The 57,671-nt window shown below is 46.3% G+C and carries 52 protein-coding genes (2 of these 52 cut by a window edge); 21 read left to right on the plus strand and 31 right to left on the minus strand.

The window, feature by feature from the left end:
* Positions 1–192 carry the start of a YdeI/OmpD-associated family protein gene (locus tag ACHKAR_RS05350; RefSeq protein WP_395416484.1) on the minus strand. It extends 390 nt beyond the left edge of the window, so only the first 192 of its 582 coding nucleotides appear in the window; its start codon is at positions 190–192; its stop codon lies off the left edge, out of view.
* Between the two features lie 49 nt (positions 193–241).
* Positions 242–787 (minus strand): dihydrofolate reductase family protein, encoded by a 546-nt coding sequence (locus tag ACHKAR_RS05355; protein WP_395416485.1) that lies wholly within the window; start codon positions 785–787, stop codon positions 242–244.
* A gap of 506 nt (positions 788–1,293) precedes the next feature.
* Here ACHKAR_RS05355 and ACHKAR_RS05360 point away from each other — a divergent pair.
* Positions 1,294–2,436 carry a N(5)-(carboxyethyl)ornithine synthase gene (locus ACHKAR_RS05360; protein WP_395416486.1) on the plus strand — a complete coding sequence of 381 codons (1,143 nt, stop codon included), beginning with the start codon at positions 1,294–1,296 and terminating at the stop codon, positions 2,434–2,436.
* Between the two features lie 446 nt (positions 2,437–2,882).
* Here the strand turns inward: ACHKAR_RS05360 and ACHKAR_RS05365 are convergent, their stop codons facing one another.
* The 4 genes from ACHKAR_RS05365 to ACHKAR_RS05380 all read right to left on the minus strand — a co-directional run bounded on the left by ACHKAR_RS05365 (position 2,883) and on the right by ACHKAR_RS05380 (position 10,021).
* Positions 2,883–4,814 (minus strand): hypothetical protein, encoded by a 1,932-nt coding sequence (locus tag ACHKAR_RS05365; protein WP_395416487.1) that lies wholly within the window; start codon positions 4,812–4,814, stop codon positions 2,883–2,885.
* A gap of 166 nt (positions 4,815–4,980) precedes the next feature.
* Positions 4,981–7,410: an ABC transporter permease gene (locus ACHKAR_RS05370; protein ID WP_395416488.1), complete on the minus strand. Its 2,430-nt coding sequence runs from the start codon at positions 7,408–7,410 to the stop codon at positions 4,981–4,983.
* Positions 7,411–7,531: 121 nt separating this feature from the next.
* On the minus strand, positions 7,532–8,449 hold the full coding sequence (locus ACHKAR_RS05375) for a polysaccharide deacetylase family protein (RefSeq protein ID WP_395416489.1): 918 nt from the start codon (positions 8,447–8,449) through the stop codon (positions 7,532–7,534).
* A gap of 3 nt (positions 8,450–8,452) precedes the next feature.
* Entirely contained in the window at positions 8,453–10,021 is a 1,569-nt protein-coding gene (locus ACHKAR_RS05380) for a serine hydrolase domain-containing protein (RefSeq protein ID WP_395416490.1), read from the minus strand.
* A gap of 139 nt (positions 10,022–10,160) precedes the next feature.
* Between ACHKAR_RS05380 and ACHKAR_RS05385 the strand changes: the two genes are divergently transcribed.
* The gene (locus tag ACHKAR_RS05385; RefSeq protein WP_395416491.1) at positions 10,161–12,296 is read left to right on the plus strand and encodes an outer membrane protein assembly factor BamB family protein; all 2,136 of its coding nucleotides are present in this window, start codon (positions 10,161–10,163) and stop codon (positions 12,294–12,296) included.
* Between the two features lie 94 nt (positions 12,297–12,390).
* Positions 12,391–14,556: a DUF6851 domain-containing protein gene (locus ACHKAR_RS05390; RefSeq protein WP_395416492.1), complete on the plus strand. Its 2,166-nt coding sequence runs from the start codon at positions 12,391–12,393 to the stop codon at positions 14,554–14,556.
* 14 nt (positions 14,557–14,570) lie between these two features.
* Here the strand turns inward: ACHKAR_RS05390 and ACHKAR_RS05395 are convergent, their stop codons facing one another.
* The 6 genes from ACHKAR_RS05395 to ACHKAR_RS05420 form a co-directional block, all read right to left on the minus strand.
* Positions 14,571–15,836 carry a DUF418 domain-containing protein gene (locus ACHKAR_RS05395; protein WP_395416493.1) on the minus strand — a complete coding sequence of 422 codons (1,266 nt, stop codon included), beginning with the start codon at positions 15,834–15,836 and terminating at the stop codon, positions 14,571–14,573.
* Positions 15,837–15,990: 154 nt separating this feature from the next.
* Positions 15,991–16,503 (minus strand): GNAT family N-acetyltransferase, encoded by a 513-nt coding sequence (locus tag ACHKAR_RS05400; protein ID WP_395416494.1) that lies wholly within the window; start codon positions 16,501–16,503, stop codon positions 15,991–15,993.
* A 72-nt stretch (positions 16,504–16,575) separates the two neighbouring features.
* On the minus strand, positions 16,576–17,205 hold the full coding sequence (locus ACHKAR_RS05405; protein WP_395416592.1) for a DUF4159 domain-containing protein: 630 nt from the start codon (positions 17,203–17,205) through the stop codon (positions 16,576–16,578).
* Positions 17,206–17,346: 141 nt separating this feature from the next.
* Positions 17,347–17,997 carry an HAD family hydrolase gene (locus ACHKAR_RS05410; RefSeq protein WP_395416495.1) on the minus strand — a complete coding sequence of 217 codons (651 nt, stop codon included), beginning with the start codon at positions 17,995–17,997 and terminating at the stop codon, positions 17,347–17,349.
* Positions 17,994–19,613, minus strand: a complete 1,620-nt coding sequence (gene pafA / locus ACHKAR_RS05415) for an alkaline phosphatase PafA (RefSeq protein ID WP_395416496.1) — start codon at positions 19,611–19,613, stop codon at positions 17,994–17,996. The genes ACHKAR_RS05410 and pafA overlap by 4 nt, the downstream gene beginning before the upstream one ends.
* Before the next feature lie 66 nt (positions 19,614–19,679).
* Positions 19,680–22,304, minus strand: a complete 2,625-nt coding sequence (locus tag ACHKAR_RS05420; RefSeq protein ID WP_395416497.1) for an MGH1-like glycoside hydrolase domain-containing protein — start codon at positions 22,302–22,304, stop codon at positions 19,680–19,682.
* 100 nt (positions 22,305–22,404) lie between these two features.
* On the opposite strand from ACHKAR_RS05420, the gene guaA reads away from it, so the two are divergent.
* Genes guaA through hemL form a run of 3 tightly spaced genes read left to right on the plus strand, consistent with a single transcriptional unit; the run spans position 22,405 to position 27,101 of the window.
* Positions 22,405–23,931: a glutamine-hydrolyzing GMP synthase gene (gene guaA / locus ACHKAR_RS05425; protein ID WP_159580792.1), complete on the plus strand. Its 1,527-nt coding sequence runs from the start codon at positions 22,405–22,407 to the stop codon at positions 23,929–23,931.
* Between the two features lie 28 nt (positions 23,932–23,959).
* Positions 23,960–25,819: a hypothetical protein gene (locus tag ACHKAR_RS05430; RefSeq protein WP_395416498.1), complete on the plus strand. Its 1,860-nt coding sequence runs from the start codon at positions 23,960–23,962 to the stop codon at positions 25,817–25,819.
* On the plus strand, positions 25,809–27,101 hold the full coding sequence (hemL, locus tag ACHKAR_RS05435) for a glutamate-1-semialdehyde 2,1-aminomutase (RefSeq protein ID WP_395416499.1): 1,293 nt from the start codon (positions 25,809–25,811) through the stop codon (positions 27,099–27,101). Before ACHKAR_RS05430 ends, hemL begins: the two co-directional genes overlap by 11 nt.
* A 1-nt stretch (position 27,102) precedes the next feature.
* Here the strand turns inward: hemL and ACHKAR_RS05440 are convergent, their stop codons facing one another.
* Both ACHKAR_RS05440 and ACHKAR_RS05445 read right to left on the minus strand, forming a co-directional pair.
* A complete protein-coding gene (locus ACHKAR_RS05440) occupies positions 27,103–27,345 on the minus strand; it encodes a hypothetical protein (protein WP_159580786.1) in 243 nt (80 codons plus the stop codon).
* A gap of 38 nt (positions 27,346–27,383) precedes the next feature.
* Entirely contained in the window at positions 27,384–28,340 is a 957-nt protein-coding gene (locus ACHKAR_RS05445) for a glycosyltransferase family 2 protein (protein ID WP_395416500.1), read from the minus strand.
* A 51-nt stretch (positions 28,341–28,391) separates the two neighbouring features.
* Here ACHKAR_RS05445 and ACHKAR_RS05450 point away from each other — a divergent pair, with 51 nt between their 5' ends.
* Positions 28,392–28,580 (plus strand): Lacal_2735 family protein, encoded by a 189-nt coding sequence (locus ACHKAR_RS05450; RefSeq protein WP_395416501.1) that lies wholly within the window; start codon positions 28,392–28,394, stop codon positions 28,578–28,580.
* On the opposite strand, the gene ACHKAR_RS05455 is transcribed toward ACHKAR_RS05450, so the two are convergent.
* The 5 genes from ACHKAR_RS05455 to ACHKAR_RS05475 are packed head-to-tail and all read right to left on the minus strand — an operon-like array spanning position 28,570 to position 33,583.
* On the minus strand, positions 28,570–30,363 hold the full coding sequence (locus ACHKAR_RS05455; protein ID WP_395416502.1) for a MutS-related protein: 1,794 nt from the start codon (positions 30,361–30,363) through the stop codon (positions 28,570–28,572). The two genes, ACHKAR_RS05450 and ACHKAR_RS05455, sit on opposite strands and share 11 nt — an antisense overlap.
* Before the next feature lie 8 nt (positions 30,364–30,371).
* Positions 30,372–31,349 (minus strand): DUF3667 domain-containing protein, encoded by a 978-nt coding sequence (locus ACHKAR_RS05460; protein WP_395416503.1) that lies wholly within the window; start codon positions 31,347–31,349, stop codon positions 30,372–30,374.
* Complete coding sequence (locus tag ACHKAR_RS05465; protein WP_395416504.1) at positions 31,324–31,509, minus strand: hypothetical protein; 186 nt, start codon at positions 31,507–31,509, stop codon at positions 31,324–31,326. Before ACHKAR_RS05465 ends, ACHKAR_RS05460 begins: the two co-directional genes overlap by 26 nt.
* Positions 31,506–32,243, minus strand: a complete 738-nt coding sequence (gene kdsB, locus ACHKAR_RS05470; RefSeq protein WP_395416505.1) for a 3-deoxy-manno-octulosonate cytidylyltransferase — start codon at positions 32,241–32,243, stop codon at positions 31,506–31,508. Before kdsB ends, ACHKAR_RS05465 begins: the two co-directional genes overlap by 4 nt.
* The gene (locus ACHKAR_RS05475) at positions 32,240–33,583 is read right to left on the minus strand and encodes an NfeD family protein (RefSeq protein ID WP_395416506.1); all 1,344 of its coding nucleotides are present in this window, start codon (positions 33,581–33,583) and stop codon (positions 32,240–32,242) included. Before ACHKAR_RS05475 ends, kdsB begins: the two co-directional genes overlap by 4 nt.
* A 27-nt stretch (positions 33,584–33,610) precedes the next feature.
* Here ACHKAR_RS05475 and ACHKAR_RS05480 point away from each other — a divergent pair, with 27 nt between their 5' ends.
* Genes ACHKAR_RS05480 through ACHKAR_RS05490 form a run of 3 tightly spaced genes read left to right on the plus strand, consistent with a single transcriptional unit; the run spans position 33,611 to position 36,202 of the window.
* A complete protein-coding gene (locus ACHKAR_RS05480; protein WP_395416507.1) occupies positions 33,611–34,381 on the plus strand; it encodes a DUF4905 domain-containing protein in 771 nt (256 codons plus the stop codon).
* A complete protein-coding gene (locus ACHKAR_RS05485) occupies positions 34,371–35,417 on the plus strand; it encodes a LysM peptidoglycan-binding domain-containing protein (protein WP_395416508.1) in 1,047 nt (348 codons plus the stop codon). Before ACHKAR_RS05480 ends, ACHKAR_RS05485 begins: the two co-directional genes overlap by 11 nt.
* Positions 35,418–35,431: 14 nt before the next feature.
* Entirely contained in the window at positions 35,432–36,202 is a 771-nt protein-coding gene (locus ACHKAR_RS05490; protein ID WP_395416593.1) for a TIGR02757 family protein, read from the plus strand.
* Here ACHKAR_RS05490 and pyrE read toward each other — a convergent pair.
* Positions 36,196–36,846 carry an orotate phosphoribosyltransferase gene (gene pyrE / locus ACHKAR_RS05495; RefSeq protein WP_395416509.1) on the minus strand — a complete coding sequence of 217 codons (651 nt, stop codon included), beginning with the start codon at positions 36,844–36,846 and terminating at the stop codon, positions 36,196–36,198. The genes ACHKAR_RS05490 and pyrE overlap by 7 nt on opposite strands.
* 90 nt (positions 36,847–36,936) lie before the next feature.
* On the opposite strand from pyrE, the gene ACHKAR_RS05500 reads away from it, so the two are divergent.
* Entirely contained in the window at positions 36,937–37,626 is a 690-nt protein-coding gene (locus ACHKAR_RS05500; RefSeq protein WP_395416510.1) for an NUDIX hydrolase, read from the plus strand.
* Here the strand turns inward: ACHKAR_RS05500 and coaD are convergent.
* From coaD to ACHKAR_RS05520, 4 genes are read right to left on the minus strand one after another with little or no spacing between them, the layout of a single operon-like run.
* Positions 37,614–38,066 carry a pantetheine-phosphate adenylyltransferase gene (gene coaD, locus ACHKAR_RS05505; protein ID WP_395416511.1) on the minus strand — a complete coding sequence of 151 codons (453 nt, stop codon included), beginning with the start codon at positions 38,064–38,066 and terminating at the stop codon, positions 37,614–37,616. The genes ACHKAR_RS05500 and coaD overlap by 13 nt on opposite strands.
* On the minus strand, positions 38,066–38,956 hold the full coding sequence (locus tag ACHKAR_RS05510; protein ID WP_159580760.1) for a DUF3822 family protein: 891 nt from the start codon (positions 38,954–38,956) through the stop codon (positions 38,066–38,068). Before ACHKAR_RS05510 ends, coaD begins: the two co-directional genes overlap by 1 nt.
* A gap of 4 nt (positions 38,957–38,960) precedes the next feature.
* A complete protein-coding gene (locus ACHKAR_RS05515; RefSeq protein WP_159580758.1) occupies positions 38,961–39,554 on the minus strand; it encodes a hypothetical protein in 594 nt (197 codons plus the stop codon).
* Positions 39,555–39,606: 52 nt separating this feature from the next.
* Positions 39,607–40,107 carry an NUDIX domain-containing protein gene (locus tag ACHKAR_RS05520; protein WP_395416512.1) on the minus strand — a complete coding sequence of 167 codons (501 nt, stop codon included), beginning with the start codon at positions 40,105–40,107 and terminating at the stop codon, positions 39,607–39,609.
* Between the two features lie 56 nt (positions 40,108–40,163).
* Here ACHKAR_RS05520 and ACHKAR_RS05525 point away from each other — a divergent pair, with 56 nt between their 5' ends.
* Positions 40,164–40,577: a DUF1573 domain-containing protein gene (locus ACHKAR_RS05525; RefSeq protein ID WP_395416513.1), complete on the plus strand. Its 414-nt coding sequence runs from the start codon at positions 40,164–40,166 to the stop codon at positions 40,575–40,577.
* On the opposite strand, the gene ACHKAR_RS05530 is transcribed toward ACHKAR_RS05525, so the two are convergent.
* Positions 40,571–40,945 (minus strand): DUF423 domain-containing protein, encoded by a 375-nt coding sequence (locus ACHKAR_RS05530; protein ID WP_395416514.1) that lies wholly within the window; start codon positions 40,943–40,945, stop codon positions 40,571–40,573. The two genes, ACHKAR_RS05525 and ACHKAR_RS05530, sit on opposite strands and share 7 nt — an antisense overlap.
* Positions 40,938–41,615 (minus strand): YggS family pyridoxal phosphate-dependent enzyme, encoded by a 678-nt coding sequence (locus ACHKAR_RS05535; protein WP_395416515.1) that lies wholly within the window; start codon positions 41,613–41,615, stop codon positions 40,938–40,940. The genes ACHKAR_RS05530 and ACHKAR_RS05535 overlap by 8 nt, the downstream gene beginning before the upstream one ends.
* 97 nt (positions 41,616–41,712) lie before the next feature.
* On the opposite strand from ACHKAR_RS05535, the gene ACHKAR_RS05540 reads away from it, so the two are divergent.
* The gene (locus ACHKAR_RS05540) at positions 41,713–43,272 is read left to right on the plus strand and encodes a GH3 family domain-containing protein (protein WP_395416516.1); all 1,560 of its coding nucleotides are present in this window, start codon (positions 41,713–41,715) and stop codon (positions 43,270–43,272) included.
* Positions 43,272–43,901 (plus strand): LysE family translocator, encoded by a 630-nt coding sequence (locus tag ACHKAR_RS05545; protein WP_159580746.1) that lies wholly within the window; start codon positions 43,272–43,274, stop codon positions 43,899–43,901. Before ACHKAR_RS05540 ends, ACHKAR_RS05545 begins: the two co-directional genes overlap by 1 nt.
* 12 nt (positions 43,902–43,913) lie before the next feature.
* Here ACHKAR_RS05545 and ACHKAR_RS05550 read toward each other — a convergent pair whose 3' ends face one another.
* The 5 genes from ACHKAR_RS05550 to ACHKAR_RS05570 all read right to left on the minus strand — a co-directional run bounded on the left by ACHKAR_RS05550 (position 43,914) and on the right by ACHKAR_RS05570 (position 49,301).
* Positions 43,914–44,483 carry a pentapeptide repeat-containing protein gene (locus ACHKAR_RS05550; protein WP_395416517.1) on the minus strand — a complete coding sequence of 190 codons (570 nt, stop codon included), beginning with the start codon at positions 44,481–44,483 and terminating at the stop codon, positions 43,914–43,916.
* A gap of 58 nt (positions 44,484–44,541) precedes the next feature.
* Positions 44,542–46,206, minus strand: a complete 1,665-nt coding sequence (gene asnB, locus ACHKAR_RS05555; RefSeq protein ID WP_395416518.1) for an asparagine synthase B — start codon at positions 46,204–46,206, stop codon at positions 44,542–44,544.
* 281 nt (positions 46,207–46,487) lie between these two features.
* A complete protein-coding gene (locus ACHKAR_RS05560; protein ID WP_395416519.1) occupies positions 46,488–47,528 on the minus strand; it encodes a vWA domain-containing protein in 1,041 nt (346 codons plus the stop codon).
* A 5-nt stretch (positions 47,529–47,533) separates the two neighbouring features.
* On the minus strand, positions 47,534–48,427 hold the full coding sequence (locus ACHKAR_RS05565; RefSeq protein WP_395416520.1) for a hypothetical protein: 894 nt from the start codon (positions 48,425–48,427) through the stop codon (positions 47,534–47,536).
* Positions 48,417–49,301, minus strand: a complete 885-nt coding sequence (locus ACHKAR_RS05570; protein ID WP_159580736.1) for a DUF58 domain-containing protein — start codon at positions 49,299–49,301, stop codon at positions 48,417–48,419. Before ACHKAR_RS05570 ends, ACHKAR_RS05565 begins: the two co-directional genes overlap by 11 nt.
* A 51-nt stretch (positions 49,302–49,352) precedes the next feature.
* Here ACHKAR_RS05570 and ACHKAR_RS05575 point away from each other — a divergent pair, with 51 nt between their 5' ends.
* From ACHKAR_RS05575 to ACHKAR_RS05605, 7 genes are all read left to right on the plus strand, one after another.
* The gene (locus tag ACHKAR_RS05575) at positions 49,353–49,697 is read left to right on the plus strand and encodes a DUF4296 domain-containing protein (RefSeq protein WP_159580734.1); all 345 of its coding nucleotides are present in this window, start codon (positions 49,353–49,355) and stop codon (positions 49,695–49,697) included.
* The gene (locus ACHKAR_RS05580) at positions 49,697–52,075 is read left to right on the plus strand and encodes an endonuclease MutS2 (RefSeq protein ID WP_395416521.1); all 2,379 of its coding nucleotides are present in this window, start codon (positions 49,697–49,699) and stop codon (positions 52,073–52,075) included. Before ACHKAR_RS05575 ends, ACHKAR_RS05580 begins: the two co-directional genes overlap by 1 nt.
* On the plus strand, positions 52,075–52,305 hold the full coding sequence (locus tag ACHKAR_RS05585; protein WP_159580730.1) for a cytochrome b5 domain-containing protein: 231 nt from the start codon (positions 52,075–52,077) through the stop codon (positions 52,303–52,305). The genes ACHKAR_RS05580 and ACHKAR_RS05585 overlap by 1 nt, the downstream gene beginning before the upstream one ends.
* On the plus strand, positions 52,302–53,138 hold the full coding sequence (locus ACHKAR_RS05590; protein WP_395416522.1) for an N-acetylglucosamine kinase: 837 nt from the start codon (positions 52,302–52,304) through the stop codon (positions 53,136–53,138). The genes ACHKAR_RS05585 and ACHKAR_RS05590 overlap by 4 nt, the downstream gene beginning before the upstream one ends.
* Positions 53,131–53,946, plus strand: a complete 816-nt coding sequence (murQ, locus tag ACHKAR_RS05595; protein ID WP_395416523.1) for an N-acetylmuramic acid 6-phosphate etherase — start codon at positions 53,131–53,133, stop codon at positions 53,944–53,946. The genes ACHKAR_RS05590 and murQ overlap by 8 nt, the downstream gene beginning before the upstream one ends.
* A gap of 266 nt (positions 53,947–54,212) precedes the next feature.
* A complete protein-coding gene (locus tag ACHKAR_RS05600; RefSeq protein ID WP_395416524.1) occupies positions 54,213–56,774 on the plus strand; it encodes a TonB-dependent receptor in 2,562 nt (853 codons plus the stop codon).
* Between the two features lie 25 nt (positions 56,775–56,799).
* Positions 56,800–57,671 carry the 5' portion of a choice-of-anchor J domain-containing protein gene (locus ACHKAR_RS05605; protein ID WP_395416525.1) on the plus strand. It continues 850 nt past the right edge of the window, so only the first 872 of its 1,722 coding nucleotides appear in the window; its start codon is at positions 56,800–56,802; its stop codon lies off the right edge, out of view.

Consider the following 57,671-nt stretch of genomic DNA (forward strand, 5'->3'; position numbering starts at 1 on the left):
TCTGGTGCTGTCTATCCATCCAAAACAAAGCGCTTCGTCCACGGCTTCACTCCACGAGACGGAGGGCATGTCGGAGTTTTTCTTGTACTGAATGAGCCATACAGATTGTTTTTTGGTGTGATTTTGCTGGAGCCAATCTCTCCATTCCTGGGTACTCAGCACATGGAGTGACTCACTTTCTTTTTTTGCCATTTCAAATCCAATCAACCAGCCCGGAAATTGCGGGTACTTCTTTTAAGACTTATATTTTATTCTCGTAATCAATGCGATAGGTCATGATCTGCAGACCATTTTCGTAAGGCACAGTGTCCAGGAGAACCAGGCCGTACTTCTGAGTAGACTCACCAAAAATCCTTATGCCCTGTCCCAGAATTAATGGGTTCAACTTCAGTTTGAGGATGTTAATTTTTTGGTGATCTAAAAGCCAACCGGCAAACACTCCACCTCCACATAGATAAATGTCTGTACCAGCCTCTTTCTGTATTTTCTCAATCTCTGCCAGGTCAATGTTCCTCACCTGCACTCGTGGATCTGCACTTTCAAATGTCAGGGTATTTGAAAAAATCAGGTGCTTCATATGGGGATAGGCTGGCTGCCCTGGCTGGAGTCCATACTGATAGCCGAATTCATAGGTGTTTTTGCCCATGATGACCGTATCATAGCTGGCCAGGTCTGCCCGATACTGATCCACCCCGTTTCCACTTTGTACAAAACCCCCAATGTCTTCATTGGGGCCGGATATGAATCCGTCTATGGAGCTGGCCACATAATAAACGATCTGTCTCATGCTACTTTTGTTGATTCCCTCAAGTACTAAAATAGCGGAATCGACCAAGAAGCACAACCAAGGGGCTGAGGTGATTGCTAGCCATCATTTCCTGCGTTGGCGGGAATCGCATTACGAATCCTGTTTTGTAATGAAAAAGCAAGAGTAGTCCACGGAGGATTGCTTCTGACGGGTGTATGCCACAAACAAAGGAGAGGGGAGTTGAATATAGTGATCACTCTGGCAATGGCCAAAGTCATCTATGTAGGCTTAGTGCTGACCTGACCACCCATGAAATAGAATCTGAGCATGCCAGTTTAATAAATGGTACCTTTGGAGTGGAATCTTTTCAATTCTATTTCATCCCTTTCAGGAATCCTTCCGTCTTTTTTACGAAATCTTTCCGGTATTGAATTTTGACGATCCAGTTTTGATGTGTGTGTATCGCCAACACTTCCAAAGAACCAGCATCTCAGTGGATTTACGGTCTGTCACATCTATTGATGGGCCCTTTAAAGCGACAAATTATGAGCATGACAGATATGGGTGTGATTGGCACCTCTAAAAAAGCCGATGAACGCAGGGTACCGATCCACCCGGAACATTTACTACGGTTACCGGAGGAAGTAAGAAAGCACCTCATCTTTGAGAAAGGTTATGGAGAGTCGTTTGGTATAGATGATCAGGAGATGGCGTCTCTTTCCGGAGGGCTCGCTTCCAGAAAGGAGCTACTAGGCGAAATAGGCAATGTGATAATTGCCAAGCCTGTGATCTCCGATTTGCAGGAACTACGTGAAGGAGGCGTGATATGGGGATACCCGCATTGTGCACAGCAAAGCGCCATTACCCAGTGTGCCATCGATCGTAAGTTGACCCTGATTGCTTTCGAGGATATGTTTGTATGGTCGCCGGCAGGCCTGCAGGGGCGGCATACATTTTATAAAAACAATGAAATGGCCGGCTACTGTGCGGTGATCCATGCCTTGCAGCTAAAAGGGATCGACGGACATTACGGGAATCAGCGGAAAGTGATCATTTTTAGCTTTGGGGCAGTAAGCCGTGGAGCCATCTATGCACTGAAGGCGCATGGCTTTAGGGACATCACCATCTGTATTCAGCGGCCTGACCATGAGGTGCGCGAGGAAATTCTGGATGTGAACTACACACGGATCAGGAAGGGGCGTGCAGGTGAGCCGCGCATGTTACTGGTGGAGCACGACGGCTCTGAACGGCCTTTGTCGGAGCTGATCCACGAATCAGATATCATCATCAATGGCACCTATCAGGACACCAATGACCCGATCGATTTTATCATTGAAGAGGAGCAATCGATATTGAAGAAAGGGTGCCTGATCATAGACGTGAGCTGCGACGAGGGGATGGGCTTTTACTTTGCCAAACCTACCACTTTCAAAGAGCCGATGTTTGCAGTGGGTAGTGCGGATTACTATGCTGTAGACCATACTCCCAGCTATTTGTGGGAGAGTGCATCCAGGTCCATCTCTGCTGCGCTCATCGTTCACCTCCCCACGGTGTTGAGCGGACCGGCTGCCTGGAAAGCCAATGAAACCATTCATCAGGCCATTAATATTGATCAGGGGGTGATCCAAAAAGATTCCCTTCTCAGGTTTCAAAACCGGGCGCTTCCATATCCACATTTGATGGGTTGAAAGATGATTCGTGTTTTTTTACGTCAGGCATTATCCGTCGGTGGATCGTAGGAGCGTTTTCGGTTTTTCCTGATGGCAATAGCGAGTCACATGGCTTTGTTTTACCCTTCGACGGAGCTCAGGCTGACAAGCCAAAGCATGCCGACTTCCCGATTGATCATGGGAGCAGGCTTTCGCAAACTACCGAGTTGATTGTCATCCTAGGTAGGTAGTTGCAAACTGCCGTGTCGAAGGATGGTAAGATAGGTACAAACGACATATAGGAGGGCTATCGGAGGATTGCTTCGTCTCCGATTACCATCGGGATACTCGCAATCACGATACTGAGTCATTCCTATCCGGATCGTCATTGCCGGGCAGGTGGGAATCATATTAGGTTGTCACGCTACATTCAAGAGGCAAGTTTCATCTTGTTTGTGGGTGGGAAACACCGGCAGGGACAAAGCTTAGTCTTGATTGTGATGGCTTATCGCTAAGTCGTTATCAATCTTGAGGAGAACTAAAACTAAAATTCTCAGAAGAATAAAGTACTCTTGCTCATGTTCCTGTTCAGAAGAGCCATTGGTTCCATGTAAATATTTATTTCTGAGATCTAAACCATTGGAGAACTGCCTTTTATTGAGGTGAAAATTTAAATATTCTATTTCCTGCTTAGAAAACAGGGTGTCCTCTGAATGAAGCATTTCGGCCTTCAGCATTTCATCTATTTTTTGGCGAACGACCCAAGGAGCATGCCAATAGTTAATAACTCCATTTTCATGTAACTCTTTCATTAAAAGTATGAAGACTTCATCTTTAAATTTCACAAAACCACCACCATTAAAAAACAGATGTCCTTCATCAACCAAATATTTAACAACCTTCCTTGGATAACCTTCAAACATCTCTAAAGTCACATTCTCATTTTTGAGTAGGTCATGCAAATTGTGATATTTATTATTTATGGATTCTATGTAATAGGTGGAACTCTGATCTGAAAAGAAGTGAAAAATCAAGTTCAGGGTGGCGTGATTGTCAGTGTAGATATACTTTTTATGATTTAAGCTTGAAACTTGACTCAACCTGAGTGGTTCAGAACTAATCTTTAGAAGATCAAAATCAATTTCACCTTCGTCAACATAAGCCTGATATTGTTTTATCAAGAACTCAAATTCGGGTGCTAAAACCCTTATTTTCTCCAGAAATGAAGAGTTCATTGAAGGAAAGTTGAATTGTAGAACTTCTAAATTAAATAGCCCGTTTAGCACTTCAGTGATGAATGATTGTATCACTTTTTCTATGGACTTATTCCTCCGGGTTAAGTAATGATGGAACATTTTGATTTGTAGCTGGGATAACTGATCCTTTTGTTCAAAAGCAATTCCTGTGCTGTACTCATTCTTGGACTTGACGAATAGTCTTTCCATGACACTCATTTCAGATGGCTTATTTACCAAAGTGATTAAACCACTAGTGTCTGTAAAATGAAAGAGCATATCAAATACTCTGAAGAGGTCGACATCACTTATAAGGCTGTCTAGGGTTTTTCGACCATATGTAGCATTCAGGGTATTGGCTCTATGGTCATATCTTGCAGGTTCTTCTTGCTCTTCACTTATGACCACTTGTACGCCAAAACTTAAAGGAGACCCTTCTTTCAAAATTTGATCGTTGATTTCCTGAGATCTATTCTTGGCTTTTAGTTTGAGTTTATTCGATAGTTTAAGCTCCTGAGATGTCGATCTCTCTGCAAGTCTTATGAAGTTCAAATTAGCGCTATCCCTTTTGATATATTCTGAAATTATCTCATGCTTGTCTTGAATACTTAAGCTTTTTGGGAAGTAGAGTGTAGGGACATTTGAAGTATTATCTTGTTCATAGTTAGAAAGCAGCAATTCAGCGGATTTTGAAAAGCCTTTTAGGAAAATTGTTATTTCATGTGAAAATTGATTTACAATTTTTTGATAAGCAAGAATGATCCTAATTTGATGAGGGTTCTCCTTTAACACGTCTGAGAAAATCAATTTATGGATATTCTTATATAGACCAAGATTATTGAAAAGCTCCCAAAAAGACTTTTGGTAGATATAATCCAAGGATGAAACCTTTAGTAAAAGGTTTCTATCATTTATCGAGTTGAACTCCCATACAATTTCCTCCCAAGTCTCCTTGATTGTTGCCCGAAAATGACTTCTGGTTTCTTCGTTCCAAGAAGATAGAAACATGTCATTATCGAAGTAAAGTTTTATGTTGTATATCTCTAGGTAGTCATTAATATCTGAGAGTTGGGAAAGCTTTATGTTCTTTAGAACACGTTCAGCATTTCTTAAGTTATATTCAGATGACATGTCTTGTTCAGAGAAGAAGACGATCCGCCGAAATTCTCTTAAATCTTCCATTTTAATATCAAGGACATGCGAATTCGTGAAATAACTCCTCTTACCCGCATTTAGGATGCCTCAAACTAACACATTAACCATTACAAGTCAAGCATTATTTTCAGCGACCCCACAAAGCAAAAAAACCGTCGGCAGACGGTTTTTAAAGTTAAGGATATCGGGTAGACTACTCCTGCCTCAGGCTGTCTATCGGGTTGCTCAGGGAGGCTTTGATGGTCTGAAAGCTGATGGCCAGGCTCCCGATCACTACCACCACCAGGGTGGAGAACACAAAAACCCAGGGCGTGATGGTCAGCCGGTCGGCAAAGTTTTGCAGCCAGTAGTTAATGGCAAAATAGGCAACCGGCCACGAGATGAGCGTAGAGATCACGATCAGCTTTACAAACTCACTGGAAAGGAGGGTCACCAGGGTGGTGGTGCCAGCACCCAGCACCTTGCGGATGCCTATTTCCTTTTTGCGAATGGACGTGGTGTAGGTGATCAGGCCTATGAGCCCAAGACAGGCGATACAGATGGACAGTCCCGCAAATACCAGAAATACCCGTCCGGTGGTAGACTCTGATTTGTACAGGTCGGCATAGTCGTCATCAAAAAAGAAATACTGAAAGGGCTTGTTGTAAGAGTACTTAAACCAGGTCTCTTCCATGTAGGCGAGGGTCTCGCGGATGTTTTGGGTGTTGCTTACTTTCACCAGCATAAAACCTTCCCAGTTGCCATGCATCAGGCGCAGCATGGTAGGCTCTATGGGCCGGTGCAGCGACTGGATGTTGTAGTCTTTCACCACTCCGATGATGGGCATACGCCGGATGGTTCCATCCCGGTCTTTATCAATAAAACTTTTCCCTACGGCTTCCTCCACGCTATAGCCCAGGGTACGCGCAGCGGTCTCGTTGATCACCACGGCCGTAGAGTCAGAAGCATACTGTCGGGAGAGCAGGCGCCCTGCCACCAGTTCCAGACCCATCAGTTCTGCATACCCAAAGCTTACGGAGTTTTCCATCAGCAGGTAAGGGGAGTCCGGACTGTCTTCGGTCATATGGGCGTTGTTGTTGTAGCGGTCTTTGCCGGGGAGTGAGGTGGCATTGGCTACCGCCAAAATGTTAGGGTTTTTGAGGAGTTCGGTTTTGCAGGTTTCCAGGTTTTGGCGCAGTACATCTGGCCTTCTGATCACCAGGGTTTGCTCTTTGTCAAAGCCCAGGTTTTTGTTCAGCATAAAATCAATCTGACGGTAGACGACCATGGTGCCAATGATGATCACAATGGACGCTGTGAATTGAATGACCACCAGCAGGTTTCGCAGCCAGCCGGTTTTGGCCCCAGCTTTCACCCGGCCTTTGAGCACCTCAGCCGGACGAAAGCCCGCCAGCACAAAGGCCGGATAAAAGCCTGCCATCACACCTATGATAATGGCTAGTCCTAACAAGATGAAAATGCTCAGGTAGCTGGAGGTGAGGCTAATCGCCAGTTCTTTGTTGATGAGGTTTTCAAACTGCCCGGTGAGCAGTGCTACCAGGAGTGCGGCGATCAGGGTGGCAGCTATGGCGATAAGGATCGACTCAAAAATGAACTGATAGATGAGTGCTTGTCGGTCTGAACCCATGACCTTTCGGATGCCCACTTCCTTGGACCGGGCAGCGGACTGTGCCGTAGCCAGGTTCACGAAGTTGATAATGGCGATGAAGAGCAGAATAAAGGCAATGAGGGTGTAGATATAAATGTAGGAGATGTGACTGTTGACTTCTAACTCATCTTCCACATTGGAGCGAAGATGAATGTCTGTAATGGGCATCAGGTAATAACCAAAAGAATTACCGGCACTCTCCCAGGCTTCCATGGTAGTACCCAGGTACTGTGCAATCTGTGGACCCACGTATTTTTTGACCACCTCATCCAGTTTGCCTTCAAAGGCTTTATGGTCTGCATTTTCATTCAGTACGATGTAGGTGTACTCATTGTGACTCACCCAATGGTTGTTGTCCCATACTTTGTAAGTGCTTCGGGAGCCCAGCATGTCAAACTTAATGTGTGAATTGTCCGGTACATCGGCCATCACACCAGTCACTTCATAGAAGATCGTGTCTTGCTCTACGGTGATCCTTTTGCCCAGGGCGGGTTCGTTGCCAAAGTATTTTTTGGCGAAGGTCTCTGTCAGCACCATAGATCGGGGCTTTACCAGGGCCGTTTTTGGGTCCCCTTCGATTAGTGGGAAGTCAAACACATCAAAGAAAGAGGAGTCGGCAAAGAGCACCCCATCTTCATTGAATTTCTTATTGCCCTGACCAATGAACCAGGCTCCGCTCTCCTTCACCTGGGTTACTATGGAAACTTCTGGATAGTCTTGCAGGAGGGCCTGCGCCATAGGTGATGCCGTGACGGCCATGTTCAGGTTTTGGCCCATCATCTGTCCGCGCACCTGCACCCGGTAGGTGTTTTCATGCTGCGGATGAAAACGGTCGTAGCTCAGCTCATTGATGATGTAGAGGGAGATGAAGATAAAGCTGGTAATGCCAATGGCCAGCCCACCCATGTTGAGGATAAAGTAGCTCTTGTGTTTGAGGAGGTTTCTGAGCGCAGTGATGTAATAGTTTCGTAGCATGGTGAGCCTGGTAGTTAGATTGGTTTCTAATTGGGATACTTAGTAGATGCTTTTTCTGGCGAAAAGTTGCATCCACGCTCGGTTTTTTTACGCTACTACAGAAAGCAGGTGACCGCTGGTACTATTTCATCAGTTGATCTTGCACTGCTTTCCAGGTGATCAGTTGGATGTTTTCTTCTTTCAGGATGGTTTTGCAAGCGTCGCTGGTAAAAAAGTCAAAGTCTTGCTGGCGCCAATCGGATCCCCAGTTGGTATGATCCACGGTGATGGCCTGCATCTCGGCATCATCATAGGCCGTGTGGACGAGGATCTCGTTCAGTCCGGGAGCGAGCCCCCGCAACACCGTAGTATAGTATTCTGCCAGACTTTTTTCATAGTCTTCGGGCCCGGCACCATAGAGTTTGTCCAGTGATATCATTTCGGGAAAGTCAAGCTCCGGGTAGCGTGCTTTCAGTTCCTTCACATCCACCCCGATCGGGAGCTTATATTCCTGACTGATTTTTAAAAGAACCTGCACGAAATCTGCACGGCGGTAGGCCGTCATCATGTGTGCGTCTATGTGGGTGGGCGTGATGCCAGATGCGATAGCCCGGTCTATTTGAGTCCTCATTTCCTGCTCCATTTCCTGGATGTCAGCATTTTCGGCGACCCATTGTCCATTGTCAGGGAAGAAGCCGCTTTTTTTAAGCAAGGAAGCGACTTGCGAAGGATCACTCACGGCACCCCATTTGTAGTGTTTCCATTCGCTGTTGAGACACAGGTGAATACCAAAGTCTGCATCAGAATGGGACTGAGCATAGGCTGCTACTTCTGAAAACCATGGCGCGGGCACCAAAATGCTTGCGGAGGTGACCATTCCTTTTTCAATGGCTTCAAAGGAGGCCATGTTTTCAGAATGGGAGACACCCAGATCGTCTGCGTGTACAATCAGTAGTTTGGTGTTTTTGTTGTACCCCAACCGCTCCTGGATGGTCTGGGCTTCAGTGCATTGCAGGTGGATGCCCACCAGCAGGAGACTGATCAAAAATGTGTTTTTCATGGCTTATAGCGTTTCTTGTTGTTGTTGTATTACACCGGTGATGGGTGTTCGGTTTTCTGAGCTGTCCTGTCGCCCTGCGGCCACACTCCCCAGAAAGGAGAGGGTCACTTTTCCACCCTCATCAAAGCTCAGAGTGATCTCATCCCCGTTGGCCATTTCCAGGTATCGGACATTGATCACCATGGTTTTGCTGTCTTTCCAGCCCAGAGTGCCGGCTGTGACAGACCTGATGGGTTGCTGATCCGGGCGCTCAAAGAGGTTGTACCTGTCTAACGCACTCGATCGCCATTCATTTACCCCCAGGATCATGGTGCTTTGGCCGTAGGGCCGGTAGATATCCATAGAGACGTCATTCACACCAAAAGTGAAAGCCAGCGATTCAATGTCAAATTCATTGGGTTCAAGTGCGATCACTTTTCCCTGAAGCAGGCTTGTCATGGGGGAGGAGGTGGCGTAAGCGGGCACCGGTAGGGAGAGTGCTTTCATTTTTGACTGGAGGGCATTCCAGGCCTCAGGATCTTCATCCAGTTCGTCAGGTTTCATTTCGGGAAGGAGGTATTTCCAGATCAGGGTCATGCATGCTTGCATATCAAAGGTTTCGCTGGTGATGGCTACCACGGCATCTTGTTCTGGCATCACAATGCAGTATTGGCCAAAGGCACCATCTCCGCGATAGAGCCCGGCAGGTTTGCATCGCCAAAACTGGTAGCCATAGCCCTGTGACCAGTCGTTATCCCCCTCCTGAGAAGTTACTTGCTTGCTGGTGGCTTCTTCCACCCAGTCTGCCGACAACAGCTGCTCACCTTTCCATTCACCCTTGTTCAGGTATAGGAGCCCCAGTTTGGCAATGTCTTCTGTTTTTACGCGGAGGCCATATCCACCCACGTTCACTCCTTTTGGATCCAACTCCCAGTCCATGCCGGTGATACCCAGTGGCTCAAACAAACGTGGAGTCAGGTAGGCCTGCACTGTCAGCCCTGTTTTCTGCTGAATAATATTGGAGAGCATATAGGTGGCTCCGGTGTTGTAAAAAAAATGAGTGCCCGGTTCGTGAGTGAGAGGCTGAGCCAAAAAGGCCTTCGGCCAGTTACCGGTGGAGTCGTTTCGCATGGTATTCAGCGTACCTTCAGAGTGGCCGGTGTTCATGGTTAGCAGGTTGTTGATGGTCATGGATGCCAGGCGGTCAGACACCTCGGCTGGTAAGTCATTGGGGAAGAAGGAAATCACCGGATCGTTTACCGTTAGCAGGCCTTCCTGCACGGCAAAGCCAATGGCTGTAGAGGTAAAACTTTTACTCAATGAATAGAGTGAATGCTTCAGCTCTTCCCGATAAGGGTTCCACCAACCTTCTGCTACCACTTGCCCATGTCGAATGATCATGATGCTGTGGAAACCCAGATTACTCAGATTCATCGAATCTATTAAGGTACTAATGGCCAGAGAAGAGATGCCCTCAGCCTCGGGAGTGCTCCTGGGTAGATCATTAGGTGAAGCATTCTCTGCTACTTTTTGATCATTGCAGCTGGTGAAGATTATCAGGAGAATGAAAAGAGGGGCAAAGTGTTTTCGCATGGATTGAATGTTGGTTGGAGTCAGAAAAACCGGTTTTGAAAAAGTCACCAGAAGTTAGGGAAAAAAATCCTTTGAGTGGCAACGGGTTTAGGAATCGACGGGTATTGTTTACCTTTCCTGAAGGACCAACCTAAAAACAATGAACCGAATAGCGGGAACTTTAATCATTCTGATTTCCCTTTTGGGAGCGGGCTGCAATGACAGTGTTACCATCTCCAGTGATCCGTACAAAGCGTGGGATAACTATCTGGGAGATGCAGGACGAACGCACTATTCTTCCCTTACAGCCATCAACCGCGAAAATGTCACGCAGCTACAAAAAGTCTGGAGCTACGAGCCAGGAGATGATGATGGCAAGAGCTATAGCCAATGCAATCCGCTAATCATCGGACGGACACTCTTTGCCGCCTCTTCACATTTCAAGGTCTTTGCGCTGGACGCAGCCACGGGAGTAGAGAAATGGAAGTTTGATCCCTTTGAAGGAACCGATAAGAAGGATTTTGCCCGTGGGCTGGCAGCCTGGACGGATGGTGAGCAAACACGCATCATCTTCACCGCTGATAAGTACCTCTATGCCCTGAATGCCGAGACGGGTGAACTAGTCACCTCATTTGGTGATGGTGGAAGGATTGATCTGACCAAAGGACTCGATAGGGACATTACTGGTCTTGCTTACCAGTACCACGCCCCGGCTACAGTGTATAAAGACCTTATCCTCATGGGCTCCCTCACAGCGGAAACATTGCCGGCTGCTCCAGGTCACATCAGGGGGTTTGATGCGGTGACTGGCGAGCAGAAATGGATTTTTCATACCATTCCACACCCAGGAGAATATGGCTATGATTCATGGGAAGATACTACTGCTTATCGATTTATCGGTGGAGCCAACAACTGGACGGGCATGACAGTGGATGAAACCCGTGGTATATTGTTTGTGCCCACAGGATCGGCATCTTACGATTTTTATGGAGCCAATAGGAAGGGAGCGAACCTGTTTGCCAATAGCCTCATTGCCCTCAATGCCAATACCGGTGAGCGCATCTGGCATTTTCAGGCTGTACATCATGATATATGGGACCGTGATTTTCCGGCACCGCCTACTTTGGTCACCGTAAGAAAGGATGGAAAATCAGTAGATGCAGTGGCTCAGATTTCCAAGTCCGGGCACGTGTATGTTTTTAACAGAGAGACCGGTGAGTCACTTTTTCCGATAGAGGAAAAGCCCTATCCACCCTCAGAGCTCCCCGGAGAGGCGGCCTGGCCTACACAGCCCCTGCCGACAGAGCCGCCGCCATTCTCCAGACAAACATTGACGGAGGATGATTTAAATCCTTATTCGAACCATAAAGAGGAGTTACTTACCCGGATGAAAGGATATCAGTATGGAGGCCAGTTTATTCCGCCAAGCACAGCCGGCACACTCCTCTATCCAGGGTTGGATGGAGGTGGAGAATGGGGTGGCGCAGGTTATGATCCTACCACCGGGATACTCTATGTCAATGGGAATGAAATGGCCTGGATCATCAAGATGATTGAGCTGGACGCTGAGGATCAGGATCCGCTTACCATGGGTAAGAATCTGTATCAGGCCAATTGTATGAGTTGCCATGGGGCCGATCTGAGTGGCTCTACCTTTCATGGGGCTGTGCCTGCACTCACCGATGTGAAGTCGCGACTGAAGCCTCAGGAGATGGCTACGAGAATCCGCAAAGGGAAAGGTAGTATGCCCGCATTCGGCTATCTGGAAGAGGATCAGGTTACAGCCCTGATAGACTATCTGCTCAATTGGACCAGCGACCAGGCGGAGGTGGAATCTAATGGCACGAAGAATCTGGAAGCTTTGCAGTATCGCATGGAAGGCTATCAGCGCTTTGTGGACAGTGATGGGTATCCGGCGGTAAAGCCTCCTTGGGGACACTTGAATGCCATAGATCTGAATAATGGGACCATCAAATGGAAAGTGCCATTGGGAGAGTTTGAGGAGTTGACTGCACGGGGAATCCCGAAAACAGGAACCGAAAATTACGGAGGACCTGTGGTGACGGCCGGAGGATTGATTTTTATTGCCGGAACCAAAGATCCTTTTATCAGGGCATTTGATAAGGAAACCGGTGCCGAACTCTGGAAGGGAAGACTGCCCCGACCCGGACTGGCTACACCCGCCACCTATGAGGTGGATGGCCGACAGTATGTGGTAGTGGCGGCCAGTGGCGGTAAGGACACTCCAGAGAAAGGGGATGAGTATGTGGCGTTTGCTCTGCCAGAGGTCGAGTAAAACCAAGGTGAGGGGCATTGATGCCTTTGCTTTTTTGCTTGAGCCTAATGAGGGATAATTGTCAGATGTTTGTTTTTGTACACAAGCTTGACCAATGATGAAACTCCTGCTTTGTTATCTACTGCTTGGTGGCCTGCTCGTGAGTACGGCTACTCAAGTGATTGCTCAGCATTCTGTTGCGAGGCAGTGGAATGAGGTGGTTCTGGATGCCATCAGAAAAGATTATGCCAGGCCGACTGTGCATGCCAGAAATCTATTTCATATCTCAGCAGCCATGTATGATGCCTGGGCTGCTTATGATTTGCAGGCGTCGCCCTACTTTCTCGGACGAATGCATTCTGGTTTTCATATTCCCTTTTCGGGCGTCCATATTCCTGAAAATGTGACTCTGGCACAGGAAGAGGCCATGAGTTATGCAGTCTATAGGTTGCTGGAACATCGTTTTGTCAGGTCACCCGGTATTTTGCTTATCAAAGAGGAAATGGATGCGCTGATGGCATCATTGGGGTATGATCCGTCTGATGAATCCACAGACTATGTCAATGGTTCTCCCGCGGCGTTAGGCAATTACATAGCCAGCCAGATGTTGGCTTTTGGAGATCAGGATGGATCTTTTGAGTCTGCGGGATACAAGAATCAGTTTTACGCACCCGTGAATGAACCGATGGTTCCGGAGCTGGCTGGTGTCCGGAAAATGAGTGACCCCAACCGGTGGCAACCCCTGGCCTTTGGGGCGTTTGTAGATCAATCCGGTCACGTGAGTTATAACATTGTGCCTGAGTTTTTGAGTGCCGAGTGGGGCTACGTGATTCCATTTGCACTGAACAAGAGTCATTTGTCTATCAAAAGCCGGGATCAACAAGTTTACTGGGTTTACCATGACCCTGGAGCTCCGCCAAAACTCGACATTAAAAGCAAGGAAAAAAGTGCCGACTATGTGTGGAGTCATGAAATGGTGGCTTTGTGGTCTGCACACCTCGACCCCACGGATGGTGTGCTCTGGGATATTTCTCCGGGTGCTATTGGAAATCTGGATATCCGCGATTTTCCTGCAACCGTCGATGAAATGAAAACCTTCTATGATGCCCGGGAGGGGGGTGACCACAGTGCAGGCCACCCGGTCAATCCTTTTACTCAGCAGCCTTATGCCCCTCAGGTGGTGCCACGAGGTGATTATACCCGGGTATTGGCAGAGTTTTGGGCAGATGGTCCCGATTCTGAAACGCCACCCGGACATTGGTTTACCATTCTCAATTACGTGAATGATCACCCCCGGTTTGAGAAAAGATATCAGGGCGAGGGGCCCGTGATGGATGACCTGGAGTGGGATGTTAAGGCCTATTTCACACTGGGAGGAGCTATGCACGATGCGGCCATTGCTTCCTGGGGAATCAAAGGATATTATGATTATATACGCCCCATATCGGCCATCAGGTATATGGCTTCTCTGGGGCAGTCATCTGATCAGACCTTACGTAATTATCATCCGGCAGGGATCAAGCTGGCTCCGGGCAGAGTGGAGGTCGTAAAGGGCAATAACGATCCGCTTTCGGGACAGCAGGGTCAACACATTGGTAAAATCAAACTGTATGCCTGGCGGGGACCTACCTTCATTCAAAATCCTGATACCGACGATGCAGGGGTTGGGTGGATCCTGGCAGAAAACTGGTGGCCATATCAGCGGCCTACCTTTGTGACCCCTCCGTTTGCAGGGTATGTGTCTGGCCACTCTACTTATTCAAGGGCCGGAGCTGAGGTACTTACCTCGCTCACGGGAAGCGACTTTTTTCCCGGGGGCATGGGTGAGTTTGTGGCTAAGAAAAATGAATTCCTGGTGTTCGAAGAAGGGCCAAGTGTGGATGTGGTGCTGCAATGGGCTACATATCGGGATGCCAGCGATCAGTGCAGCCTTTCCCGGATATGGGGTGGAATCCACCCGCCAGTAGATGATATTCCCGGGCGCTTGATCGGAGAGAAAGTAGGCAAAAGGGCTTTTGAGGTGGCGAAATCTTATTTTCAGGGAGTGACCCTTGGTGTGAAGCCGACGGAATCAGTGCGCCTGCCCAATCCCGTGAGCCCCATGTCTATCCTGGCCATGCCTGCTGGCTGTCAGGAAGTCATTATTTATGATCTCAATGGCAGATTGGTTCGGGTTTTCAGTGAGGGAGAGGCCCTGAAGATGCCCACGCGCGAGGGTATTTATCTCATTCGGCTGCAATATTCCCAATATGTGCAGACCATGAAGATGGTGGTTAGATAAGTGAAGAGAGGTGGCTAGCTAAAAGCCTTGTAGGTCAACTTTCGCCACATCCATTCCAGGGGGCCTTGATTATTGCGCTTCATCCACCACCAGCTCAAGCCCAGCTGTATGGCCCAGATCATCACAACAATCAGCAATAGTTCGGATCTGGAATATTCGTTGTACTTGCCCAGGCCGTAGCCATAGAATATAAGCCCACAGAGAATGCTCTGAAAAATATAGTTGGTGAGGGCCATTTTTCCGGCTGTGGATATCATTTTGAACTTGCTGTTTTGGAGCCACTTTTGATAGAGCCCATTGAATAACAGAATGTATGCCAACCCAAGTGTTTCCTTAGGGAAAGTGAAAAGCCAACCTTTCCAGATGTTGGTGACAGGATGGTAGTAATCATACGTCCAGTGCTGATAGCGATGGTAGTTAATAACAAGGGCCAGTATCAGCAGAGAAATGGTAAGTGGCCAATAGTACCTGACAGATCGGTAGTCTTTGAAAATCCCCGATTTATATAAGAGGATGCCCAAAATCATCATAATCAGGGTACGGAATAGGATGCCCTGATAGAGTATGGCACCTTTGTGAACACGTGTATGTTCCGCATTGGCTGCCCAGCTTTCCATAAGGGTTTGGCGGGGAGTTTCATCCACTTTCATCTCTGATTTTCCCTCTGTGGTATTCCTGATCCATTGGTCAATGGCGCGCTGTTCATCGGCTGTTCGTTCATCCTCACTTTTCTCAATGGCCTTTTCATAAGTAAGAAATGAGTTTTGCGTACGGAGGGTATGTTGATAGTCATTGAAAAGCAGAATGGCAATGGGTATACACAGAACCATAAGCAACTGTCTGATGGTGAAGGAGCGGAATGGAAAGATCAGAAAGCCGCAAACTGCATAATGGTACAGCACATCTCCATCCCAGATAAGGTAAGCATGAATCACCCCTATCACAAAGAGCCAAAGCAGTCTGCGTGCATAAATATCGAGGGCCTTGAGCCCGAGCCCTTTGGCTTCCAGCCTTTCCAGGAAAACGTAAAAACCCACACCGAAGAGAAGGGTAAACATGCTGAAGAATTTTCCCTGAGCCAGAAAATACACCCAGAAACGAACTGTATGATCCTCAGATCCGCTGAATCCATTTTTGAAAGGGCTCCAGGGATCCGGGTAGGAGAAACTCTCGATGTTCATCACCAGGATTCCCAGAATGGCAATACCTCTCAGGAAATCCAATGTACCGATCCGTTCTGCTGAGGAGGTAGGGGCCGGACTTGGGAGGGGTTGGGACATAGGCTGTTTATGATTTGGTTGGTTGTGAATGACTCGGTGGAGAAAGTTACCCGAAGGTCTAATAAAGTGCTAGTTTATGCGGGAGAAAAATGTAAGACTTGGAATTAGCGATCCAATGTTTGGTCAAGACACTTTTCTGTTAAAGCACTAAAAATCAGCTGGGTTGAGTAGAGTACAAATACAGTGTTTTGCCTATTTCTGCTGATTGAATGGTGCCTTGTTTGATCAGACCTAGTTTCTCGAGGAGGCGTTGTGATCGGATGTTTTCCAATGAAGTGATCCCCAGGACAAGCTCCAGGTTCAACGTATGGAGGCCATAGTCGAGGATTTTTGTGGCCGCTTCCGAAGTATAGCCCATTCCCTCATATGCTGGCAGCACCGCAAACCCAATGTCCGGAGCGTCCAGGTAGTCCCTTTTCACAAAACCACACATGCCGATGGGTGCGAGGGTGGAGGTGAGGACCATCTTATAGAGGCCATAGCCATTCTCATTGTAGCTGGTGAGGTAATTGGTTTCAATGTATGCAGTGGCATCCGCTATGCTCTTGATGGATCGGTCACCAATGTGTTGGATCCAAGTGGGTGTGTTCATCAGCTCGAAAACAAACGCACTGTCGTCCTGGGTTACCTTTTCGATGGAGAGACGGGGGGTGGTGAGAATGACCATGGTACTCAGCTCTGTATAAATGATTTCTTAAAACAGTCCATTAAATATAACTGTTTTGTAATTGTTAAGGTCTTAATTCTCCGTCGTAAACACATAACTGATGATGTTGGCACCCATTTTTAGTGCCTTCAGTCGTACCTCCTGGGGGTCGTTGTAGATGACCTGATCTTCCCAGCCGTTGCCCAGATCGCTCTCATAGGAATAGAAACATACCAGGCGACCCTCATAAAAAAGACCAAACCCCTGAGCAGGTTTGCCATCATGCTCATGGATTTTAGGAAGCCCTTCCGGGAAATCATACTTCTGATGGTAGATGGGATGGTCAAATGGCAGCTCCACAAAGTTGAGGTTTGGAAAAACTTTACTCATTTCCAGCCGAATGTACGGGTCCAGACCGTAGTTGTCATCGATGTGCAGGAACCCACCTGATGTAAGATAGTTTCGCAGGTTTTCTGCTTGCTGACTGCTAAAAACCACATTGCCGTGCCCGGTCATATACACGTATGGAAACAAAAACAGGTCAGGGCTGCCCACTTCCACAATTTCTTCTTCACTGGCAATGTCAGTCTTCAGATGTTCATTGCAGTAGGAGATCAGATTGGGCAAGGCTGTTTTGTTGGCATACCAGTCTCCACCGCCATCGTATTTTAGCTTGGCTACTCTGAGTGTTTGTGCTTCCACAGTCACTGCAGCAAGTAGCATCAGGCAGAAGCAAAGGTTTTTTAAAATGGAATTCAGCATATGAGGGCAGAATTTACTCAAATGAGGAGTTATCACCATTCACCACAACACTTTTTTAGGTGTAAAGCCCTTTTCCGATATCAAATAATTTGTAGGAATCTCTTACACTCCGAGTAGGGCTTCCACCTGTTCCCACTTCAGTTGCGAGAAGTCATCGATGATAAGGTCAGCAGAGAGCTCTTCGCGCGTGTGTGATGTGGCCAGCGCAATCACTTTGGCACCTGCTCTTTGACCCGCTTTGATGCCTGAAAGAGCGTCTTCAAATACAATACACTTCCGAGGCTCCCTTTTGATCATCTCCGCGCATTTCAGGTAAACTTCCGGTTCAGGTTTTCCTTTAGTGACCATACTGTCGTCTACCACGCCCACGAAGTACTTTCGCAAATCGAGCCCATCCAGGGTGAAAACCACATTCTCTTTGGGAGCGGAAGTACCTACTACCATAGGAATGTTTTTGGATTTAGCGAGTTCCAGGAATGGTATCAACCCTTTGGTAGCTTCCCGATGCTCTGCATAGAGCTCCCGATAGATAGCTTCCTTCTCCAGCCCAACACTGAGTGCCTGACTTTTATCCAGTTCACCATCGAAGATGATTTCCATCAGCTCCATCAGCGTGCGTCCGTTCATCTTTTCCCGATAGTACTTTCGGGTAATTTTCACATTGTACTTTTTGGCCAGTTTTTGCCAGGCCAGATAATGGTATTCATTGTTGTGCACAATGACACCATCCATATCAAATATCAGTCCGATCATTCAAAAATCTCTTCTATGGGTGCGCCTGTCACGGCGGCATTTGGAATGGAAATATTTAATAACATCGCCAGTGTAGGGGCAATGTCGGTAATGTAGGTTTTCTCTACTGTGGCGCCTTTTTTGATGCCGGCTCCAAAAAACAGTAGCGGTACATGGGTGTCATACGAGTATCCGGTACCATGTGAGGAGCCCTTGAGCCCGTAGGTATTGGTGAGGTAGCCAGGTTTCATAAACAAGAGTACGTCTCCGGAGAGTTTGCGGTTATAACCATTTTGCAAATTACTTCGCATCGGATCTGTGTAGTCAAAAGTGTCCATACTCGTGGCAGTGAAAGTTTCCGCTACGGCGGGGATTTTCATCGCCGCTTCGGCAAATGCTTTTTGGATCGCTTCCAGTTCCAGTCCTGACGAGTCGATCAGATCCCGGTTCAGAAAAATTTGATCATTTGACGTACTGAGTATATAATCACCCAGACTTTGTGCTTCGTCTGCGAAAATCTCCTTTACCTCATCGGTATCGATGTACCCACCGGGGAGTCCATTGTCCAGCAAAAACTGAGGGTTAGCCACCACTCCGTGATCTGCCGTAAGAAAAACCATGTATTCACCAACGCCTATTTTCTTATCAAGATAAGTCAGGAAGTCCCCAAGGTCTTTGTCAAGTCTCAGGTAGGTGTCTTCCACCTCCACCGAGTTGGGTCCGAAGTTGTGCCCTACATAATCTGTAGAGGACAGGCTGACCGACAGAAAATCCGTGATTTGATCAGCACCAAGATTCTCTCCCTCGATCGAGGCTTTGGCCAAATCGAGTACCAGAGAGTTACCAAAAGGAGTGGACCGGATCAGTCCGTAAGGTCCATTTGATTCTCTGAGTACCTTGAGGTCATAAGGAAAAGTGGGAGTTTCTTTGCCTTTGAATCCATTCTCATAGGAGTTGTCATCAGGAGTGCTTTCAGTGTACTCAGCTATTGGTAGGAGGGTATTCCAGGTTTGGTTGGAGTATTTATCTACCAGCTTCTTTTGGTTAAAATTCACCAACCATTGAGGGAGGACATCCATGTAAAAGTCTGATGTCATAAACTCACCGGTACGGGAATCGTACCAATATGCGCCATCGGGGGTATGCCCGGCAGGCAGAACTGCTCCACGGTCTTTGATGGAAACTCCCACTACTTTGGACCTGAAGTTGGTGGTTAGCTTGAGTTCATCAGTGATGGTATTTACTATCAGGTTTTTTGGGGATATTTTACCACTTAGTGCACTTCCACCCACACTACTTGCGGAGGTGTCTCCCACACAATAGACCGACCGGCCGAGTACCCGGCTGTACCAGTCGTTGCCAATGATGCCATGATAGCGCGGGGTAGTACCCGTGTAAATGGAGGCATGACCAGGTGCGGTGTAGGTAGGTATATAATTATAGTGATTGTTTCTGGCTTCAAATCCATCTCTGATCATTCTCTTAAATCCGTCGTTGCCATATTTGGATTCGAATCGCTGAAGGTACTCATGTCGCATCTGGTCTACGACTATCCCTACGACCAGCTTTGGCTTTTTGATCTGGCCAATTGTGCTAAGGGAGGGTAAGAGAAAAAGGATCAGAATGAGTTTTCGCATCGGCTCTTTTTTGGGTACAAAACTAGGAAGCTCGTATTACTTATGGGTGATTACAGAGTTAAATGTTTAATTATGATATCGATGAATGAGTTCGGCCACCAGTCCAGTCCATCCGGTCTGGTGCGAGGCTCCAAGTCCTTCACCGGTATCACCATTGAAATATTCGTAGAACAAAATGTAGTCTTTGAAATGTGGATCAGTTTGAAATTTCTTATTTCCGGCATAGACCGGGCGTTCCCCATTTTCATCTTTCATGAAAATTTTCATGAGCCTCAAACAAATTTCACGGGTCACCTCCAGTAGGGTGTGCTTCACGCCACTGCCTATTGGAAATTCCACCAGGTAGTCTTTTCCGTAATAGTGTGAATATTTCAATAGGGACTCTAAAATAAGGTAATTGACCGGAAACCAGATCGGGCCACGCCAGTTGGAGTTGCCTCCAAAGAAGGAAGAGTCGGACTCTCCCGGCAAGTAGGCCACTTCTAATTTTTGACCATCTATTTCCAGTTGGTATGGATTCTTAAGGTGGAATTTCGAGAGGGCCCGGATGCCATACTTAGAAAGAAATTCCTCTTCGTCTGACATTCGTTCAATGATCCTTTTCATTCTGAAACCCCGAAGGATACTCAGCAGACGGTGTTCGCCTTCTCCCGGTTCTTCCCATCGGGCCACCAAAGAGGCCAGTTTCGGGCGTTCTTTCAGGAAGAAATCCAGCCGTTCTCTGAACTCCGGCAACCGGCTATAAACCTCAGTTCGCAGAATTTCGATTGCAAACAGAGGGATCAGGCCCACCATGGAGCGTACTTTCATGCGCTGGTTGGGCTGGTCAGGTGTGTGCATCACATCGTAGTAGAAGTTGTCTTCATCATCCCACAGGTCTACATCCGTGTCTCCAATACTATTCATGGCCCCGGCGATGTAGAGGAAGTGTTCAAAAAACTTCACGGCCATATCCTGATAAACAGGATACTCCATGGACAGATCCAGAGAAATGCGCAGCATGTTCAGTGAGAACATGGCCATCCAGCTGGTACTGTCTGCCTGCTCCAGTCTGGCATCTTCCACCACAGGGTGATTTCTATCAAACACCCCAATATTGTCCAGTCCCAGGAAGCCGCCTTCAAATACGTTATTGCCTTCTTTGTCTTTCCGGTTTACCCACCAGGTGAAATTGATCGAGAGTTTATGGAATGCCCTTTGGAGAAAATCAAAATCGGGTTTTCCGGTAGTTTCCCGGTCGATCTGGAAAACGCGCAATACGGCCCAGGCGTGTACCGGTGGATTCACGTCACTAAAATTCCACTCATAGGCCGGTATTTGACCATTGGGGTGGAGGTAGCGGTCTTTCAGCAGCAGGAGTAGCTGATTTTTTGCGAAATCAGGATCTATTCTGGTGATGGGAATGCAATGAAAAGCAAGATCCCAGGCTGCGAACCATGGATATTCCCATTTGTCCGGCATGGACAGTATATCATAGTTGTATACATGCTGCCAGTCCGAGTTTCGCCCATTCTTTCGGGAAGGCGAGGGTTTCATTCGTCCCGGATCCCCGTGTATCCAGTTTTTGATGTTGTAGTAATAAAACTGCTTGCTCCACATCATGCCTGCAAAGGCCTGGCGTTGTATATTTTTAAGGTCTTTGTCAATTACTTTGGACTGGATAGATCTGTAGAAACTATCCGCCTCAGCTTTGCGCTTGTTCAGAAGCTCCTGATAGTCCCCAAAGGGTAGACTCAGGGCCACGGATGACATCCTTATTTCTACTGACTTAGAACCCCCCGCTGGTACCATCACTTTATAATGAGCGGAGGACTTGGTGCCTTTCTTTTTGGGGTTAAGGGTTTTTTTTCCGTTGATGATGTAATCATTGATTGCATCCTTGGGGTAGTTGGATTGCTTGTTGGGCACGCCATAGAGTCTCACCCGGTTGGTGGCATTGTCACAGTACATCTGCTCTTTCACCTCTTCCCCGAAGTAGACATGATAGTCTCCAAGCAGGTGGTGTTTAATGAGCATTTCCGTGGGGCTTACCTCTGAAATTTCAGGGATATTGGAGTCCCTGCCAGAGGACCAGGTGTTGCGAAACCAGAAAGTTGGGAGCAGGGTCAGCTCTGCATCTTTATTACTTCTGTTATGCACTTCGGCTCTCAGCAAAAAGTCATCCGGGGCACCTTTGGCGTATTCCAGAAAAATATCAAAATATTCGTCTTTGTCGAATACTCCGGTGTCCAGGATTTCATATTCCCGCTGTTTTTTAGTCCTTTTCAGATTCTCCACGACCATATCAGAGTAGGGGAACTCATTGATAGGATACTTATAGAGCATCTTCATATAAGAGTGCGTAGGCGTGCTGTCCAGGTAGAAGTAGAGTTCCTTGACATCTTCGCCATGATTGCCTTCATGGCCAGTGAGCCCAAACAATCGCTCTTTGAGGATTTTATCTTTCCCATTCCAGAAGGCCCAGGCAAAACAGATTCGCTGATCCGAATTACTAAATCCTCCGAGACCATCCTCGCCCCATCGGTAAGACTTGCTTCGGGCCTGATCATGGACGATGCTTTCCCAGGCGTTGCCAGATTCTGTATAATCTTCGCGCACAGTGGCCCATTGTCTTTCAGATAAATATGGACCCCATTCTTTCCAGGAAATACCCTTCCTACACTCTTCTAACCGTTTTTCTTCCTGTGTCATACGTCAATTTTCAGCGGGCTAATCAAAGTAAATTTGGGGATAATTCAAATCGAAGTAAAAAATCAATTTAGCGTTTGCTTGAATCTGCTAATTTTGCGGGATGACAGACAAGATTCTCATTCTGGACTTTGGTTCTCAATATACACAACTCATCGCTCGCAGGGTACGCGAGCTCGATGTTTATTGTGAAATTCATCCTTTTAATCACTTTCCCGATCCTGACGAATTTACCAAGGGAATCATCCTCTCAGGGAGTCCCTGTTCGGTTTTGGATGAAGGAGCTCCTGATCTGGACATCAAGGCGCTTGAGAAATACCCCATCCTGGGTATCTGCTATGGCGCTCAACTTCTCGCTCATAAGCACGGTGGTGAAGTGACCCGCTCAGAGCATCGGGAGTATGGCCGTGCCAAGCTGGCGCACATCAATGCACACTTTGATCTATTGAAAGAAGTGGAAATAGGAAGTCAGGTATGGATGTCTCATGGTGACACCATCACGCAACTGCCCGAAGATTTTCAGGTGATCGCCAATACGGAAAGTATACCCGTGGCTGCCTATAAAGTAGAAAATAAGCCTATTTATGGGATTCAGTTTCACCCTGAGGTGACTCATAGTCTGGATGGTAAAACACTCCTTCGAAATTTCGTGGTGCACATCTGCGGTGCCGCTCAGGACTGGACTGCTGATATTTTTGTGGAAAATACGGTACGTGGCCTTCAGGCCAAGCTAGGAGATGATAAAGTAGTGATGGGACTTTCCGGGGGGGTGGATTCTTCGGTGGCGGCCACACTGATTCATCAGGCCATTGGCAAGAACCTCTACTGCATATTTGTTGACAATGGCTTGCTTAGAAAAAATGAATTCGAGCAGGTGCTGGAGTCATATGAGGGTATGGGGCTGAATGTGAAGGGAGTGGATGCCAAAGAAGAATTTTATGAAGCATTGAAGGGGCTCACCGATCCGGAGGATAAAAGAAAAGCCATAGGCAGGGTATTTATAGAGACGTTTGACCGGGAGTCACATAAGATTAAAGATGTAAAATGGTTGGGACAAGGGACCATCTACCCGGATGTGATTGAGTCTGTGTCTGTTAACGGACCGTCCGTAACGATCAAGTCCCACCACAATGTAGGTGGACTGCCTGAGAAAATGAACTTGAAAGTGGTGGAGCCTCTCAACTTGCTTTTCAAAGACGAAGTGCGAAATGTCGGACGGGCGCTGGAGATCTCCAATAATATTTTAGGTCGACATCCCTTCCCGGGGCCTGGTTTGGGGATCAGGATTCTTGGAGACATTACAGCGGAGAAGGTAAGAATACTTCAGGAAGTAGATGATATCTTTATCAGCGGCCTCAAAGAAGCCAACCTCTATGATCAGGTATGGCAGGCGGGTGCCATGTTGTTGCCTGTGCAATCGGTAGGAGTAATGGGTGACGAGCGTACCTATGAGCAGGTGGTGGCTTTGCGAGCAGTGGCCAGTCTTGATGGGATGACCGCTGACTGGGTTCACCTTCCATACGAGTTTTTGGCCGAGGTGTCCAATAAAATAATCAATAAGGTGCGTGGCGTAAACAGAGTGGTGTACGATATTAGCAGCAAGCCGCCAGCGACGATCGAGTGGGAATAATTTTAATTGAATCTAAACCAGCGCTATTGTGAAGAAGTATTTGCTCTTATCCGGGATGTTATTGGTTTGTGTGTTTGCTTATGCTCAGCGTGAGCAGGCGGAATACCTGGAGGCCAAGCGTCTTTTCAACAATGCTCAATACAGCAGCGCTAAAGCGGCTTTTGGTGCCTTGTCGCAGAGCGAGGTTTTTGGCAGACATGCCTCTTTCTATTTTGGCCTCTGCGCCTTTCAGCAAGAAGACTTTGCGGTAGCCAAAGACATGTGGCGCCAGGTACTCATCCAGTTTCCCACCTGGGATCAGAAACCGGAAGTGCTGTTTTGGCTGGCCTACGCCAATTTCATGACCGGAGATTTTAGCAGAGCACTGGAGTACTCTACTCAGCTGACAAGTGAAACCCTCAATACTGAGGACGAGGAGCGGATGATTGCTACTTTTATTTCATCGCTTGACCTTGCTGAGGTAGATTCTCTGTTTAGCGAATATCCGGATAGTAAGCCACTGGCGGAGGTGTTAGTGAAGAAACTGAATGCCGCTACCTATTCGGAGCGTGATATTCAGCGCATTGATGAGCTGGTCACGGAGTGGGGCTTTGATATTAACACCATCGCGGAGTATGAATTGCCCCTGGTGAGAAAGGAAGTGTACAATATAGCGGTGGTCATGCCCTTTCTCTATGAGTCACTGCAAAATACCTCGCTCATTACTCAGAACAGCCTGGTGATGGACATGTATCAGGGGATGCTGATGGCCGCTGAAGACCTGACAAAGAGAGGCGAGCCGGTGAATATCTTCCCTTATGATACCAAAAGGAAGGCATCAGCAACCAAGAAGATTCTGGAAAACAAAGGTTTTGAGAACACTGATCTGATCATAGGGCCGCTTTATCCTGAGCCTAATGCCTTGGTGGATCAATACTCCGTAGCGAATAAGATCAATAAATTCAATCCGATTTCTTCCAATTCAGATGTGGTTGGGGAGAATCCGTTTTCTTTTCTGATGCGTCCCAGCTATGAAACGATGGCCGTGAAGTGTGCCGAGTTTGCCATTGCTGAAAACAAGAACCCATATGCCATGATCTTCTATGAGCAGTCGGTCCGGGATTCGGTCTTTGCTGCGATATATAAGCAACAGCTGGAGGAAGCGGGATTTGAAGTGGTCCTTTTCCGCGAAATCACCAAGGATAATTCGCGTCAGCTTCTGGATACCTTGTGGGCGCAATATGATCAGTATCTGACCCAGGAGGAGGCAGATTCGATTCAAGAAATCAGAGGAAGGTTTGTCAAGAGCAGAAGGATTCGCAGGGATGAAATGGATAGAATGTCACGTAATCCTGATTTTGTGTTACCCATTAGTTATGACGATGATCAGAATCGGATTGTCTATTATGAGAAACTATTCCGAATTGCACCGGACAGTATCGGTCATATACTGGCAGCCACGCGAAGCAACCTTTTTGCCAATAACCTGATCAGTGCTGTGGAGACTCGCGGAGACAGTATCCGTCTTTACGGCTATGGTGATTGGCTGGACTTTACGATGCTCTCATTTAATCAGCTGGACAGGCTGGGTGTGGCTTTGAGCGATCCCGATTACAAGGATCGAAATAGTTTTTACTACCGCGATTTTCAGGAGCGGTTTATTGCCAAATACAAAACCAGGCCTTCGGTCAACCACCTGAGGGGGTATGAATTGGTTTATTTTGCAGGGCACATGATGCACCAATACGGTAAATACTTTCAGACCGATTTGCGGAGCGGCGTGTATAGAAAGGGGCGGATTTTTGAGGGGTTCAGGTACGGTGTGGCCAATGACAATCAGGTGGTACCAATGGTAAGGTTTAAAGACTCAAAATTAGAAGTAGTCAACAGGGAAATGTATGAAGATTGAAAAGAGTAAATCGCTTTTTAGCAGGGCAAAAAATTACATACCGGGTGGAGTTAATTCACCCGTTCGTGCTTTCAAGGCAGTAGGGGGAGATCCTATCTTTTTCAAGTCCGCCAAGGGAGCTCATATGATGGATGAGGATGGAAACTCATACATAGACATGATCAACTCGTGGGGTCCGATGATCCTTGGTCATGCCAACCCGCTGGTGGAGGAAGCCGTGATCAGGGCTATTCAAAGCTCACCTTCATTCGGGGCTCCGGGTGAGCGTGAGGTGTTGATAGCAGAGCTGATTTGTCAATTGGTGCCATCTATAGAGCGTGTCAGGATGGTAAACTCAGGAACTGAGGCCACCATGTCGGCTATCAGAGTGGCCAGGGGATACACCGGAAAAGATAAGTTCATCAAATTTGAAGGGTGCTATCATGGGCATGGAGACTCATTTTTGATTGCTGCCGGGAGCGGAGCCATGACCATGGGCACACCTGATAGCCCGGGAGTGACAGCTGGCACGACCAAAGACACCCTACTGGCACCTTATAACAACCTGGATGCAGTAAGGGAAATTGTGAATAATCACAAAGGTGAAATGGCAGCGATCATTATAGAGCCTGTGGCTGGCAACATGGGCTGTGTATTACCTGTGGCAGGCTTCCTGGAAGGGCTTAGAGAAATATGCGATCAGGAAGGTATTGTCCTCATTTTTGATGAGGTGATGACCGGCTTCAGGTTGGCGCGCGGAGGTGCTCAGGAGCGGCTAGGGGTGATCCCGGACATGACTACCCTGGGCAAAATCATTGGTGGAGGACTGCCTGTGGGGGCCTACGGAGGCAAGAAAGAGATTATGGACTTTGTGTCACCACAGGGTCCGGTATACCAGGCCGGTACGCTATCAGGAAATCCGGTGGCCATGGCGGCAGGATATACGATGCTTCGGTACCTTAGTGATCATCAGGAAACTTATGGAAAGCTCGAGTCCAATACCAAGAGGATTGTTTCGGGCTATCGCGAGACCCTGGAGGTGCTTGGGTTGAATTATACCATCAACCAGATAGGGAGTATGTATAGCTTATTTTTCACGGATCAGCAGGTGGTGGATTTTGAGACCGCTAAGAGCTGCGATACCGCCCTGTTTGGGAGTTATTTCAATAAAATGCTTGAACAGGGTATATACCTGGCTCCGTCACAATTCGAAACTCTGTTTGTGTCTGCAGTGCTGTCTGATGATGACATTGATCAGATCATCCGTGCCAATGACGAGAGTCTGAAATCTCTGGTTGGTTGAGCTACTGCCCGTCGAGGGTTTGGTAGATGATTTCCCATTCCTCACTTAGACTAACAGTGGGGAATGGCTTATTGGCCCGGTGATACCAGTACCGGGCATTGGAGACATCACCTTCTTTGCGATGAAGAAAAGCATGAATCCATGCAGCTTCCGGGCTGGTTAGGTCCTGAATCAAGTCATGAGCCTGTTCCCAGTTTCCTTTTTGATCTTCGATGAGTGCTTGCAGGTAGATGGCGTTATTCATAGCTGGAATACTTTAAGAAGCTGTAAAGAACTAAAATCTCAGACATACCACCAATTTTTACCGGGCATCAGTCCCAGGTTCATTAGGTATTTTTCTATTTGATTCCGCTCTTTAGGGTCGGGATATACAGCCACAATGATCTGGGGGTTTTCCAGACTTTCTATTTTGCGATAGCTTTTCAGATCATGCCAGAGAAAGGGGACGCCATGGCGGCTGAGAATATCTGTCGTTAGCTTCCCTTTTGGGTTTTTACCCCAAACTACCAGGTGGTTCGTTTGCAGGTCCATATCAATGAAATGCGTAATCTTCAATTCAAAAAATGCTTTTTGAGCATAGTGCTCTGATGTTCGGGAAGTTCGCATATTGTGTTCTCTCCACAGTAACATAATCTCTGGCAGGGTTTCAACCTTAAATCCGGCCTGATACCATTTAAGGGTGAGATGATAATCCTCTGGGTACCGGAGGTTTTCGAATGCCTTGATTTCATGCATTTCGGACCTTCGGGCGATCCAGTTGGGAGAAGCGATGACGCACTCACGATAGATGTTTTGCCACTGGGTGCCTGTGCGGTTTACTTGATTGATCCATTCTTGGTACTTCTGATAGCCAGCACTCACCGGTTGATCTGAGAAGTATTGTACCAGACCTGTAACGACAGTTTTGGGCCCGGATGCTTCCAATAGCGCACTCATCTTTTCTAAGCGATTAGCCGGCATTATATCATCAGCATCCATTCTGGACACGAATTTTCCTGTGGCCAACCCAAAAGCCTGCTGCAGTGCAGGAATGATGCCCACCCCCGTATTTTGAATCAACCGGATACGTGAGTCGTGGGCGCTGAATTCCTGGAGTATTTGATCACTGGAGTCTGTGGAGTGGTCATTTATAGCCAAGAGCTCCCAGTTGTCTGAGGTTTGATTTTGAATGCTTTGAATGGACTCTTTGAGGTATTTCTCAGCATTTTTTACAGGCATGATGATGGAGACTCTGCCCATTTTTAAAACATTTTGGTAATTAAGGTGTTCTTTTTATAATTATAAAAAATCATGAATATATTCAATATATTTAATTCGAAGCCCAAAAGGGAACTCCTGCAAGATCGGTATGACAAGCTGATGGAGCGTGTATATGCGTTAGAAATGTCCAATTTAAAGGCTGCAGCGCTCACCCGTCGCAAGGCCCAGCGTGTTTTACTTCAGCTTGTGGAGCTGGAAAAAAGACAGCCTAGTCAATAATCCCCATGTTTCTCATCAGCTGAGAGGCATTGAAACTACGACATACGCCTTTGCTGAGGTGATAATCAAAAATGATTCTGTCTCCTTCAATTGAGCTGTTAAAGCTGTAATTTTTCACCTTTAGTTCTGTTTCTTCCAGTTGTCCGAGCGACAGGTCGTGGGTGGAGATGAGCCCGAAAGCTTCCGTTTTAGTAAGTTTCTTTACTAAGGCTACCGCTCCGGTATGCCTGTCCTGGGAGTTAGTTCCTTTTAGTATTTCGTCCAGTAGGAAAAAAACCACTTCTCCTCTTTTTGTCAGGTCCAGCAGTTGAGCGATTCTTTTGAGCTCAGCATAGAAGGAACTCGTATGCTCTTCCAAATTGTCTTTGGTCCGCATGCTGGTGAATATGCGACATGGAGTGAAAGTAAATGCTGATGCGAAGACCGGGGCACCTGCTCCCGCCAGCACCATGTTGATACCGAGTGTCCTTTGAAAAGTTGACTTGCCTGACATATTGGATCCGGTAATGATATCCACAGACCCTGAGCCTGAGATTTCATAATCATTGGTAACCATTTCTGCAGCCGAAACCAGCGGGTGTCCCATGTCGGATGCTTTCAGACTTTGCTTTGCGTGAGTAACCTCAGGGAAAACATATTGTGGATTGGCGTGTGTGAAAGCAGCCATGCTGATGAGACACTCCAGTTGATGAACCGCCTCCAGCCATTCGTTCATGTGGTCAGCGTTGGCCTTTTTCCACTTTAAGATATCCAGTAGTAAAAAGGCATCCAGGATCAGTAGAAAATCAGCAATCATATAGAACATGTTGCCTCTGGCACTGATGCGTAAAGTAAGGTTCGAAAGCTTTTTGATGGCCAAAGAGGCGCTATTGGGTGTGGTGAGTTGGGACTGCAAGCGGCACAGCTGCTCCGAAACGAAAGTCTGTTTCTCCATTTCGGAGATCATGTGGCTATACGTAGAAACCATGTAATGGGCTTTGTCAATGCCTGCGATCTGATGGTTAAGCTTTTTAATAACCAGTGCGAGCAAGCCCCCATTGAGAATGATAGAAATATAGATCACCTGATAGGGTAGCCACTGAAGAAGAATGCAGGCGCCAAGAGCCAGAGAAAGAACTACAAGAATTATGGAGGCCATTTTCCAAAGGCTTTGTCGCAGCATCAGCTGCTTAGATGCCCAATGATAGAGATGAGAGGCGTTGGTGTGTGGGGCCTCTTTACTTTTCTGATTCACAGCCACCCGTGCAGCAGCCCTGAAATGCTGAAACCAATCCACTTTCTGACTTAATTCTCTTATGGCTTCCTGACGCCTTGTAATGGTCCGCGCCTCGGCCGGTTCTGATAGCCATTGAACGAGCATTTTTTCAGCATCGGGTAGGGCAGACCTGTTGAGGAGCTGAAACAGGGAGTGTTGCCCCAGTACATCCAGATCGGCCTGATAAGGGTGGTCTTTTTGGGCATACTCATCACCTGTCCTGAACCCCGAAAGGTGGAGGTTTAACCGGTCAATTTCTTCGCGATTGATCAAAATCAACTGGGTAAAAAAAGCTTTCTTTCCTTCGTGAAACTGATATCGAGTCACAAAAAAAATGAACCCAACAAGAGCCATAAACAGCAATGGTACAAACATCCAGTGGTCTTTATTGAGAAACAGCACGAAACACACTACTCCTGCCAAAAAGGCAATGGCTCTGAGGAGAGAATACCGTGTTGCCAGATCGCTGTGTCGGGCGAATTGTTGCTCAAAATGGGTGATACGACCTTGAAAAATAGCTGCGGGCATATGAGGGGTTAGTAAAACAACAGGCTAATGACGACACCAAAAAACAGGCTGAGTCCCATGATGATGGTGTAAAGAAAGCCGCTCAAGAAGACTTTGTAAATGGCAGTCATATAGCCAAGTTGATAGGTGTTTTTAAAGGAAACTGCCAGATATCCCATGATGGCCAGTAGAAAGACAATGTCCATAGTATCTGCCCAGGAAGGGCTGATGAGCCCTAAAATCCACAAAAAGGTGAGCGCTATGAATGCAAAGGAATGGAGGTGCAAGCTGTGAATGATGTGGTTGATATAGAGTCCCTTTCTGAAAAATACTTTGAGCAGCAGTGCATATACCGGCAAAAGAAAGAACATCAGGATGGGGATGTTTTTGACGATGTACCGGTTGATGGTTGGCATGTCGGATTTCGTTAGTTTGATAATCTGTCTGTTGATGTAGGCCGCTGCAAATGGCTTCTGTTCATTGTGAATGGAATCTTCAATTTGCTCGATGCTGTAGTCCGCGGCCTTATCCCGCGCCATCCGATTGATAATCTTCCATTCCGATCCGGAGATGGGCCAGCTTGTATCCAGCGAATCCAGGTCCTCGGTTTCGGTCACTATGGTGGGAGTGTTGTCTGTAAAGTCCGGAGTACTTTGCTTAATGATCCCTTGGTTCTTATCCGATTTCCCATCCATATTAATGGAAAAAAAGAAAAAGTGAATCAGACTGACCACCAGATAGAGCCGAATGGGATTGGCGTATTTCACCCTTTTTCCCTCCATAAACTCTCGGGTGAGGGTGCCGGGTTTCAGGAAAAACGGACGAATACTCCTGCCAAACCTGGAGTCTAAAGAGAAATAGTTGGCCAAAAAATCTTTAATCAGCTTGCCGAAAGAGATCTGATTGTCGGTATTCTCCTGACCACATTGAGGGCAATATTCAAACGTACTTTTAAGTGGAAATCCGCAATTGAGGCAGTTTTCAGTCTTCCTTTTCTGCTTTTTCATGTTTCCTTAAAAAATAGTTGGTACCCCAGGCGATCGCGATCATCACCATGGCCACAATGGTATACTCTAGGTTATTTTCTGCATTGCGGAGTGAAATCCAAAAGAAGATCACGGCGAGCCCCATGAACGTCCAGGTGATAAGTTTCAAAGTCTTTCTCATAATGTCATGTCCTGTGTGAGTTTGGCCAGGTCTTCGGGCGTGTCAATCATTTGGCTTTCTAAAGTAGTCAAACCGATTTTAATGGAGTACCCGTTTTCAATCCACCTGAGTTGTTCCAGTGCTTCTGCTGTCTCGAGCGTGCCAGGGGGCAGCTGTGTGATTTCCAGAAGGATATCTCTGCGGTAGCCGTAGAGGCCTATGTGCTTATAAAAAGTATGTTTTTTGAGTCTATCTTCTGGTTTTACATCACGCAGGTAGGGGATGCAGGCTCTGCTAAAGTAGATGGCTTCCCGATCTTGATTGAAAATCACTTTCATTTCCGATGGGTCATCCAGTACTGCCGGATCGGTAATTTTTTTCACCAGGGTAGCCAGTTCTGTGTCTCCATCGAGCAGGGAAGCTACACGGTCTATGTGCTCTGGATGAATGAAGGGCTCGTCCCCCTGTATGTTGATCACATAGTCGTATCCGGGATGCTCCAGGATCACTTCGGCACATCGCTCGGTACCGTTGCGATGAGCGGCGCTGGTCATCATCACTGCTCCACCGAAACTGCTCACTTCTTCGAAGATGCGTTGGTCATCAGTTGCCACAAGGACCTTATCGACAAGCTGGCTCTTAATGGCCTGCTCATACACCCTTCTGATCATGGTTTTTCCTTGGATTTGGACGAGCGCTTTGCCCGGAAACCTGGACGAAGCGTACCGGGCCGGTATGATCCCCAGTACCCTCATGACTTTGCTTCCCGCACTTTCAGAGAGGTCCCTTCATCAGAGATCACTTCTATTTCTATTCCGGCTTCAATGTAATTTCCGCGTGTATAAGCGTCGTAAATTTCACCTTCTATCTCCACACGGCCACTGGGTCTCAGTATGGTGTATGCAATACCTTTTTTGCCTACCATCGACTTGCTTTTATAGAAGCTGGAGGTATAACCCTCTGTTTGATTCTGAATGTCTTGCAGGGCGATTCGATTGAAGAAACGGGAGTTGGTCAGTCGTGCCCCAGCCATAAACATAATGACGATGGAGCCCATCAGGCCCGCCAGTGTGGTGGCTACGGCAATGAAAATATCGTCTACCTGTACAAATGAAAAATCGAACGTATCATTATTGAGCATGACCAGGATCAACGATCCCAATGTGAGGATAAGGCCTGAAATACCCGCTATACCAAATCCCGGAATGACGAAGATCTCAGCAGCAATCAGCAGCACCCCTGCAAAGAAGATGATGATTTCCCAGTTTTCGGCCAGTCCGTTGAGGTAGTAAGGGGTAAAGTAGAGAATGGCTGCTATGGCAGAAGCCAATATAGGAAAACCCACCCCTGGCGTTTGCAACTCAAAATAAATACCCCCAATGATCACAAGGATTAAGATCCCACTGACAAATGGGTTCAAAAACAGGGCGATGATGCGATCGGTCAGGCTCAGCTTGAATTCAGTAATGTCATAAGTGGCTACTCCCGATCGGGACATGATCTCATCGATATTCGACACTTCAGCTTCGCAAAAACCATATCTGATGGCCTCTGAAACCGAAAATGTAACCACCTTTCCTTCCGTAGCTATGCTATCCAGATCGATATCCTCATCCACCATGCCTTCTGCAATGTGTGGGTTTCTTCCTTTAGCCTCTGCTGTGGATCGCATAATAGACCGCATGTAAGACTGGTATTTGTCCGGGGCTGCTGTACCATCCTGAGTGACTACCGTGGCTGCACCAATGCTGGATCCTTTGGCCATGTAGATACTATCGCAGGCGATGGAAATGAGCGCTCCAGCAGAGGCAGCATCCTTATTGATAAAGGCATAAACCGGCTTGTCGAAGTTAAGAATGCGGGTTCTGATTTCATCTGCATCATTGAGTGCCCCACCATAGGTGTCCAGCTCCAAAATCACATAGTCCGCCTCCATCTCTTTGGCTTTTTCAAAGCCAAGTTCGGTGTACCTGTTGGTTCTTGGGTCGATGTTATCAAGCACTTTGAGATGTAGCACTTTCACTTGTGAGCTATCTTGTGCCTGAGCGAAAAGGCCGGAAATGAGGAAGAAAAAGAAGATATATTTTTTAAGCATAGTGGCTGTCCTAACTTTACAACAAATTTGAATAAAAATACTTCAATCAACCTCGTGGCTGTACCTTCTTTCGCTTTTTCTTTATCATTCACTTCCAAAATATGGCAGGTGGCACTGGATGCCGGCACAGGCTACATGGTTTTGGAGCTTCGGAATGAGGATACTCAGGAGGTGAAATATCAACTCCTTGATTTAAAATCTCTAAAGGACAAAAAGCCATTTGAGATCCCTGAGGCTGATTGGTGGACCACCGTATTGAGGTTTTATCATCCGTTTCTTTTGCTCGAGCGGTACAATGACCCACAAAATCCGCTCAGCAAGGATTTGCTGGTATATGATACCCTTTCGCTGAGTCTCAATCACGTGCTTACTGATTTTCAGTTTATACAAATGGAAGGTGGAGAGCTGATGGGGCATGTTCCGGGAGATCAGTCCAATGAGCAGCGATGGAGCCTTGGTAGCCGGACAGAGCCGTTGGCAGGTAGCAACGTGAGATATCCGGTTTATTATGCCCCTGGTTCTGAGTACTATACCTTGGTAAAGGAGTTTTTGGGAATGGAGGAGGCACCGGTGGGTTTTGAGTATGATGAGTATGGAAAAAATATCATAATAAGCTATTATGAGCGTTTAGGTACAAAGTTTGATAGAAAGCTTTTGGTTATGCAGGGAGATGTCGAGCTTTACCACGAGGTGGTAGATACGGGTTTGAATGGCTATGCTTCCGGTAGTTTTTTTTCTTTCAATAATCTTTTGGTATTTGTTCAGAATGGTAATCAAATTCATGCAATTGAGCTATAAAATCGGAATCGTTTTAGTATTGACTTTAGGGGCATTGGCCAGCCGGGCTGGTGGTTTGGATTCGTTGAGGGTCGAAAAAAACAAGGGCCAGTATTTTATCATCCATCAGGTAGAAAAGGGCGAAACACTTTACAGTTTGGCCAGAAGATATGGTGCTGATCTGGAGCAAGTGGTGAAGGTGAATGACATCCAGAATAATCAGATTTCGCTCGGACAGGAACTAAAGTTGCCCATCGATAAGAGCAAGGCCAGGCAGGCATCTGACATGAAGCCCGTTGAACAAAAAGCATCTTCCGCCATGGAGGAGGTCACCCATACGGTGGCGCAGGGTGAAACCCTTTATTCGATATCCCGAAAATATGGCGTAGCTGTGGAAGATATGAAAAAATGGAATTCCTTACCTTCTAATGAGATTTCCATTGATCAGCAGCTAACCATTCGAATCTCGGATGACCAGGCAGTGCCTGCCCCCGTAGAGGTGAAGAAACCCGTGAAGGAGACTCCTAAGCCAAAACCCACCGTGCCGCCAGGCTTTACAGAATATTACGTACAGAGTGGAGATTTGCTGGAGACCATAGCGGCCAAGTTTAAGGTGAAACCTGACAGTATTGTTTTCTGGAACCATTTGCCCAATGCTTATTTATCCATTGGCCAAAAGTTATTGGTCAGGGGAAAACCGGATTCTGTTAGAATTGCTCAGAATGATGCTGTAGAGATACTGCCATATGGTCAGCGTAAGACGGTTAAAGATCAAAGTGGCTTTACCCGTGTGTTTGAAGAGGGCACGGCCCGAAAGATAGAGGATGGTATGGAGACTCAAAAGTATTTGGCACTGCATCGTACCTTATCCGTCGGTGCGCTCATAGAAGTACGCAATCTGATGAATAATCAAAAAATTTTTGTCAGGGTGGTGGGAAAGCTCCCTGAGACTGGTCTTAATGAGAATGTGATGATCAGGCTGACGCCTATCTGCTTTGAACGACTAGGAGTGATTGACCCCAAGACGAGGGTGGAGGTATCTTACTATCTGGATTAGTTGTTTTGACAAAAATATCTGAGCTAAAGGCATTTCTGGACAGGAAGGTTACCCAATACAATCAGCCTGGTTTTATTGAAAACGACCCCATCTCCATCCCACATGGGTATACTCGTTTGCAGGATATTGAGATCGCTGGTTTTATGGCCTCAATACTCGCCTGGGGTCAGCGGGTGACCATCATCAATAAGTGTCGGGAGTTTTTTGAGCGAATGGACAATGCTCCGTATGATTTCATATTGAATCACTCCGAATCCGACCTGAGGGCTTTTCTCGATTTCAAACACCGCACATTCAATGCTACAGACGCGCTTTATTTCATTGAGTTTTTCCGGCACCATTACTCCCAACACGAAAGTCTGGAGAACGCTTTTGTTCGTGGCGCTCTGGTTGGTGCCAGTGACACTTATAGCCATCTGGCAGGTTTTTTCGAATATTTTTTCTCTTTACCTGACCATCCCAGGCGTACCTACAAACACATTTCGAGCCCGGTTCGCAAGTCAGCATGTAAACGTCTGAATATGTTTCTTCGCTGGATGGTGAGGCAGGATGCTTCCGGAGTGGATTTTGGGTTGTGGAAGGTCATTCAGCCCTCTCAACTGGTGTGTCCTTGTGACTTACACGTAGATCGGGTGGCTCGCTCGCTGGGGTTGATCACCCGCAAACAAACGGATTGGCAAACTGCCATTGAGCTGACCAATCAGCTCAAGGCGTTTGATCTGGAAGATCCTGTAAAGTATGATTTTGCCTTATTCGGCCTGGGTGTAGAAGAAAAATTTCACTGATTCCACTGAGCAGGATTGCTTCTCCACGCTTGCAGGGTAGCTTCCTGATCCGGAGCTATGCTTCCATCGGCCAGCATCGCTGCTATCATGGTAGAGTAGTCGCTCAGGTACCACAGGTCCACATGGTGATCTTTGAAGTTTTCCTCAGAGATACCAAACCCATAAGTGAAAATAGCCACCATGCCTAGCACCTCCATGCCGACCGTCCTCACGGCCTCAGCGGCCTGTAGAGAGCTTCCGCCTGTGGAGACCAGGTCTTCTATCAGAACAACTTTGGTGCCCTTAGAAGCTACTCCTTCTATCTGATTTTCCATTCCGTGGCCTTTGGTGGTGGATCGGATGTAGATAAAAGGCAAATCAAGAGCATCAGCGACAAGAGCACCTTGTGGAATGCCGGCTGTGGCCACCCCCGCAATGCATTCTGCATTCGGAAATTTTTCTCGGATCACCTTGGCGAGGTAATTTTTCACCAGACTTCTTGTTTCCGGATAGGAAAGGCTGAGACGGTTATCACAATAAATGGGAGATTTCCAACCTGATGCCCACGTGAAGGGCGCCTTGGGGCTTATTTTGATGGCTTCAATGTTCAGGAGGGCTTTAGCGATTTCTTTTGCGACTTGATTGTCGTATTGTTGTACAGGCATGCTTTGTCGATAAGTTTTTTAAAAATATTAGAAGGCGCTTTTATACCCCAATATTTATGTGTTTTATTTGTACGCAAAGCTAAACTTCTTGTGAAAATATTCATCAATGATATCCCTGTAAGTATCGTAAGTCCTGAGGAGCTGGATCCTGCCAAAGAATTTGATCTGGTCATTGATGGGGCGATCACCAAAATAAAACCAAAATCTCTCATTGATGATGTGCTGATCACGGATGCTGCCGCCGATAAGGTGGATGATCTCCTGCACGTGATGACAGATAATAAACTAAAGAAAGTAGATTCGATCACTTTTTGTAGTACTGACAAGCGGGACGTGATCCGCTATATCAAGAAGAAGTTTAAAGTGATAGAGGCTGCCGGTGGGGTGGTGGACAAGGGTGGTAAAATCCTCCTGATCTACCGGAAGGACAGGTGGGATATACCCAAAGGGAAGCTGGATAAAGGAGAGAATAAGCGTGACTGTGCCATACGCGAGGTGGAAGAGGAAACAGGGGTGAAGGTGTCTATTGAGAAAAAGATCAACGCCACGTGGCACACTTACATCAACAAAGAAAAATATGTGCTCAAAAAGACGCACTGGTATGTGATGCGTTGCCTGGATGACTCTAATCTGGCACCACAGACCGAAGAGGGGATAGATGAGGTACGATGGATGACCCTTACCGAGCTACGTGCAGCGCTTTACAATTCCTACCGCTCCATTCGGGTGGTGATACAGGAGTATCACAAACTCCTCAAAATACACGATCAAAGTTTGTAAGGCAGGAAGGGAGTCACATCCCCGCCATAGCGATGTACCTCGCGGATAATACTGCTGCTAATAGGAGCCAGGTCAGGAGAGGTAATCAAAAAGACTGTTTCCAGACCTGCATTCAGGTATTTATTGATTTGTGAGATACTGTTTTCGTATTCAAAGTCAGTGGTGTTTCTCAGCCCGCGTACGAGATAGCGAGCATTGTGTTTTTGAGCAAGAATGGCCGTGAGTTCATCATACACTATGACCTTCACCCGCTCATCGCCCTCAAATGCCGCGTTGATCTTTCCGATGATGAAGTCCACTTCGAAATACCGCTTCTTATTGGAATTGTGCCCTATGGCCACGATCACCTCGTCGAAGAGTTCAAGGCTTCTCAGCACAATGTCTTCGTGACCCTTGGTGAATGGGTCAAACGAACCAGGGAAGATCGCTGTTTTTTTCATTACTCGCAGAGAAATATGCTGTACAGATCGAAATACCTGTGATCGGCAATGTCTTCAAACTCTGAGGGAAATTTCAGAAAGTTTGGTTTGGTACCGAAGGAGATGTTTCGGATATATTTCTTCAAGAGTTCGATTTGTGGTGCGTCGTTCTTGAGTAGTCCCCATACTACCAGACTGCTGGTTTTGGGCGAAAGACCAATTTCTTTAAAAACGAGCATAATGTATTTGAGGTAATCTTCGCTCTTTCTTACTGCAAACTGATTGTAATAGAGCAACTGATTCTTCTGAGATACCATGATGTGCAGAATACCCCTGTCAAAGTAGGTAAACATGGTTTTCTCCTTGGAGTGGTCATCATACTTCAGTACTCCTTCGATCAGCGCACTACCCTGATGGATGACCTGCAAACTTTTATTGGGATAACGCTCCTTGGACCAGGAAATGACTTTTTTGTCACAAGCAAAGATGTTCACTGCACTACTCGCGATATGCTTGTAGTAATAAACCTCCTCAATCTTGGTTTTAATCTCCGAATTCACGGCCAGGTAATCACTGGATGCTTCCGGTAGAAAATGCGAACCAGGCACCAGAGAGAACTTGTGAGTTTTGAAACTTACCTTGATGTTGTCCCAGAGATTGGAACCTATGAAACTGTGTTTGTTGACGATTTCTTTGATGACCTCCAGCCGGGTATTGATCGTTTTGATGTTTTCCAGCTTGTAATCTTCCATCACCAGACAGGTGCCTGTCTGCTTATTTACCACACAAAATTGAAAATCGCGAATGCCTATTTGCAGACAAAGAGAATAAGATGGCAGCTTTGATTCATCAAAGCTGCCAGCCTTAATTCTTTTAATGAGTTTGAAATTTGATGTGGCGGTTTTTGTCAAAATATTATTCCCAGTTACCTGCTGTAGTTACACTTGTTTTGGAGCCAAATCTTAGAGGCTTTCTTGTGTTATACTCACTTTCTTCATCCCTAATAGGGTTGATAGGCTTAGGATTTTTTACCTCTATTGCATTTACAGAAACCCCACTCTTTTCAATTTTATCAGCCCAGATATCAAATTTGGTTGGAGGCTCTACACCCGGCACGTATGGAAGGGTAGATAGATTGAACCTCGGCCAGGTTGACTTTTTGAAAATTGAATCTTTTACAGAAACCGTACCCAAGGTGTCTATTTCCACATAGGTGCTATCTGCACCGTAATCCAGAGTGATTACATATTCGGTTTTCTCAGTAAGGTAAAACCTACCAGAATCCACAAATGCCAATAGTTTATCCCAATCGCTGGTGTATCGGCCATTCACGGCAAGGTACGACAGCTCCGCTTCTCTAATCATTTTTAATTGCTCAATGATTCGTGCTTCCATTTTAGCAATTCTCTGAGACTCTTCTATACTAGAGTTGATAGAGTAATACAGGAAGAACGACAAGCACAATGCGACGATTCCGAAAACTATGGTAAAGATTTTTGTTTTGGTCATTGATGTTAGGGTTTTTTGCAATAATAAAGATAATTAGACTGTTAGCGAAACGCTATTTTATGGAAATATTCGCAAATTTAAAAAACCCGCGCAATTCGGTTATTTGATTTGGTTCCTGTGTCAGGCCAAAAGCATTGTGCAGGAAACCTGAATCCATGTTTTTGATTTCGTCAAAACTCAGCCACCTCAGTTCTTCCAGTATTTGTTTATTTTTTGGTAGCTCTGGGTCAGCTCCTAATTTAATTTCTCCTGCCAGACGGGTCACTTCAAAAAAGAGTTCGATGGCATGGTGCCGGTTGTCCTGATACTCATTCACAAACAAAAACTGACCTACACTGATCGTCAGCCCTGTTTCTTCCAGAAATTCTTTTTTTAGTGCATCTTCTGCACTTTCGCCAAACTCAATACCACCTCCGGGAGGTGACCACAAGTGACCATTAGGTCCGATCCCTTTATGTTTGAGCATTAATATAGCGTTCTCCTCCCAGAGTATTCCGCATACTCTTACCCTTACCCGCCCTTCAAAAATGCTTTTGGTGATGGAATCTGCCATGGTTTTGTTAACATATTATATCGATGTACGTTAACTTTACTCAAAAAAAAAATTATATGAGAGTTTTAGCAAGTTTATTCATACTCTGCGTGGGATTCGGCGTAGTAGCACAAACCACAGGAGCAGAAGAAGTACAGAATGGTCCAAGGATCTCTTTCACTGAGTCTGCGCATAATTTTGGTGACATCACGCAGGGTGACAGAGTAACGCATGTTTTCAAATACGAAAACACAGGCAACGAACCTTTAATTCTTTCAGACGTGCGCACCACATGCGGCTGTACTGCTACCAACTGGGACAGAGAGCCTCTGGCACCGGGAGCTACGGCAGAGATTACTGTGAATTTCAACAGCCGGGGTAAGATGGGGATGCAAAACAAGGTGGTAACGATTCTTTCAAACGCCATCAACAGCACGGAGCGTGTGAAGATCACCACCAATGTACTGGCTCCAGCCCCTGTAGATCAGTGATGGCGTAGAGCATAGATAATAAGCGTAACCCAACCGGCAATGAAGAGGATGCCCCCAATAGGTGTGATGGCTCCCAGAACGGTAATGTTGGTTATACAAAGTACATAGAGGCTACCCGAAAAGATCAGGGTGCCACTCAAAAAGAAACGAATGGTCCATGTCAGCAATTGATGTGGACCATTTTTATATAGGATGCTTACAAAAAGAATGGCCAGAGCATGAAACATGTGGTACCGCACAGCTGTGTCGTAGGTGTCCTTTCTCCCAAAAGTTTCCAGCGTTTCAGCCAAAGCGTGTGCTCCGAAAGCTCCTAAACCCACAGCAGTTACAGCCAGTATACTCCCGGTTAACAAGTGTTTCTTACCCATAATTTCTTTCTCCAAAGATAGAACTCCCCACTCTGATCATGGTGCTGCCATGACCCAGGGCGTACTGATAGTCGCCACTCATACCCATTGAGAGTTCTGTAAGCTCGAAATTGCGGAAATGGAATTTTGAAGAGAACTCATCGAATAGCACTTTAAGCCCTTCAAATTCCTTAGAGATCTGAGCAGTATCCTGGGTGAGGGTGGCCATTCCCATAAGTCCGCATACTTTGATGTGGGTAAGGGCTTCGAGTTCACCATTTTCCAGAAAGTACTGCAGGTCATTTTTGTCGAACCCGAACTTGGTGGTTTCCTCTGCAATGTGAATTTGAAGGAGACATGAGATGATTCGGTTGTTTTTGGCGCCTTCTTTGTCTATTTCCCTCAGCAATCTTACGCTATCCACCGCATGGATGAGGTGTACATAAGGAGCGATATATTTCACTTTATTCCGCTGTAGATGACCAATCATGTGCCACCGGATGTCCTTTGGGAGAGCCTCGTACTTCTCAGTCATCTCCTGTACTTTGTTTTCACCAAAATCCCGCTGGCCACTGTCGTACGCTTCTTGCACGGCAGACATGGGTTTGGTTTTACTAACGGCAATCAGTCGGGCACTGGTGCCGGCGAGCTCTGTTTTTATTTTGTTAATATTTACTGCTATGTCGCCCATGTGGAGTGCTAAATTCTTGACTATGGTTAACTTTAAAACTAGCGCAAAGTTGGTAAGTCAGCGGTGAAAATCACATGACTTTCTTAAATACTCTATTATGGCAATATTAGGCACACTTTTGAAGAAAGGAATCATGCTGGGGGAGAGCATGGAGCAGCAATATACGTCTGCCTTTGATCTGCAAAAAGGGGAACTCCGAAAGTTGATGATCCATGCACAGCATACTGAGTTTGGCAGGCACTATGGGTTTGCGAATATCCTCAAAACTTTCAAAACGGGCTCCAGAGACCAGTTCTATGCTGAGTTCATCAGCAAAGTCCCGGTGTTTGACTATGATAAAATCCACAATGAATGGTGGCATTTGGCCAAAGCGGGCAAAAGGGATATTTGTTATCCAGGCAAGGTGAAGTACTTTGCGCTCAGCAGTGGCACCTCAGGCGCTTCCTCCAAGTATATACCGATCACCAAAGAGATGATCAAGTCGATCAGAAAGACCAGTATGAGGCAAATACTTACACTCTCTAAGTACGACCTGCCTACGGACCTGTTTACCAAGGGAATCCTAATGCTTGGCGGGAGTACAAACCTCAGGAAGAGTGGTACCTATTTCGAAGGAGACCTGAGTGGGATCACTGCCGCACAAATACCGTTTTGGTTTCAGCACTTTTATAAGCCGGGAAAGAAAATAGCTAAAACGTCGGACTGGGGAGATAAACTGGAAGAAATCACACGAAGAGCGAAGGATTGGGATATTGGGATTATCGTAGGGGTGCCAGCATGGCTTCAGATTTTGATGGAAAAAATAGTCAAACACTATGGCGTAGCCACGATCCATGATATCTGGCCTAATTTGAAAATCTTCGTGCATGGTGGAGTATCCTTTGAACCCTACAAAAAAGGCTTCGAAAAACTTCTGAAACATCCATTGATCTATATGGAAACCTATCTTGCCAGTGAGGGATTTATTGCTTTTCAGGCCCAATCAGTGCAACGGTCCATGAAACTGGTATTGAATAATGGAATCTTCTACGAGTTTGTCCCCTTTACCCCTAAAAACTTTACAGAAGATGGTGTAATGAGAGAAAATCCTGAAACGCTTCATATAGATCAGGTAAAGACGGGGGTGGAGTATGCATTGCTGATCAGCACAAATGCCGGAGCCTGGAGGTACCTTATCGGAGATGTGATTAAGTTTGCGTCTGTAGAGGACTCGGAAATATACATTACTGGTCGGACCAAACACTTCCTGAGTTTGTGTGGTGAGCACCTTTCGGTTGATAACATGAATAAAGCCGTGGAGTTGGTAAGTGCGGAATTCAATATCGACATCCGTGAGTTTACGGTGCTGGGAGAATCAGTTGGAGGTAGGTTTGCTCACAGATGGTATCTGGGTACTGATGACACAGTGGATGAGGAGTCATTGCAGAAGCGCCTGGACCTGAAACTGATGGAGCTTAACGACGACTATAAAGTGGAGCGTGGGCATGCCTTGAAGGAGGTGACTGTAAGAGTACTCCCGACAGCATTGTTTTACGAATGGATGAAGGAGCAGGGGAAAGAGGGAGGCCAGAATAAATTTCCAAGAGTACTAAAAAATGAAAAGTCGCAGCAGTGGAAAGAATTCGTTGCAGCCAGAAATATCATGAACCCTAGCTGATGCCTTCATATTTTACAGGATTATTATTTGGATTGATTTTTATTTTTTCTTTTGGCCCTGGTTTTTTTGCACTCCTGCAAACCAGTGTTCAAAAGGGCTTTAAAAAGGCCATTTTTCTAGCCCTGGGTATTTCTTTGAGTGATGTGCTCTATGTGGCCCTGGCCATTATGGGGCTCGCTTCCTTGCTGGAAAAGCCCACCGCGCGAATGTGGATGGCCATAGTAGGCACGGTGGTGCTTATTGCTTATGGGCTATACTCATGGTTTAAAAAACCTAAAATCTACCAGGAAAAACAGGAGGCGGATACCGAGCTTTCCTATCTCAAATACATGTTGAAGGGGTTTGTACTCAATGGGTTTAATCCTTTCATAGTGATATTCTGGCTGGGAATTATTGGTCTGGTGGCGGTCAACTACGATTACAGCAGCGGTGAGCAAATTTATTTCTTCGTTGGCGTGCTCACCACTATTCTGGTCTCTGATATCACCAAGGCATTCATTGCCTACAGGCTCCGAGCGATGGTTACCCCCAAGAAAATTTTGATTCTAAACAGGTCAGTTGGGGTGATCCTGATACTTTTTGGTATTCAAATGATTTACTTCCTGTTTAATAATTTCCTCATTGACTAGAGGGGCTTCCGCCTAAGTAATCTGAATGTCCAGCTTATAGAGCAGCCCCACCACATCGGGCATAGAAAACCTGGCCTTTTTGAGTTTATTCAGTGCCGGGTCTATGGAGTAGTTCTGAGCTGCTCTGAAGTCTGATTTTTCCAGGATGGTCTGTTCAAATATAGTGCCTGACAAATCACTTTGAGAAAAGCTGGCTCCGGTCAGGTTGGTCTCTGTAAAATCTACTTCATGCAGACTGCACTGTTGGAATTGGCTTCCCTTAAGATTGAGCTGATAGAAAGAGGAGAAGCTCAACTGGCAGCCACGAAAGTTCATGGCCATCAGGAAGGGATTGCTGTCACTAAAAATAAGGCCCAATAGCTTGCACTCATTGAATTGTACCTCTTTCCAAGAGGTGCTGTTCAGCCGGGCATTGCTGAGGTCACAGTTTTCAAACACACATTCGGAAAAGACCAGGTAGGAGAGGTCCACCCCGGAGAATAAGCAGTTGGTAAATTGGCAACGGTTATACTCCCCCTTTTTCAGGCGCTGCTCCGTGAAATTCACGCCATTAAAGGCCTGTTCTTCAAAGTAATCTTCCATACCTCGAAGTTAATTTAAACCACCCTTAGGAAGGATTTCTTCTCGTCTAATCTTAGAATTATTTGTACTTATCTGTGTGTACACCCACTGCTCTTCCAGAGGGGTCATTCATGTTTTTGAAGGATTCGTCCCAGGCCAGCGCCTCCGGAGTGCTACAGGCTACGGATGGTACAGATGGTACACACAGTGCCGCAGTGTCCGATGGGAAATGCTCAGAGAAGATGGTTCTATAATAAAATTCCTCTTTGTTTCTGGGCGTTTGTACTGGGAATTTATATTTGGCATTGGCCAGCTGATCGTCGGATACTTTTTCACTGACCACCTGCTTGAGGGTGTCTATCCAGCTATAGCCCACACCATCAGAAAACTGTTCTTTCTGTCTCCAGGCAATGCTGTCAGGGAGGTAGTTTTCGAAAGCCTTTCGCACTACCCACTTCTCCATTTTTTCCGGAGTGATCATTTTATCCTGAGGATTCAGGCGCATGGCCACATCAATGAATTCTTTATCCAGAAAGGGCACACGGCCTTCGATGCCCCAGGCGGCCAGGGATTTATTGGCTCGCAGACAGTCATACTGGTGTAGTTTGCTCAGCTTGCGCACAGTTTCTTCATGAAACTCCTTGGCATTGGGCGCTTTGTGGAAATAGAGATACCCACCAAAGAGCTCATCAGAACCTTCACCGGAGAGTACCATTTTGATCCCCATGGACTTGATCACTCTTGCCATCAGATACATAGGGGTAGAGGCACGCACGGTAGTCACATCGTAGGTCTCCAGGTGGTAGATTACATCGCGAATAGCATCCAATCCCTCCTGTATGGTGAAGAGAATTTCGTGATGCACGGTACCTATGTGCTCAGCGGCATTTCTGGCTGCTGCCAAATCCGGAGAGCCCTCCAGTCCTACGGCAAATGAGTGAAGCTGAGGCCACCAGGCACCAGTCTTGCCATCAGTTTCTATTCTGTTTTGAGAAAATTTCTTAGCGAGGGCCGAGGTGACGGATGAGTCGAGCCCACCCGACAATAGCACACCATACGGTACGTCAGACATCAACTGACGCTTTACAGCCGCCTCCAGAGCGTCGTGAAGATCCTCTATGCTTGTTTCGCTGTCCTTTACATTTTCGTAAGTAGTCCAGTCACGCTCATACCATTTTACGAGCTTGCCTTCTTTACTATGCAGGTAGTGTCCCGGAGGGAAAAGCTCTATTTTGGTGCACACTCCTTCGAGGGCTTTGAGTTCGGAAGCAACATAAAAAGTACCGTCCTCATCCCATCCCATGTAAAGGGGGATGATGCCCATATGATCCCTGGCAACGAGGTAAGCATCGCTTTCAGAATCGTAAAGAGCAAATCCGAATATTCCGTTGAGTTCGTCCAAAAAGCTTGCTCCTTTTTCTTTGTAAAGAGCCAGGATCACTTCGCAATCTGATGCCGTGCTGAAATGGTATTTTCCTTCAAATTGTTTGCGGAGTTCGCGATGGTTATAGATCTCTCCATTGGCAGCCAATACGATTTTCTGATGGTCACTGAAGAGGGGCTGCTTGCCGGAAGCCGGATCCACGATGGCCAGGCGCTCATGGGCCAGTATGGCATTTTCACTACTGTATATACCACTCCAGTCCGGGCCTCGGTGCCTCAGTTTTTTGGACATTTCCAATAATCTTGGTCTGAGTACTTCGGCCTTTTGCTTCAACTCAAAAGCACATACAATTCCGCACATATTCTTACGTTTTCTCCTTTTATTATTCTGTAAAATACTTATTGGTCAGAATAAATATCGGGTGTTTATTTTTCAAGGGCGGAAGTTAATCCCTGTTGGGAATATTTTCAATAAAGTCAAACTTTATTTGTAAATGGAGTGGGGTATATTTCTTGTTATTTGAAATATTCGTAAAATATGAGGGTTGAAATCATCAATATTTCATCAGAATATTCCTTCTTCTGCAGGGCTTACAAGTTAATTGCGTATTTGTCTGATCAATGCTGTATCAGATGCTTTGTTCAGTCACTTAGCGCGTTGGTAATAAAGGTAGATTTTGTCAGGAGCCAAAGCAAAAAGAATATCATAGCCCAGCGCAGATAGATCGTATAATAATCCGTGGTGTCCTTGTAACGGGTTTCTTTGATTTCGGCCTTCTCCAGTGAGTCGATTTCTGAGAACACTTGCTCCAGAGCTTCTTTGTCGGAGACTCTGTAGAAGTTGCCCCTGCCTATTTTGGCAATCTCTCTCAGGTTGGTTTCATCCAGCGTGTTTTCGACATATCTAGGCCGCCCAAAGAAGTCGGTCCCAAAAGGAACTTTGCCTTCTTTACCAATGGCAATGGTGTAAATCTTGATGTCGTAAGCTTGAGCAAGTTTTGCTGCAGTGATGGGGTCAATGTTGCCAGCGGTGTTGTCACCATCACTGAGCAGTATGAGCACTTTTGATTTACTGTCTGACTCCCTGAGCCTGTTGGTGGCAACTGCCAGGGCACTGCCGATAGCCGTTCCACGGTTTTCTATCAGATCAAAGGAGATGTCATCAATGTAAGAGTTGAGCAGGTCATAGTCAGAAGTGAGTGGAGACCTGGAGAATGCATCTCCGGAAAATACGACCAACCCAATCCGATCCTGAAACCTGCCAGCCACGAAATTTCTGGCTACTTCCTTGGCGGCCTCCAGCCTGTTGGGCCTGAAATCCTCAATTTGCATGGATTCAGAGATGTCAATGGTCATCATGATGTCTATGCCTTCACTCCATTGCTCCACCTGCTCGTTGGTAGACTGTGGCCTAGCCAGTGCTGTGACCAGCAGGCTAATGGTAATGAAGAAAAGAATCGGGGGGATAATCCTGAAATAGCTCACCGGATCACTTTTGATGTCTTTTTTGGTGAGTGCTATGGGGAGGCGCTGACGAAACTGGGCCATAACTACCGCCCTGATGAGCAAGAGCAACAAAATGCCCAATAACAAATAGAACCATAAGGGTTGCTCCCAATCAAAAGATTGGAGTTTTGACCAGGTGAACCAGTTGACAGAAAACCAGGAATTTGTGCTCTCCATAATTGTTAGCTGTTTTTGATTTGGTCTGTGATCACTGAATATCTGTGCTGCGTGAAGTCTTCGATAGCCTGAAAATCCTTATATAGCTCGTCGCTCGAGCGACCGCCATAGACGCAGCGGTCAATGTTTTTAAGGGTACCGTTCAGCTCTCCGGTATATTCCAAAGCCATGATTTCCTTGGTGGTGAGCTTTGAGAATGGTCGTTGCTCAAGCCGCTCAAGAAAATTCTTCCACTCTGTCAGGGCGTGCTCGGCGATTTTTTGGTTTGGTGCTTCCTTCAGACTTCTGATGTCCATGGTCAGGTGCTCGGAGAACGCAATAAAGTCTTTTTTCAGTTTCCTCAACCTGATGGTCTTTCGTATTTTCTTCCCAAAAATGAGATAGGTAGCCAGTGTCAGCACCATCAGAACACCCAGAATGATCCATAGTAGTGGAAAATTAAATTGGGTAGGTACGTTTTGATAAGCCAGATTGGTTTTCAGGCTGGTAGTATCGGTCACCACCTCCAGAAGCTGCTTAAAAAATATGGAATCAAGACCAGCATCTATGCGGGTACTGTCACCTGTAGGTTTGAGTATGAATACAGGAATGGAAAGCGACTGGATCGGATCAATCTCATAGCTCTGAAGGGTATAAACCGCAGAATCAAAGGCCCGATCGGTTTTGATTGTGCTGGGAAAATATTCTTTCCCCGAAAATTCAAAGGGTGAGAAATTGTAAGTGGTATCGGGAAAGATCAACTCCAGATGATCCGGGTACTCCGCGGAAACCCAGTAATGAATGTCTTCACCGATTTTGAGGCTGTCTTCTACAAAACCACCTTTGACTGTGATTTTTTGGGCGTTGGCCCCCATCATGATCAAAAGCCCTAGTACGTAAATCAATAATCTACCTTGCACGTTGCGAATTCATTTTGTTCCTGTGTCTGAATAATTTGACCAGCTTGGGTACGTAATCTTCTTCAGTTTCTACCGAGAGATAGTTCACGTCGTTTCGACGGCAGAAGTCCTCCAATGCAGCAGTATTTTTCCGATAGGTTTTGTCCAGTACGTTTCTGAATTTCCCCGAAGAGGTATTAATCCAAATGGTTTTCCCGGATTCCTTGTCCAGAAGTGGTACTATTCCCAGGCTTGGCATATTTGATTCCCGCTTGTCAAACAGCTGGATCACCACCAGATCGTGTTTTCTGGCCATGCCCTTCAGGCTATGGAGGTAATCTTCATCGATAAAATCTGAGATGAGAAAAATCACTGCGCGGCGCTTCAGCATGCCCAGAGCGAGCCGAATGGCCTGATCCAGGTTAGTTTTTCTGGAAATGGGTTTCAGCGAAAAGATACTCGAGAGAATTTCGTAGGAATGCTTCATGCCCTTACCGGGCTTGATATAGGTCTCTTTCTGGTCGCTAAACGACAGTAATCCAACTGAACTGCTCTCTTTCACCGCCGACATGGTCAGCAAGGCAGTGATTTCTTTACCCAGGTCAATTTTCTGGTGGTTGGCTTTGCCGATTTCACCGGATGCTGATACGTCCAGCATAAAGAGCACCGTTTGCTCTTTTTCTTCTATAAAAGTCTTTACGAACGTTCCGTGTCCTTTAGCGGTTACGTTCCAGTCAATCGTGCGCACATCATCGCCATATTGGTAGGCCCGGACGTCATCAAACTCGAGGCCCGACCCCTTAAAGATGCTGTGAAAGTCACCTTGCATCTGAGAATTGATGGCTTTGCGCACTCTGATCTCATATTTTCTCAGCTTTTTGAGGATGTCCTTCATGCAAAGTAATTTTGGGGTTCAAAATTATAAGAACACTTAGACTTATACCTTGTGAAAAAATCTTTTTTTGTCATATTGATCGTGCTGCTTGGAAGCTGTTCGAAGAAACAAACGGAAATTCCGGCAGATGTGTTGAGTCATGATCAAATGGTCAGGGTATTGATAGAGGTGCACCTGCTGGAAGCCAAAGTAAAGAAGCTCTACATCAAAGGAGATAGCAGCCAGAAAGTTTACAATCATTTCGAAAAGATGCTTTTTGAAGAGCAGGAAATTACTCGTGAGCAATACAGAAGAAGCATGGAGTTTTATGTAGAGGAAATAGAGAACTACAAGGCGATCTATGATGAGGTGGTGGATAGCCTGTTGGCTCGCCAAAAAGCAAAGGACATTCGATAATGCTGATTTATCCAAAAGACATACAGGAGAAGCTGGGGATTGACCAGCTCATGGAGCTTATCCGCCAGCGGTGTAAGTCCGACTTTGCCGTGGAATTTCTGGAAAAGGCCCGGCCATCTTCCAGAATAGAAGAAATCACAAAGTGGCTGGACCAAACTGATGAAATGCTGCGTGTGATCTCCTCAGGTGATAATTTGCCTTCCAGAGATTTTCAGGATCTACGGGTATTTCTAAAGAAGATCAAAGTGAAAGGCACCTTTCTGCAGGCAGAGGATTTTGCGCAGCTGAAATCGCTGCTAGCCCTGCTTTATGATTGGACTCAGTACCTCAAAAAGCATCAGGAGGTATATCCAGAGTTATGCAGTCTGACCTATGGATTCATCGCAGATCAGAACCTGATCAAGGCCATAGAACTCATTGTGGATGAGAAGGGAGTAGTTCGTGATAACGCCAGTCCCGAGCTGGCCTCTATCCGTGCTTTGCTCATTCAGAAAGAGCGTGCTGTTCGTACAGCCATCAATAAAGTACTCAGAAAGGCCATTCAAGACAAACTCACTGATGAGGATAGTTCGGTGACCATCAGAGAAGGTCGTCTGGTGATTCCGGTAAAGGCAGAGCACAAGCGGCGGATTCAGGGATTTATCCATGATGAATCTGCCACCGGGCAAACGGTCTATATGGAACCTACGGAGGCCCTGCAGTTGAACAATGAAGTGCGGGAGTTGCAGTACCAGGAGAAACGTGAAATTGCCCGGATTTTAACGAGGCTTACTGACCTTGTGCGGGAGTCTGTAGAAGACTTGGACAAGGGCGCATTTTTTATTGGCTTATTGGATTTCATTCATGCCAAGGCTGTATTCTCCAAAACCATAGATGCGGTAAAGCCAGGAGTGACTAAAAACCCCATGGTCAAATGGTATGGAGCCAGGCACCCTTTACTCTGGCTGTCGCATACAGCCTCGGGCAAGCCCACCATTCCATTGTCGTTGGAACTCAGCAGGCAGGAAAACCGAATTTTGGTTATTTCCGGACCCAACGCAGGCGGTAAATCTGTAGCGCTCAAAACCGTGGGGTTACTGCAATATATGTTTCAGTGTGGCTTCCTGGTGCCCGCCAGTGAAGCATCCACGTTTGGGGTTTTCCGAAGCATCTTTTTGGACATTGGGGACACCCAGTCATTGGAGAACGACCTGAGTACCTACAGCTCACACCTTACAGCCATGCGTTATTTTGATGAGATGGCCGATCGAAACAGTCTTTTTCTCATCGATGAGTTTGGTACGGGGACTGAGCCGCAGTTTGGTGGAGCCATTGCAGAGTCCATTTTGGGTCAATTGAATGCCAGAAAAGCTTTTGGAGTGGTCACTACCCACTATCAAAACCTTAAGAAATTTGCCGAAAATCATCCCGGTGTGGTGAATGGTGCCATGAAGTATGATGTGGGGGCGCTCGAACCTTTGTTCGAACTGGAAGCGGGTAAGCCGGGAAGTTCTTTTGCTTTCGAAATCGCAAAGAAAATAGGATTGCCGACTCAGATCATTGAGAATGCCAAGGGATTTGTAGGTACCAGTCAGGTGGATTACGAGCTTTTGCTCAATAGTCTCGAGTCTGAACGGAATAAATTCCAGAAGCTCACTAAAAAGCTGGAAAAAGAAGAAAAGGAGGTAATCAGCATCAAAACCGACTATGAGGCCCTGAAGGAAATGCTTCAGGATGAGCAGAAGCGACTAATCAAAGAAGCAAAAGCCCGAGCGAACCAAATAGTAGAGGAGGCCAATCAGCGGATTGAAAACACCATACGTGGGATCAGGGAAAGTAGCGCGGATAAAGAAAAGACCCGCCGGTTGCGTTCAGATTTGGAGCACTATAAGAAGACTCAGGAGGAGAGCATTAAGAAAGAGGAGAAGCGAAAAAAGGCGGAAGAAATAAAGGTGGGCCAGCATGTGACCATAGAGGGGCAGGATACTTCAGGTGAAGTGATGAATGTGAAAGGTAAGCAGGCTCAGGTGCGCTTTGGGAATATCATTTCCTTCATAGAATTAAGCAGGCTCCGCAAGGCTAGTGCTCAGGCCGCCAGGCAGGAGTCGAGAGCGCGCAAAATCGGAGGCATTAATATGATCGAGAAGATGTCTCAGTTCAATGGAGAAATAGATGTGCGGGGAGTGCGGGCTGATGAGGCATTACAAAAAGTGGATGAATACATCGATCAGGCGCTGCTTCTGGGTACTGATCAGGTGCGGATCATTCATGGTAAGGGCCACGGTATCCTGAGGGATGTGATCAGAAATTATCTAAAGAGCCACCAGAGCATAGAAAAGGCAGTGGATGAGCACATCGAGTTTGGAGGAAGTGGCATTACTCTGGTGACTTTTCGCTGATGAGAGAAATTACCAGATCACAACTGGCTCTGAGAAACGGGCAGGACAAAGACGATATCTGGATTGCCTACCAGGGCCGGGTGTATGACGTGACGATCTCACGAATGTGGCGGGACGGCAAACATTACGAGCATTGGGCCGGGCAGGATCTTACCGATGAGCTGCCCGATGCTCCCCATACCGAAAAAGTCTTTGAGAGGTTCTCGCAAATTGGCATCTTAGTACCATGATATTGATAGCAGATGCAGGGGGCACTAAAACAGATTGGAGGCTGCTGGATGATAAGCAAATTTCCCAGTTCACTTCCAGAGGCTTCAACCTGAAGACTCAGGAATTTGATACCTACCTGAGGGAATTGCCGATGGAGCTTGCAGGCTTGAAGGGTATTTCCAGGATTTACTTTTATACTGCCGGGCTGGTGACGGAGCAGGATGCTCAAAGGATAAATGCTCGGCTGGAGTCTTTTTATCCGGGCGCAAAGAGCCATTCCTTCTCAGATACACTTGGTGCCGCTCGCTCACTTTTTGCGGCTCAGGCCGGGTATGTTTGTCTGCTCGGTACCGGGGCAGGTGCGGCATTGTACGATGGTCAGGAAATTGCTGAGAGAGTGCCTTCGCTAGGGTATATTTTGGGAGATGAAGGAAGTGGTGCCGATCTGGGGAGATCCCTTTTACAGACTTACCTCCGGCAGGGATTGCCGGCTGATTTGCAAGACACATTCAAAGCGCAATTCTCAGAACTGAATGAAGCTGCCGTGCTGGAAGTTGTGTACAAACAGCCGGGGGCCAATGCCTTTTTGGCTCAGTTTGTTCCATTCATCGTGGAGCATCAAAACCACCCTTTTGTTTACCAATTAGTATCAGGTGGTTTTCATCGGTACTTTCAGGCTTTTTTTCCCGATAAGGAAAAGTACCAGGGCGCGCCGTTCAGATTTATAGGTTCAGTAGCGCATCTTCTGAGTAACATTCTTCGTCGCGTTGCCTCGGGCTACGGATATCGCATCGACCTCATAGCACAAAGCCCCATAGCAGGACTCACCTTATATCATCAAGAACATGGATAAATTACCAGATACCGAGAAGGCCTCAAAATATGAGCGAATAGAAGAAATGTCCACTTTGGATGTTCTCTCAAATATAAATCGTGAAGATGCCACTGTGGCTGATGCCGTGGCGCTCGCCATCCCTCAAATCCAGCGTCTCGTGGACGCAATAGTGAGCCGGATGCAGACAGGAGGCCGATTATTTTACATAGGCTCTGGTACCAGCGGTCGGCTGGGGGTGGTTGATGCATCTGAGTGCCCGCCCACCTTTGGGGTACCGCACGATCTCGTGGTGGGTATCATTGCTGGGGGTGATGGAGCCATACGAAAGGCAGTGGAGTTTGCCGAGGATGATCAAAAACAGGCTTGGGAAGATTTGAAGGCTTATTTTCCTGATGAAAAAGATACAGTGATAGGCTTGGCGGCTTCCGGTACTACCCCATACGTAATAGGGGGAGTGAGTGAGGCGAGGGCCCATGGATTGCTTACTGGCTGTATTGCCTGCAGTGCCGGATCGCCATTAGGAAAGGTGGTAGAGTTTCCTATAGAGGCCGTGGTAGGGCCGGAGTTCATCACAGGCAGTACACGGATGAAATCAGGAACCGCTCAGAAAATGATTCTTAATATGATCTCCACTTCTGTAATGATAAAGCTGGGGCGGGTGAAGGGTAATAAAATGGTGGATATGCAGCTGAGTAATCAGAAGTTAGTAGCGCGCGGGGTAAGGATGCTGATGAATGAACTGAAAATAGATCAGCGAGAAGCTGAAAGTGAGCTAAAACGTTTCGGATCGGTCAGGGCAGTTTTGAAGAACCGTGAGAATTTATAATGTTCGTATGTTAACTTAATGTTAACTTAATGTTACGTATTATATTTTGATTTTAAGGACTTTCGGAGAATACTTTTTTACGATAAATGTAATATCAGAATCTCTTCACTGTCATATTAAGAAATTTTTAAGTCCATTTATATCTAAGGTGACATGGTGTTAACTTGGAGCGTCAAATCGACTAGAAAAATTAACCAAAACCTGAACTCTACTGGTTGGGCGAAAGCCTATTTTTGCCGGGAGTTTAAAAACAAAAAGTAAACGCAATGAGGAAAACTTTACGCAATTATGCACTTGTCGCTTCGATGCTTCTGGCATCGGTGGCATCTTTCGGGCAGAGCAGAATTACAGGAACTGTAGTTGATGCCGAGAACGGAGAGGGGCTACCAGGAGCGAGCGTTGTTCTAAAAGGAACAACCAATGGAACCATTACTGATTTCAATGGAGATTTCAGCTTAACAGTTGAAAAGAGCACGGCTACTATCATGATCTCATTTGTTGGATTTCAGACTGTAGAGAGAACAATCAACCTTAGCGAGACACAAAGCCTGGGCAAAATAGAGTTAGCACCAGGTGCTAATGAGTTGAGCCCATTGGAAGTAATTGCTTCTGTGGCGGTGGATCGTAAGACACCAGTGGCTGTTTCTACTATCAAGCGAGCTGTGATAGAGGAGAATGCCTCAAATCAGGAATTTCCTGAGCTGCTAAAGAGTACGCCCGGAGTTTATGCCACCAAGCAAGGTGGTGGTTACGGTGACTCTAGAATCAACGTGCGTGGTTTCAATGATGAGAATGTAGCTGTGTTGATCAACGGTGTACCCGTGAATGACATGGAGAACGGAAACATCTACTGGTCTAACTGGGCTGGTTTGACAGACGTGACTACTACCATGCAGGTGCAAAGAGGCCTCGGTGCTTCTAAAGTAGCTGTGCCTTCTATTGGTGGTACAATCAATATTATTACTAAAACAACTGACCTTGAAAAAGGGGGTAATGTATATCAGGGCTTTGGTAACAACGGATATCTGAAGACTTCCTTTTCTTTGAATACTGGCCTTACTGAAAACAACTGGGCCATCTCTGTATCCGGTGCTAAGATCACCGGTGATGGATGGGCAGACGGTACTCAGTTTGTGGGATATAACTATTTCATGAACATCTCTAAAGTACTGAATGACAAGCACACACTTTCTTTTACAGGATTTGGTGCACCACAGGTTCACGGTCAGAGACAAAATATGCATTCAATTGCCAAGTTCAGAGAAGCCCCACAGGGATTGAGATACAATGCCGACTGGGGTGTATTGAATGGTGATGTGGTAAATGTGGAGGATAACTTCTATCACAAGCCACAATTTTCGCTGAACCACTACTGGACCATCAGCAACAAATCTGAATTGTCTACTGCAGTATATTACTCTACCGGTACTGGTGGAGGTGGCGGATACGCTACTGAAGAAGATGCTGTTACAGGGTTTGAACCTACTTTTAATAACTACAGGACAGGTGGTACCTATAGCCCATATGATTTGGACGCTATTGTGGATCTGAATCAGACATCATCTGACGGCAGAGCACTGGGTTACCTGAGAGCTTCCCGAAATGACCACAGATGGTATGGTGTACTCTCTACTTATACTCAGGAAATTAATGATAACATTGACATTCTTGCAGGTTTGGATGGAAGGTTCTACAAAGGTATTCACTTCTCTGAGGTGTATGACCTCCTTGGAGCGGAGTATGTTTATGATGATAACAACATGAACAACCCCAATGCAGCATTGAATGTGGGAGACAAAAGAGACTACTACAACGATGGTTTAGTAGGATGGGCAGGAGCCTTTTTGCAGGGAGAGTACTCAAGTGGTCCATTGGCTGCATTTTTGACGCTTTCAGCTTCTAATACTTCTTATCAGAGAATTGATTACTTCCAGTATGCTCCAGAAGATCAGGCTACACCATGGCAGAACTTCTTTGGCTATCAGGTAAAAGGTGGTGCTAACTACAACCTGAACAGAAACCACAATGTATTCGCCAATGTGGGATACTTTGAGAAAGCACCGGATTTTGATGCGGTATTCCAAAACTTCAGAAATGACATCAACTCAGAGGCTGAAAACCAGAAGATCCTTAGCTACGAGCTGGGATATGGATACAGAAGCCCTAAGTTTTCTGGTAATGTAAACTTGTACAGAACAGGATGGAACGACCGTACGTTCACCAAGAGTTTTCAGGGTGAGGATGACAAGCTTTACTACGCGAACATTTTGGGTGTAAACGCATTGCATCAGGGTGTTGAGATAGATTTTACTTACACTCCTGTGAAAGCACTGAAAGTGATAGGTATGCTTTCATTGGGTGATTGGACATGGTCTGATGACGTAAACAGTGTGAACGTTTTTGATGAGCAGCAGAATATCATCGAAACCATCGACCAGTTGTATATCGCTGATATCAAGGTGGGTGGTTCGGCGCAAACCACCGGTGCATTGGGTATAGATTATAACATCATACCTGCTTTCAAGGTGGGTGTACTTTACACATACTTCTCTAAGTTCTATGCAGACTACGATCCTACGAACAGAACCAGTTCTGAGATAGCCGGCATACAGGCATGGGAAGTACCCACTTACGGTTTGCTGGATGTAAAAGCCAGATACGATTTCAAAATTGGAGATCTGGATGCCAATTTGTTTGTGAATGCCAACAACTTGTTTGATGTGGAATACATTTCAGATGCGCAGGATACCAATTCTACAGCAGCTGGAGCTAGCGTATTCTACGGTGTAGGTAGAACATGGACCACAGGCCTGAAGATCAATTTTTAATTAACGACTCTGAAAAATATTTAAGATGATATTCAAAAATATAAAATTCATTTACGCCTTATTGCTAGTAGGGGTATTTGCATGCGATCCTATGCAGGACGTATACGATGACCTGGATAAGGGGAGTACAGGTGGGGTGACCTCAGATGTGGCTTTCACCATGACAGAAGATGATTTCGAATTGGCATTGCCAATAGCTGAAAACGGTAGTGATTCATCAAGTATGAATAGTTTTTACAACTTTACTGATGAGCAGGCTCGAAAGTATATTCCTTATATTTTGAGTGAGAAATTTCCACAGTTGGCGAAAGGTTCTTCTGCCAATGTGACTTATGCTCAGTATCAGGGAAGTTCGTCTACAGCGAATACCTACAGCAGAGCCAGTGTGTATACTTTGGATGCTGAAGATTACGAAAGTGCAGGAGAGTCAGTAGGGATGGCAGGCTTTTTCTCGCCTTCATACCCGGCATCTGCTTATGTTCCCGCCATTTTGCTGGCTGAAGTTCAGGATCCTACAGAGGATCAGGTATATGGTGTCTCTTACAAATATTCAGTGACAGACCCGGAGTTTGACTATGAGAACGCCGGTGATCAGACTGTATACGTTGAAGGATTTACTGAAGATATTTCTGCTTACACCGTGAAGGAAGTTTCAGGAGATTTGGCCGTATGGACTTACGTGATCTATAGTGATGGTAGTGCTCAGGGCTCAGGATATTCTGGTGGAGCTCAGGAGAATGAAGAGTGGTTAGTTTCTCCGGAAATTGATCTGTCTGGTTTGACTGAAGCAAAACTGCACATGAGTCATGTGACTAGATTTTTGGATGGTAATGCCGTTTCAGATTTCTTAAATGTGAAAATCTCAACTGATTACACAGGTGACATTGCTACAGCCAC

The organism is Marinoscillum luteum (assembly GCF_044005705.1).
In the GTDB taxonomy this organism is placed as follows: Bacteria; Bacteroidota; Bacteroidia; order Cytophagales; family Cyclobacteriaceae; genus Marinoscillum; species Marinoscillum luteum.

Excerpts from the sequence above, each read along its gene's own strand:
- ACHKAR_RS05355 (WP_395416485.1), bottom strand. The coding sequence starts at position 787 with ATGAGACAGATCGTTTATTATGTGGCCAGCTCCATAGACGGATTCATA.
- ACHKAR_RS05360 (WP_395416486.1), top strand. The coding sequence starts at position 1,294 with ATGAGCATGACAGATATGGGTGTGATTGGCACCTCTAAAAAAGCCGAT.
- ACHKAR_RS05365 (WP_395416487.1), bottom strand. The coding sequence starts at position 4,814 with ATGGAAGATTTAAGAGAATTTCGGCGGATCGTCTTCTTCTCTGAACAA.
- ACHKAR_RS05370 (WP_395416488.1), bottom strand. The coding sequence starts at position 7,410 with ATGCTACGAAACTATTACATCACTGCGCTCAGAAACCTCCTCAAACAC.
- ACHKAR_RS05375 (WP_395416489.1), bottom strand. The coding sequence starts at position 8,449 with ATGAAAAACACATTTTTGATCAGTCTCCTGCTGGTGGGCATCCACCTG.
- ACHKAR_RS05380 (WP_395416490.1), bottom strand. The coding sequence starts at position 10,021 with ATGCGAAAACACTTTGCCCCTCTTTTCATTCTCCTGATAATCTTCACC.
- ACHKAR_RS05385 (WP_395416491.1), top strand. The coding sequence starts at position 10,161 with ATGAACCGAATAGCGGGAACTTTAATCATTCTGATTTCCCTTTTGGGA.
- ACHKAR_RS05390 (WP_395416492.1), top strand. The coding sequence starts at position 12,391 with ATGATGAAACTCCTGCTTTGTTATCTACTGCTTGGTGGCCTGCTCGTG.
- ACHKAR_RS05395 (WP_395416493.1), bottom strand. The coding sequence starts at position 15,836 with ATGTCCCAACCCCTCCCAAGTCCGGCCCCTACCTCCTCAGCAGAACGG.
- ACHKAR_RS05400 (WP_395416494.1), bottom strand. The coding sequence starts at position 16,503 with ATGGTCATTCTCACCACCCCCCGTCTCTCCATCGAAAAGGTAACCCAG.
- ACHKAR_RS05405 (WP_395416592.1), bottom strand. The coding sequence starts at position 17,205 with ATGCTACTTGCTGCAGTGACTGTGGAAGCACAAACACTCAGAGTAGCC.
- ACHKAR_RS05410 (WP_395416495.1), bottom strand. The coding sequence starts at position 17,997 with ATGATCGGACTGATATTTGATATGGATGGTGTCATTGTGCACAACAAT.
- pafA (WP_395416496.1), bottom strand. The coding sequence starts at position 19,613 with ATGCGAAAACTCATTCTGATCCTTTTTCTCTTACCCTCCCTTAGCACA.
- ACHKAR_RS05420 (WP_395416497.1), bottom strand. The coding sequence starts at position 22,304 with ATGACACAGGAAGAAAAACGGTTAGAAGAGTGTAGGAAGGGTATTTCC.
- guaA (WP_159580792.1), top strand. The coding sequence starts at position 22,405 with ATGACAGACAAGATTCTCATTCTGGACTTTGGTTCTCAATATACACAA.
- hemL (WP_395416499.1), top strand. The coding sequence starts at position 25,809 with ATGAAGATTGAAAAGAGTAAATCGCTTTTTAGCAGGGCAAAAAATTAC.
- ACHKAR_RS05440 (WP_159580786.1), bottom strand. The coding sequence starts at position 27,345 with ATGAATAACGCCATCTACCTGCAAGCACTCATCGAAGATCAAAAAGGA.
- ACHKAR_RS05445 (WP_395416500.1), bottom strand. The coding sequence starts at position 28,340 with ATGGGCAGAGTCTCCATCATCATGCCTGTAAAAAATGCTGAGAAATAC.
- ACHKAR_RS05450 (WP_395416501.1), top strand. The coding sequence starts at position 28,392 with ATGAATATATTCAATATATTTAATTCGAAGCCCAAAAGGGAACTCCTG.
- ACHKAR_RS05455 (WP_395416502.1), bottom strand. The coding sequence starts at position 30,363 with ATGCCCGCAGCTATTTTTCAAGGTCGTATCACCCATTTTGAGCAACAA.
- ACHKAR_RS05460 (WP_395416503.1), bottom strand. The coding sequence starts at position 31,349 with ATGAAAAAGCAGAAAAGGAAGACTGAAAACTGCCTCAATTGCGGATTT.
- ACHKAR_RS05465 (WP_395416504.1), bottom strand. The coding sequence starts at position 31,509 with ATGAGAAAGACTTTGAAACTTATCACCTGGACGTTCATGGGGCTCGCC.
- kdsB (WP_395416505.1), bottom strand. The coding sequence starts at position 32,243 with ATGAGGGTACTGGGGATCATACCGGCCCGGTACGCTTCGTCCAGGTTT.
- ACHKAR_RS05475 (WP_395416506.1), bottom strand. The coding sequence starts at position 33,583 with ATGCTTAAAAAATATATCTTCTTTTTCTTCCTCATTTCCGGCCTTTTC.
- pyrE (WP_395416509.1), bottom strand. The coding sequence starts at position 36,846 with ATGCCTGTACAACAATACGACAATCAAGTCGCAAAAGAAATCGCTAAA.
- coaD (WP_395416511.1), bottom strand. The coding sequence starts at position 38,066 with ATGAAAAAAACAGCGATCTTCCCTGGTTCGTTTGACCCATTCACCAAG.
- ACHKAR_RS05515 (WP_159580758.1), bottom strand. The coding sequence starts at position 39,554 with ATGACCAAAACAAAAATCTTTACCATAGTTTTCGGAATCGTCGCATTG.
- ACHKAR_RS05520 (WP_395416512.1), bottom strand. The coding sequence starts at position 40,107 with ATGGCAGATTCCATCACCAAAAGCATTTTTGAAGGGCGGGTAAGGGTA.
- ACHKAR_RS05525 (WP_395416513.1), top strand. The coding sequence starts at position 40,164 with ATGAGAGTTTTAGCAAGTTTATTCATACTCTGCGTGGGATTCGGCGTA.
- ACHKAR_RS05530 (WP_395416514.1), bottom strand. The coding sequence starts at position 40,945 with ATGGGTAAGAAACACTTGTTAACCGGGAGTATACTGGCTGTAACTGCT.
- ACHKAR_RS05535 (WP_395416515.1), bottom strand. The coding sequence starts at position 41,615 with ATGGGCGACATAGCAGTAAATATTAACAAAATAAAAACAGAGCTCGCC.
- ACHKAR_RS05540 (WP_395416516.1), top strand. The coding sequence starts at position 41,713 with ATGGCAATATTAGGCACACTTTTGAAGAAAGGAATCATGCTGGGGGAG.
- ACHKAR_RS05545 (WP_159580746.1), top strand. The coding sequence starts at position 43,272 with ATGCCTTCATATTTTACAGGATTATTATTTGGATTGATTTTTATTTTT.
- ACHKAR_RS05550 (WP_395416517.1), bottom strand. The coding sequence starts at position 44,483 with ATGGAAGATTACTTTGAAGAACAGGCCTTTAATGGCGTGAATTTCACG.
- asnB (WP_395416518.1), bottom strand. The coding sequence starts at position 46,206 with ATGTGCGGAATTGTATGTGCTTTTGAGTTGAAGCAAAAGGCCGAAGTA.
- ACHKAR_RS05560 (WP_395416519.1), bottom strand. The coding sequence starts at position 47,528 with ATGGAGAGCACAAATTCCTGGTTTTCTGTCAACTGGTTCACCTGGTCA.
- ACHKAR_RS05570 (WP_159580736.1), bottom strand. The coding sequence starts at position 49,301 with ATGAAGGACATCCTCAAAAAGCTGAGAAAATATGAGATCAGAGTGCGC.
- ACHKAR_RS05580 (WP_395416521.1), top strand. The coding sequence starts at position 49,697 with ATGCTGATTTATCCAAAAGACATACAGGAGAAGCTGGGGATTGACCAG.
- ACHKAR_RS05585 (WP_159580730.1), top strand. The coding sequence starts at position 52,075 with ATGAGAGAAATTACCAGATCACAACTGGCTCTGAGAAACGGGCAGGAC.
- ACHKAR_RS05590 (WP_395416522.1), top strand. The coding sequence starts at position 52,302 with ATGATATTGATAGCAGATGCAGGGGGCACTAAAACAGATTGGAGGCTG.
- murQ (WP_395416523.1), top strand. The coding sequence starts at position 53,131 with ATGGATAAATTACCAGATACCGAGAAGGCCTCAAAATATGAGCGAATA.
- ACHKAR_RS05600 (WP_395416524.1), top strand. The coding sequence starts at position 54,213 with ATGAGGAAAACTTTACGCAATTATGCACTTGTCGCTTCGATGCTTCTG.